Source organism: Rhizobium sp. KNZ2-6A (assembly GCF_056755475.1).
The window spans coordinates 1-56,707 of sequence record NZ_JBNDIC010000026.1; the positions used below are offsets into that span (position 1 = coordinate 1).

The window sequence follows — 56,707 nt, forward strand, 5'->3', positions numbered from 1 at the left end:
GGCTGGGCTACACACGTGCTACAATGGTGGTGACAGTGGGCAGCGAGCACGCGAGTGTGAGCTAATCTCCAAAAGCCATCTCAGTTCGGATTGCACTCTGCAACTCGAGTGCATGAAGTTGGAATCGCTAGTAATCGCGGATCAGCATGCCGCGGTGAATACGTTCCCGGGCCTTGTACACACCGCCCGTCACACCATGGGAGTTGGTTTTACCCGAAGGTAGTGCGCTAACCGCAAGGAGGCAGCTAACCACGGTAGGGTCAGCGACTGGGGTGAAGTCGTAACAAGGTAGCCGTAGGGGAACCTGCGGCTGGATCACCTCCTTTCTAAGGAAGCTGTGGAATTGGTAAGACGATCGGCACATGTCTTCGGATATGGCCCGGTATGAACCTTCCCGTGCTTTTTAGAACATAGATGGCACCAGTCAGGTGACCATCGAAACGCAATACGCCACGGAAATGCCTTTGGCATTCGGATGGTATGGCGAGCCTCGCCGTCCACGTTTCTCTTTCTTCAAGAAGACAAAGAACCGCGTCGATCCGGATAGTTTTTTCTGTCTGGACCGGTTTGACGAGAATGGGCCCGTAGCTCAGTTGGTTAGAGCACACGCTTGATAAGCGTGGGGTCGGAAGTTCAAGTCTTCCCGGGCCCACCATGCTTCGCCTTTTGGCTACGCATGGCGCAGCCGGGAATGGACGGTGACGCGGATTGTTGCCGAACCTTGAGGTTTATCCTTGAGGCGATCGAGCTGATGGGGCTGTAGCTCAGCTGGGAGAGCACCTGCTTTGCAAGCAGGGGGTCAGCGGTTCGATCCCGCTCAGCTCCACCAATCTTCGACTTGTCGAAGATTGTCTCGCCGAAGCTTGAAAGCGAAGGCGGACTGGTTTGGCGCATGTTGTCGCACTGTTGGTGCTGACACTTAAAATGTCTTCTGAAGAAAATAAGGTTTTGCATCGGCTTTTGAGCCTGGTGCGTGTTCTGCATACATTGTGAAGAGAAGATTGATCTGGAGGCTTCCAGGTGTTTTGAGCGACCGTAAGGTTGTTTGAAGCGTCCGAGCCCAGTTCTGATGATCCCATGGATGGCCTAGCCGGCCGGATATGGGTGAAGGGCTGGAGGTAGGAAGGAAGCTTGTCGCTCTGGATTGTCGTTGTTGGCCCTCTTTGAGGGCTTCTGATGGACAATCGGATTACCGTTGCCTGACCGCGCGGTATCGGATCCAATCTCGAGAAGCTGGTCTTAAAGATAGACTGCAGGCGAGCTGCTCGGCGTAGCTCCATATCAGCGCAAAAGCCTTTTGGGTTTTGCGCGTAAGCAGATCTATCGAACACGTCGATGGCATTATGAATTGGTGTGATTGTAAAAGGTAATCGCATCTGCCGCGTCCCTTCGGGACGTCGGCTAAATGATGAGCATTGGCAATGAGAACGATCAAGTGTCGTAAGGGCATTTAGTGGATGCCTAGGCATGCACAGGCGATGAAGGACGTGATACGCTGCGAAAAGCCGTGGGGAGCTGCGAATAAGCTTTGATCCATGGATCTCCGAATGGGGCAACCCACCTTAAATGCTTGGGAATCTGGCGCGCTCAGCGCGCCAGGCAGTAGCCAATAGGCAATAGGCAGTAGTTGAAAGAGACTATTGCCTATTGCCTAAGACCTATTGCCTTGGCGCGAACGCGCCAGGTTCCAAGCATTGTTATGAGGTATCTTCATCTGAATAAAATAGGGTGTAAGAAGCGAACGCAGGGAACTGAAACATCTAAGTACCTGCAGGAAAGGACATCAACCGAGACTCCGCAAGTAGTGGCGAGCGAACGCGGACCAGGCCAGTGGCAATGAGTGTTAAAGTGGAAGAACCTGGAAAGGTTTGCCGTAGAGGGTGACAGCCCCGTACGCGTAGATACACTTATTGTCCTAGAGTAGGGCGGGACACGTGAAATCCTGTCTGAACATGGGGAGACCACTCTCCAAGCCTAAGTACTCGTGCATGACCGATAGCGAACCAGTACCGTGAGGGAAAGGTGAAAAGCACCCCGACAAGGGGAGTGAAATAGAACCTGAAACTGGATGCCTACAAACAGTCGGAGCCCGCAAGGGTGACGGCGTACCTTTTGTATAATGGGTCAACGACTTAGTGTAACAAGCAAGCTTAAGCCGGTAGGTGTAGGCGAAGCGAAAGCGAGTCTGAATAGGGCGATATAGTTTGTTGCATTAGACCCGAAACCGAGTGATCTAGCCATGAGCAGGTTGAAGGTTGGGTAACACCAACTGGAGGACCGAACCCGCATCTGTTGCAATAGATTGGGATGACTTGTGGCTAGGGGTGAAAGGCCAATCAAACTCGGAAATAGCTGGTTCTCCGCGAAATCTATTTAGGTAGAGCGTCTGACGAATACTCCCGGGGGTAGAGCACTGGATGGGCTATGGGGACTCACCGTCTTACTGATCCTAACCAAACTCCGAATACCGGGAAGTACTATCAGGCAGACACACGGCGGGTGCTAACGTCCGTCGTGAAAAGGGCAACAACCCTAACCTCCAGCTAAGGTCCCCAAGTCATGGCTAAGTGGGAAAGGATGTGAGGATCCCAAAACAACCAGGATGTTGGCTTAGAAGCAGCCATCATTTAAAGAAAGCGTAACAGCTCACTGGTCTAGTCAAGGGTCTTTGCGCCGAAAATGTAACGGGGCTGAAGCCATGCACCGAAGCTGAGGATTCCTCTTTGAGGAGTGGTAGCGGAGCGTTCCGTAAGCTGATGAAGGGATACCCGTGAGGGGTCCTGGAGGTATCGGAAGTGCGAATGTTGACATGAGTAACGATAAAGAGGGTGAGAGACCCTCTCGCCGAAAGACCAAGGGTTCCTGCTTAAAGTTAATCTGAGCAGGGTTAGCCGGCCCCTAAGACGAGGCGGACACGCGTAGTCGATGGGAACCACGTTAATATTCGTGGGCCTGGTGGTAGTGACGGATTGCTTAACTTGTTCACACTTATTGGATTGTGTGGGCGGGGACGCGGTTCCAGGAAATAGCTCCACCGTATAGACCGTACCCGAAACCGACACAGGTGGTCAGGTAGAGTATACCAAGGCGCTTGAGAGAACTATGTTGAAGGAACTCGGCAAATTGCACGCGTAACTTCGGAAGAAGCGTGACCCTTATGTACGCAAGTATGTGAGGGTGGCACAGACCAGGGGGTAGCGACTGTTTACCAAAAACACAGGGCTCTGCGAAGTCGCAAGACGACGTATAGGGTCTGACGCCTGCCCGGTGCTGGAAGGTTAAGAGGAGGGGTGCAAGCTCTGAATCGAAGCCCCAGTAAACGGCGGCCGTAACTATAACGGTCCTAAGGTAGCGAAATTCCTTGTCGGGTAAGTTCCGACCTGCACGAATGGCGTAACGACTTCCCCGCTGTCTCCAACATAGACTCAGTGAAATTGAATTCCCCGTGAAGATGCGGGGTTCCTGCGGTCAGACGGAAAGACCCCGTGCACCTTTACTATAGCTTTACACTGGCATTCGTGTCGGCATGTGTAGGATAGGTGGTAGGCTTTGAAGCAGGGACGCCAGTTCTTGTGGAGCCATCCTTGAAATACCACCCTTATCGTCATGGATGTCTAACCGCGGTCCGTCATCCGGATCCGGGACAGTGTATGGTGGGTAGTTTGACTGGGGCGGTCGCCTCCGAAAGAGTAACGGAGGCGCGCGATGGTGGGCTCAGACCGGTCGGAAATCGGTCGTCGAGTGCAATGGCATAAGCCCGCCTGACTGCGAGACTGACAAGTCGAGCAGAGACGAAAGTCGGTCATAGTGATCCGGTGGTCCCGCGTGGAAGGGCCATCGCTCAACGGATAAAAGGTACGCCGGGGATAACAGGCTGATGACCCCCAAGAGTCCATATCGACGGGGTTGTTTGGCACCTCGATGTCGGCTCATCGCATCCTGGGGCTGGAGCAGGTCCCAAGGGTTTGGCTGTTCGCCAATTAAAGCGGTACGTGAGCTGGGTTCAGAACGTCGTGAGACAGTTCGGTCCCTATCTGCCGTGGGTGTAGGAATATTGACAGGATCTGTCCCTAGTACGAGAGGACCGGGATGGACATATCTCTGGTGGACCTGTTGTCCTGCCAAGGGCATAGCAGGGTAGCTACATATGGAATGGATAACCGCTGAAGGCATCTAAGCGGGAAACCAACCTGAAAACGAGTGTTCCCTATCAGAGCCGTGGAAGACGACCACGTTGATAGGCCGGGTGTGGAAGTGCGGCAACGCATGAAGCTTACCGGTACTAATAGCTCGATTGGCTTGATCGTTCCCATTGCCAGTGCTCATCGAAAAGATGAGGCAATAGGATGTAGGCAGTAGGCAATAGCCGCCTGCCCAATATCCAGACGTGTTCAAAGAAAAGACGAAGCAGAAAGACTATTGCCTATTGGCAATTGCCTACTGCCTCTCTTCACCAGCTTCTCATAGGGCATAAACCGCTGGCGCGGTTTGGCCCGAAGTTGCGCTTTGCCGACCTGGTGGTTATGGCGGGGTGGCTGCACCCGTTCCCTTTCCGAACACGGCCGTGAAACGCCCCTGCGCCCATGGTACTTCGTCTTAAGACGCGGGAGAGTAGGTCGCTGCCAGGTCTGCTAATCGCAACTTCAGGCTAAATCGATGAAATCGATTTATGCCTCACGCTAAACCGCATCGGCGGTTTATGCGTCAATCTTCTCATCACAAACACGGCAAACCCTTCGGGGTTACGCTCAACGGCCTAGCCGTGTTACAATAGGCCGCTCACAAGCGGCCTTTGTCGCTTCTGGAAGAACTATGAACTGGTCCTGAAACGGTTCAGTTCGGGCATCCCAAAAAGGTGCCCATACGCGATAAACCTCCAGGTTTACGCAATCGCGACAAATCGCACAGCGGTTTGCGCTGGTAACACACGATAAACCGCTTCGCGGTTTACGTCGATGGCGCGGGGTGGAGCAGCCCGGTAGCTCGTCAGGCTCATAACCTGAAGGCCGCAGGTTCAAATCCTGCCCCCGCAACCAAAATTTACAATCACAAAGATCAGCTATCCAGGGCGCGAAGACTTCATCTTCAATGGCGATGCTAGATCCGAAACCAAATACGAATTTGACATTGTCAGCATCAAGCTCCTCCGCGTAAGCGTCGAGGAGCTTTTGGCGTTTGGCTTCTGCTTCAAACTCATCTGAAGCAATCAGAATGACCAGATCGTTCCGGGCCGCGGTCGCCGGAATTTATCAGCGGCCGCAGTAAAATCCCTTTCAAGAGCTTCTATTTGGCGCTTGTTGACCAGATTTCCACTTTGACAAAACGCTGTCAGTGGACCGCTTTGATTTTCTAAGACCGCCCTGTTGGTAGGCTCATCCGTCTATTGTGAAAGCCTTGTGACACAGGCGGCGAGCTCCGCCCTGTTTGAGCAGCCCATCTTCTCAAGGCAGCGCGTAAGATGTGTTCGCACAGTTGCAAAACCGATATTGAGGACGCGCGCAATGTCTTTGTCAGAACAGCCGCGTGAGATGAGGAGCGCGACGTCTCGCTCGCGATCGGTCAGAACGGAGAGTGTTACGTCAGGCGCGACGGATAGAGCGCGCTTGAGCAACGGTGCGAGGACTTTTAATAGGCCGATTTCACGGTCTGCGAAGTCCGGTTGGCGCCTGGTCCGCCAGATGCGCAGGTCCGCCAGTGCCCGTCCGTTGTCCTTGAGGAAGACATTAATGCCATGGTCGAGCCCGTCTTTCATTAGAAAGTCGTTGAAGAATTCCGTTTTGCTCAAGTCCGGTTTGGAAATCACCTCATCGACATAGGCCGGACGCCAGAGACTGCGCAATTGCCGGGTCATTGGATCGCGATACTGGAACCAATTCCTGTAAGCCTTGATGCTGTCGGGGGACTGGTTGATTACGAAGGGCTCGTCATAGGAGCTTATTTTGGGATTCCATTTGTAAGACGCCAGCACATCCGCCCGCATCAGGCGCAATATGTCCGGAAAGATAGTTTCCCTGATCTCCACCGACCCTGGGCTTGTCAGTCTACCGACAATATCCGCGAACAGACTTGCCTCATCGAATGTCAAATCGAACACAGTCCCGCTCATGAGACCCCCAATAATTGGCGGAATCTTTTTGTCCGCTTAGTTCCCTTTTCCGGAATGGAAGCAAACAACATGCCAAAGATCAAGAATTTTCGACGCGTCTAATATGAGCTTGCTGACCAGAGAGTACGCCGGGACCCTAGCCGCGGCGCTTTGCCTCAGCGGTGACTAACAAGAACAAGCGTTCACCAACAAAATTGCGGATGGCGGTGCGCCCGTCATCTAACTAGCCCTTCACATGTCGAAATTCTGTGCGGGGACTAAAATGACGCTCAAGGCATTCACGTTGACCGAGATCGCCGCCGCCATGGCGCGGGGCAGACTCAGCGCTGAGGAGTTCGTCACCGATCTGTTGATGAGAAAAGCGAGCCTTGCCTCGATCAACGCCTTTGTGTCGCTGGACGAGGAGCGGGCGCTTCGGGATGCGCGTCAGGCGGATGCGGAGCGGGCGACCGGACAACTGCGGGGAGCGTTGCATGGCCTTCCCATTGCCTTCAAGGACAACATCAATGTTGCCGGCTATGTCACGACGGGTGGAACGCCGGCACTTCGCAACTTCAGGCCGGTGAAGGATGCTCCCGTCGCGGCCTGGCTCTTGAAGGCAGGCGCGATTGCCTATGGCAAGAACGGCATGCATGAGCTTGCCTATGGCGCAACCTCCGCAAATGTCGCCTACGGCGCGCCGCGAAATCCCTTCGATCAGGCCCGCACCTCAGGTGGTTCCAGCGGCGGAAGCGGGGCAGCCGTCGGTGCGCGGCTCGTGCCGGCCTCCATCGGGACGGACACCGGCGGCTCGGTGCGCATTCCCGCAGCCTTCTGCGGCGCATGGGGCTATCGTCCAACAACCGGGCGGTGGCCGACTGCCGGCATCGTGCCGATTTCCACGACGCGGGACACGCCTGGCCCGATCACGCTCTCCGCGACAGACATGGTGCTGTTGGACAGCGTTGTTACGTCCTCGTCGCCGGTCGTGGCGTCGGCTATAAAGGGCACTCGGCTCGGCATTCCTCACAAGCATTTCTGGGACCTCGTCGATTCCGAGGTCGCCGCGATCTGCATGGAGGCGCTTCAACGGCTCGTTGCCGAAGGCGCGGAGCTTGTCGAGGTTGATTCGCGAGCACTTCCAGAGCCCTATGCCGCAGCCGCGATGTCCATTTCGATCTACGAAGGAACGCTCGCACTCTCGGCATTCCTGTCCGATCACGACATTCCGCTGACCTTCGCGGAGGTTGCAGATCAGGTGGCAAGCCCGGATGTGCGCGAAATTCTTCTCGCTCAGCTCAATCCGGCGACGGCCATTAGTCCCTTGGCTTACGAGATCGCCACGACGGAGCATCTCCCCGCCTTGACGTCGGCCTATGCAGATATATTCAAGGCCAACCGAATCGACGCGCTTGCATTCCCCGTCTGCCGTCTGCCGGCCCCAGAGCTTGATCAGTCCTCAACGGTAGTAATCGCCGGCAAGGTACTGCCTATTTTTCCAGCCCTCATTCACAATACGGATATAGGCAGCGTCGCGAGCTTACCTGGGGTTTCCGTTCCGGCCGGCCTCACGCGGGCGGGCCTGCCCGTAGGCCTGGGCCTGGACTTCCCATTCGAACAGGATCAGGCGCTTCTCGCGTTCTCGCTTGCGATCGAGACGCTTTTTCCCATTCCGTCGCCCCCGGCATGAGGCGATCCGGGGAAATGCTCGGTCCGCGTGCGTCTCCGGCGAACGACGGCCCGCCCCTTATCCTCAATATTGCTGATGAAGAAACCCTCCATCGGCGTTATCCTTGACCCATTTCGTGATATCTCCAGAGGACTTCGATGAGCCACGACGATCACACGATGCCACCTTCCACACTCGCGCTCCGGATTAAGGCCATCGAGACGCTGATGGTCGAAAAGGGCAAGATCGACCCCGGTGCAGTGACGGAAATCGTTGATATCTTTCAGAACAAGCTCGGTCCGCGCATCGGCGCCGGCGTTGTGGCGCGGGCCTGGTCCGATCCCGCGTTCAAGGTGCGCCTGCTCGAAAACGGAACCGAGGCGCTGAAGGAAGTGGGCGTCAGCGGCCTGCAGGGCGAGGCAATGATCATCCTTGAGAATACGCCGGAGGTTCACAATGTGATCGTCTGCACCCTGTGCTCCTGCTATCCCTGGACCGTTCTTGGCTTGCCGCCGACATGGTACAAATCTGCACCCTATCGCAGCCGCATCGTCATCGAACCGCGCGCTGTGCTCGCTGAATTCGGCGTGAATATTGCCGACGACCGCGAGGTGCGCGTCTACGACAGCAACGCTGAAATTCGCTATATGGTGCTACCTGAGCGACCCGCCGGCACAGAGGGCTGGAGTGAGGACAAGCTGGCAGCTCTTGTGACACGTGATTCCATGATCGGCACAGGTGTGCCGCTGGCAGCGTCGGTGATCTGAGGAGAGAAGCGTCATGAGATCAATTGCCGATATGGGCGGAATGCAGGGCTTCGGCCCGGTCAATCGCGGCGACGATGACACCAGGTTCAAGGCGGAGTGGGAAGCGAAAACATTCGCCGTCAACATCCTCTCGCTCGCGGCTGGCTGCTTCAACATCGATGAAAGCCGCTACTCCATGGAGAACATGCCACCGCTCGATTACCTGGCGACATCCTATTTCGAACATTGGCTTTATTCACTGGAAGATCTGCTGATTTCCAAGGGCGTCTTCACTCAGGAGGAATATCGGGCGCGGATAGCCGAACTTGCCGCAAAGGAGGCTGGCCATGCTGCCTAAGGATATGGTCGCCATCGCGATAGCCACCGGTGCCTCGACGCTGCGCGCAGTCGAGAGTGTGCCGAAATTCAAGGTCGGCGATGACATTATGACGACGAACGACAACGTCTCCACCCATACGCGCCTGCCAGGTTATGCGCGCGACAAGCGCGGAACCATCGTCGGTTATGAAGGCGCGCATGTCTTCGCGGACGCGCATTCGGCCGGACGTGGGGAATGCCCTGATCATCTCTATCGTGTCCGTTTTGACAGCGAGACGCTTTGGGGCAAGGGGAGTGACGGGCCGGGGGCCGTATATCTGAGCCTCTGGGAAAGCTACCTACTGCGTGGAGATGTGTCGTGATGGCAGGTAATCTGACAATTGATCCGCGATGGCTCGACAACCGCCCTGCTTTTTCCGAACCATGGCAGGCGGAGGCCTTCGCGCTGACCATGCAATTGTCGCGCGCCGGACATTTCACCTGGGCGGAATGGGTCGTGGCATTTTCGAGCGAGATCAAGACCTCCCCGCAAGTAGAAGGGGAAGACATCAACACGGCCTATTATCGCCGGTGGATGCAGGCTATGGAAAAGATCGTCGCGGGTCGCGGCATGACGACGGACGACGAAGTGGCCAATTATCAGGAGGATTGGCGGCGTTCCTATTTCCACACCGAACACGGCAAGCCCGTCGAATTCCGGAAGGGGCTCGCGCCGATCCCGCCCGGAGCCTTGGAAGAGCTTGAACACGAGCATGACCACCACCACGAGCATTGCCACGCTGGCGACCACGAAACACATTCCGGTCCGGTTGCAGTGAGCCCTGCTCACAGACACGCTTCGGCGTAACTATTCCTCTGCAAACAACTGAACGGCCGACTTGTGGGACCAAAAGGTTCCGTATTGCTTTTTCTATCTGATTTTAAAGAAGAAAGTGATGGCGATGCGGCTACCGGATTATCCGCAAAACTGTTGATCCCGGACCTCGGGCGCCGCTCCTAATATGCTGAAGCCGGCCCCGCAAGCGGCCGCCCCACGGCGAACTTGCGACCGTAAAACCGCATTGACGGCAATAAAAATCGACAGAGGAAGAACAATGACATTCTCGCGCGACAACATGAGGTTCACTCGCCGTAGCTTCCTGCAGGCTGTAGGAGCCGGTGCCGCCGCCAGTGCGGCAACGTCCGTTCTGCCGGCTCCAGCTATCGCTGCCAGCCCGACGATCAAGATCGGCTATATCAGCTCGAAGACCGGCGCGCTTGCCCCGTTTGCCGAAGCTGACCCTTTCATTCTCGGCAAGGTGCGCGGGGTGTTGAAGGATGGGCTTGTCAATAACGGCAAGACCTACAAGGTCGAGATCATTGACATCGATGACCAGTCGAATTCCGACCGCGCCGCCACTTCGGCAAGCCAGTTGATCAACAACGATGGCGTCAATCTCATGCTGGCGCAGGGTGCGTTGACCAATGTTCCGGTCGCATCACAATGCGAAACCGCGGGTATCCCGAGCATCACTACCATGGATCCGTGGCAGGGCTGGATGTTCCCGTTGAAGGGGCGCCCGGAGGAGGGCTTCAAATATGTGAACCACTTCTTCTGGGGTATCGAGGACATCATCTCGACCTTCATCGGCATGTGGGATGCTCAGGCCACCAACAAGAAAGTGGGCACGGTTTGGTCAAACGACCCTCCCGGCAAGGTCTTCGGCAATGCGGAGATCGGTTTTCCCGCATCTTTGGGGAAGGGCGGCTACTCAATTGTCGACGTCGGCGAGTTCCAGCCGGGTGCAGACGATTTCTCGCGCCAAATTGTCGCCTTCCGCGATGCCGGCTGCGAGATTGTGACCGGTCTCTTCTCCCCGCCGGAATGGGCCGTCTTCTGGCGTCAGGCCCAACAGCTCGGCTTCAAGCCGAAAATCGCGACGCCGGCCAAGGCGCTGCTCTTTCCCTCCGGCATCGAAGCGCTCGGCAAGGCCGGCGACGGCATGTCCACGGAAATCTGGTGGACGCCGAACTATCCCTTCAAGTCGACGCTGACAGGCCAGTCCTGCGGTGAGATCGCGTCGGAATATTCCAAATTCTCTGGCAAGCGCTGGACGCAGCCGATCGGCGTCATCCATGCCATGTGGGAACTGGGCATCAACGCGTTGAAGAATGCCGCCGACCCGACCGATCCGGACGCCATTCAGGCCGTCATCAAATCGACCAAGATGACGACCGTCGTCGGCGATATCGACTGGGCCGGAAGCCCAATCAAGAATGTCGCCAAGCTCAAGATCGCGGGCGGCCAATGGCGTCTCCAGCCCGACGATACCTATGATCTGAAGGTGACCTACAACAAGAATGCTCCTGAAGTTCCAATCCAGGCCGACTTCACAATGGACTTGGCCAGGAAGGCTGGATGATGCCGGCGGCTGACACGATCAGGGCGCTCACTGTCGAAAATGTCGTGAAGTCCTATGGCGGACCGATCGTGCTGGACGGAGTCAGCATCGAAGTTGATCGCGGGAAAATTCTCGGAATTATCGGCCCCAACGGCTCTGGTAAGACGACGCTGTTCAGCGTGATTTCCGGAACCTTCGCGCCTTCCTCCGGCAAAGTATTCCTTGCCGGACGGGACGTGACCTCGTTTGGAGCTTCGGCGCGTGCCGTTGCCGGCATCGGCCGGACGTTCCAGGTCCCACAAACCTTCTCGCACATGTCCGTCTACGAAAACGCGCTGGTCGCCGCCGCGTTTGCGGGGGCGTTCAAGGGGCGCGCGGCGGAAGAGGCGGCGTTGCAGGCGCTGGAAATCTGCGGGCTCAAGAGCCGCGGCGACCTGATAGCCGGCAGACTCCCACTGCTTGACCGCAAACGGCTCGAGCTTGCGCGGGCACTGGCTACCAAGCCATCGGTCCTCCTGCTCGATGAAATTGCCGGTGGGTTGACAGACGACGAGGCCGCCGGCGTTGCGGCCATCGTGAAGGCACTCGCGGCAAGCGGTCTGGCGATCATCTGGATCGAACATCTCGTTCACGTCCTGACACATGCCGCCGACGAACTCGCGGTGCTGGGCGAAGGGCGCATCATCGCGCATGGCGAGCCGCATGAGACGATGCGGATGCCGAAAGTGCGTCAAATCTATCTAGGCATGGAGCCTGACATCGATGATATCGATCACTGACTTGCGGGCATCCTATGGTCCGCTGCCGGTCCTGTTCGGCTTCGACCTCAATGTGGCGCGGGGCGAGACGCTCGCGCTCATCGGGGCGAACGGCGCCGGCAAGACCACGACCTTTGCCGTGATGACAGGTAGGCTGAAGCCGCAGACGGGCAGCGTCTCGATCAATGGCCGCGACATTGCCGGTCTCACCACCATAGACATCGTCGTTCATGGGCTGGCGCTGGTGCCCGAGGGGCGGCAGCTCTTCCCGAGCCTCAGTGTGGAGGAGAATTTGCTTGTCGGCGCGCATTCGCGCCGGTCGGGCGGGTGGAACATCGAACGCGTCTACGAGATCTTTCCAACGGTCGCGGAATTCCGCAACCGTCCGTCCATGGCGCTTTCGGGCGGACAGCAGCAGCTCGTCGCCATCGGTCGGGCGCTCATGTCCAATCCTGACGTTCTGCTCTGCGACGAACTCTCGCTCGGTCTCTCCCCGGCTGCTGTCGATATCGTCTATTCGGCGCTTCAGAAGCTGCGGGGCGAGGGGCTGACGACGGTGATCGTTGAGCAGGACATTGCCCGTGCGCTCTCCGCCTCGGATCGTTTCGCCTGCATGCGCCATGGTCAGATCGTGCTTTCAGGCGCATCCAAGTCGGCGGACAGGGCGGAAATCTCAAACGCCTATTTCGGGATGCGCTGATATGCTGGAAACACTCATCAACGGCGCGTTGGTCGGCGCACTTTACGGCCTCTATGGTCTCGGACTGTCGCTCTGCCTCGGTCTCATGCGGCAGATCAACCTGGCACATGGCGACTTTATCGTCTTCTCGGCCTTTCTGGCCTTGCAGCTCACGACGCATCTCGGCATCCAACCGCTGCTGGCGCTGCCCATCGTGGTGCCGGTCATGTTTGTGATCGGACGGCTCTTGCAGCGTTTCGTCATCGAGCGAACGTTGGGGCGTGGGGAGATGCCGCCCATTCTCGTGACCTTCGGTCTGTCGGTCATTCTGCAGAACGTCATGTTGCAGCTTTTCAGCGCCGATACGAAGAGTCTTGATCCAGGCCCGCTCGGAACGGCTGCCATCAATATCGGCTCGGTCGCCATCGGTGTCCTGCCGCTTCTTACGCTGGCGGTAGCGGTCGGGATTTTTGCGCTCACCGCCGCCGTCTTTGGCCGCACGCGCTTTGGCCGCGCGGTCCGGGCGACTTCGGACAATGAAGCGGTCGCGCAACTGATGGGCATCGGGACACGTCGCGTCTTTGCCACTGCGATGGGCTTTGCGCTGGCGATTTCCGCCGTTGCCGCGATCTTCTACGGGATGCGCGGCACGTTCGACCCGTCTACGGGGCCGGAGCGGATGCTTTTCGCCTTCGAGGCGGTGATCCTCGGCGGGCTCGGCTCGATCTGGGGAACGCTCGCCGGTGGCATCATTCTCGGCATCGCCCAGGCGGCCGGCACGCTCATCGTCCCAAGCCTGGGGCCGCTTGTTGGCCACGTCGTCTTTCTCACCGGCCTGCTGCTGATGCCGGGCGGTCTCTTTACCAAAAGGATACGTGTATGACGCTCGCCTCGCCCTTCGCCCGGTCGCTCGTCACAGTCGGATTGATCGCTGCCGTCCTGATTGCCATTCCGTTCGCCGGCTCGCGCTATGCCGTGCTGCTGACGACTGAAATCGCGGCGGTGCTATCGATTGCCCTGATGTGGAACCTACTTGCCGGTTTCGGCGGCATTGTCTTCATGGGCTTCCAGGTCTTCATCGGCATCGGCGGCTACACGCTCTTCATGGTCGCCAACGGTCTCGGCCTGCCGCCCTTTCCCTTGGTCATCGTTTCGGCGCTGGTCTGCGCGGCCTTTGCATTGCTAATCACGCCGATCCTGTTTCGCCTCTCCGGTGCGCAGCTTGCCATCGGTTCGTGGGTGATTTCCGAAGTCGTTCGGCTGATCGTCTATCATACCGCCGTGCTCGGCGGCGGCGGTGGCATCGCGCTGACGGCGGTGCGTGGTATCGACCGTTCGGTCCGGCTTTTTGCCACCTACGGGACGGCAGCTATTATTCTGCTCATTGCGCTTCTGACCTGCGTCGGTCTCATGCGCGGCCGCTTCGGGTTGGCCCTGCGCGCCATGAAGGATAGTCCGCTTGCAGCCGAAGCCATGGGCGTGACGATCCGCAGGACGCAGACCTATGTGCTTCTGATCGCCGCAGCGATCGGTGGTGCGGCCGGAGCCTGCTATTATATGGTCACCTTGCAGGTGAGCCCCACGGCAGGCTTTTCCATGAACTGGATGGCGATCATCCTCTTCGCCGTCATTCTCGGCGGCATCGGCACGCTCGAAGGTCCGATCGTTGGCGTGGCGATCTATTTCCTGCTGCGCGAGACCATGGGCAATATCGGCTCGCTCTATTTCATCATCCTGGGCCTGCTGGCGATCGGCGTCACGCTGTTCGTTCCGGGCGGAGCCTGGGGGCTCCTGAAATCGGTGATCAGGATCGACCTTCTGCCCATTCGCCGCAAGATGCGGGAGGTGGGGCAAGGCGCCTGAAGGCCGCGCCCTGCTATCCCCCGATATTAGTCACGGCAATGAAGCTCGCAAAAGAAACGCGATTGGCCGGCGCCGAGCGCGTCCTCTAGCCTCTCCCGACAATAGCCCTTGGCATATGCAAGCCGGAGGTAGGGCTTCGTATGTAGCGGCAGTTTCAGCCGTCGATATGCGCGAAATCTCATTCGCGGGGAGGAATTTTATGCGCGTGATTAACAAGGCCTTGGCGAGTGCCGCAGCAGTGGCGATCTGCACTGTGTCTGGCGTGGCCCAGGCCCAGCCAACCGAAGTCATTCACTGGTGGACATCGAAGGCGGAATCGGCCGGCATCAAGGTGATCGCCGATGCCTTCAACCAGAGCGGCGGCGAGTGGAAGGACGAGGCTGTCGCCGGTGCCAGTGCGGCCAAGACTGCCGCAATTAACCGGATCGTCGGCGGCAATGCGCCGGATGCAGCCCAGTTCAGCATGGGCGCGGACATCAACAATCTCGTCGAAAGCGGGTTGCTTGCCAATCTTGATACCGTTGCTCAGGCCGGGAACTGGTCACAGGTTATACCGGCAACCGTTATGAGTGCGATCACCCGCGACGGACATATCTATGCTGTTCCGGTCCAGCTTCAGGCGACCAATTTCCTCTTCGCTTCCAAGGCGGCACTCGATAAGGTTGGGGCGACCATGCCGAAGACCTGGGACGAGTTCTTCGCAACCGGCGACAAGCTACGCGCGGCCGGTATCGTGCCTTACGCGCAGGCCGGCGATCGCGATGTCTGGTTCATGAACACGTTTGCCGCAGTGCTCGCCTCGGTTGGGGGTGTTGATGGCTGGAAGCAGTTCACCGGGCCGAAGGGCGCTGACTATGTGCACTCCGACGCCTTCAAGCCGGTCGCAGAAATTCTCGCCAGGCTGCCGAAATATGCCGATAGCGGCGTATCGGGCCGCCAGTGGAATGTCACGAACCAGATGATCCTCAAGGGCGAAGCCGGCTTCTTCATCATGGGTGGCTGGGCCATCGGTGAAATCGTTGCGGCCGGCAAGAAGCCGGGCGAGGACGTGCTGTGCTCGATCGCCCCGAACAATGCGCCGGCCGTCGTCAATGGCGACGTCTGGGCAATGCCCGTCAAGGGCGACAACCTGACCGAGGCGCAGAAGAAGCTTGCCGAACTGACGACGTCGCTCGAGGTTCAGTCGAAATTCACGACCGCCATGGGCTCGCTGCCGATCCGCACGGGTGTTGATGCCTCCCGCTACAATGCTTGCGCCGCAGCCGGTGCTAGCGCCATCGAGAAGGGCAATTCCGTCGCGGCGCTCATGATCCCCTTCTCGCCGGAAAAGGTCGGGGCGCTGGGTGCTGAACTCAAGGTTCTCTGGGCCAAGCCCGATGCGAAGCCGGATGATTACGTCACGGCGGTCGCGGGCGTCCTCGAAAAATACTGATCGGACCAAACGCTTGCTGATCGGCATCGTCGGTCGGCTCCATTTTCATCAGCATCATCCAGGGTTAGAACAATGCATGGGCTTTGGCGCGGAAGGTTGCAGGTCACTCTGGCCATGCTTCCAGCGTGGATCATTGTCATCGGCGTCTTTATTGGCGCGATGATCTGGACCTTTGTCATTTCGATGACGAATTCCAGGCTGATCCCGATCTATAAATTCAATTTCTTCGACCAGTATGTGCGGCTGATGAACCAGGATGCCTGGCTGGTCTCGGTCGGGAACCTCGTCGTTTTCGGAGTGCTTTTCATCCTGGTGTGTCTCGTTCTCGGCTTCCTCATGGCTGTGATGATGGACCAGAAGATCAGGGCCGAAAGCCTGTTCCGCACCATCTTTCTCTATCCCTATGCCATGTCCTTCGTCGTTACCGGCCTTGTATGGCAATGGGTGCTCAATCCGACCTTCGGCATTCAGGCGACGATGCGCAGCTGGGGCTTCGACAATTTCGTCTTCGACTGGATCGTCCGGCCCGACCGCGCCATCTTCGTTCTGGTTCTGGCCGCCGTCTGGCAGGGCAGCGGCCTCGTCATGGCGATCCTGCTGGCGGGCTTGCGCGGCGTGGATGAAGACCTCTGGAAAGCCACGAAGGTGGACGGCATCGCCAAGTGGCGCGTTTATACGTCAATCGTCCTCCCCATCATTGCGCCCATGGCAGCGACTGCGACGGTGCTGCTCTCGGTTTCCGTCGTCAAGGCCTATGACCTCGTCGTGGCGCTGACCGGCGGCGGCCCCGGCAATGCGACAGAAGTGCCGGCCAAGTTCGTCATGGAAAACCTGTTCGAACGCCAGAATGTGGCGCTGGCCAATGCGGGTGCGATCATGATGCTCGCTGCTGTCGTCGTCATCGCCACGCCCATTTACTATGCGCGCCGCTATATGGCGCAGAAAGCAGCGGGCTAAGCCATGGCGCAACGTCAAGAGAAAAATATTGCCCGAATCGGCGTCTACGCCTTTCTCGCCGTCATGGCGGCCTTCTTCCTGATGCCGCTTTACGTGATGGTGGCGACTTCATTGAAAACCATGGACGAGGTGCGCGGATCATCCATCTTCGCCTTTCCGTTGCGCCCGACGCTCGAGGCGTGGAAGACGGCTTGGAGTTCGGCCTGCACGGGTCTCACCTGCTCCGGCGTTTCGGTCGGGTTCTTCAATTCGCTGAAGATCATGATCCCCTCGACTTTCCTATCGATCCTGCTCGGGGCAGTAACCGGTTATGCACTGTCCTTCTGGCGCCCGAAGGGAGCAGGCATCATCTTCGCAGTTCTCGTTGTTGCGGCCTTCATCCCCTATCAGGTCTTCATTTATCCGCTGGTCCGGGTTCTCTCCCAGGTCGGGCTTTATAACAGCCTTGCCGGCATCATCATAGTGCATGTTATTTTCGGCCTGCCGGTCATGATGCTGATGTTCCGCAACTACTACGCCGGCTTGCCGCGCGACCTTTTCAGCGCCGCGCGCGTCGATGGGGGCGGGTTTTGGGATATCTTCTTCCGGCTCATGCTGCCGCTCTCCCCGCCGATCCTGATCGTGGCGGTGATCCTGCAATCCACCCATATCTGGAACGACTTCCTGTTCGGCCTGGTCTTTGCCGGCTCCGACAACCGGCCGATGACCGTGCTGCTCAACAATATCGTCAACACGACACAGGGCGAGAAGGCCTACAATGTCGACATGGCCGCAACCATCCTGACGGCCCTCGTTCCTCTCGTAATCTACCTCGCATCCGGACGTTGGTTCGTCCGCGGCATTGCCGCCGGTGCAGTGAAGGGATAATCGATGACCGCCGTTTCCATCCAGGACCTCGAAATTCAGTTCGGGGCTGTCAAGGTCCTGCAAAACCTCAATCTCGACATTGCCAGCGGCGAATTCATCGTGCTTCTCGGCTCGTCAGGCTGCGGGAAATCGACGCTGCTCAACTCCGTTGCCGGCCTCATCGACGTGCATGGCGGCAAGATCATGATCGGCAACAAGGACATGACCCATGCCGAGCCGAAGGATCGCGGCATCGGAATGGTGTTCCAATCATATGCGCTTTATCCGCAGACGACCGTCGAGGGAAACCTGACTTTCGGGCTGCGCATGGCGAAACTGCCGAAGAACGAGATCGAACGCCGCGTTGCAAAGGTCTCGGACATGCTCCAGATCAAGCCCTATCTGAAGCGCCGTCCGTCCGCCCTTTCCGGCGGCCAGCGCCAGCGCGTGGCGATCGGCCGGGCGCTGGTGCGCGACGCCGATGTCTATCTCTTCGACGAGCCGCTCTCCAATCTCGATGCAAAGCTGCGCGCCGAACTGCGTGTGGAACTCAAGACGCTCCATGAGGATATCGGCAAGACGATGATCTATGTGACACATGATCAGGTCGAGGCGATGACGCTCGCGACCCGTATCGCCGTCATGCAAAACGGCGTCATCCAGCAGCTCGCCTCGCCGGAGGAAATCTATAACCGTCCGGCCAATCTCTTTGTTGCCGACTTCATTGGTTCGCCGGCTATGAATTTCCTCTCCGGCACGATTGTGCCGCAAGGCGAGCGGGTCGAGTTCAAGCTGAAGGACGGCCATGCGCTCGATGTCAGCCCTTATCCCTTCGCCAGGCGACCGGCAGCGCCGATGGAGGTCATTCTCGGCATCCGTCCGGAGCATCTGGTAATTTCGCCACGCGAGGGCCTGCTGCCGCTCAACATGGTGGTCAATGTCATCGAGACGATGGGTGCGGATACGGTCATTTGGGGAACGTGCGGTTCTCAAAAAATCTCGGTGCGGGTCAACAGCGAACTCAAGCTCAACCCGGCGCGCGGCAGCACGCTGAAGCTCGGCTTCTCGCTCGGCAGCGCCTCGCTCTTCTCTACCGCCGAAGGCGTGCGGCTTTGAATTTCATGAATATGGGTGCGTGAGACGAAATGACTGATGAAATCTGGATCGAAGACACACTCGCAAAGCTGACGCTTGAGGAAAAGGTGTCACTGCTGTCGGGCGCGAATTTCTGGGAAACTGTTGCCATCGAGCGCCTGGGCGTGCCCTCCGTCAAGGTCTCGGACGGGCCGAACGGCGCGCGCGGCGGGGTGACGGAAAACGGACCGACGGCGGCCGTTTTCCCCTCCGGTATCGCGCTCGGCGCAAGCTGGAACCCGGACCTGCTGCGGGAAATCGGCAAAGCGCTGGCGCAGGAGGCGCGCACCAAGGACAGCAATGTTCTGCTCGCGCCCACCGTCAACATGCATCGCGGCCCGCTCAATGGCCGCAATTTCGAATGCTATTCGGAAGACCCGCATCTGACGACGGAAATGGCGCTGGCCTATATCGGCGGACTGCAAGCGCAAGGCGTCGGCGCGACGATCAAGCATTTCATCGGCAATGAGAGCGAATACGAGCGGATGACCATGTCCTCCGACATCGATATCCGCACCCTGCGCGAAATCTACCTGCCGCCTTTCGAGGCTGCGGTGAAGGCGGGTATCTGGGCGCTGATGTGCTCCTATAACCGCCTCAACGGCACCTTCACCAGCGAACATAAATGGCTGCTCCACGATCTCCTGAAGGTCGAATACGGGTTTGACGGGCTCGTCATATCCGATTGGACGGCGGTGAAGAGCGTGGCGGAAAGCGTCAATGCCGGCCTCGATCTCGAAATGCCCGGCCCCGCGCTCTATCGCGGCAAGAAGCTTCTCGATGCCATTAAGCGCGGCGAGGTCGATCTCGACATGGTCACAGACGGGGCGCGTCGCGTGCTGCGACTCGTGGATCGCTCGGGCGTACGCAACACGCCCCGCGTCAAGGCGGAGACGTCCGTCGATCTGCCGGAACATCGCGAGCTCATCCGCCGTGCCGTGGCGGAAGGATCTGTTTTGCTGAAGAACAATAGTATCCTGCCGCTTGACGGAACCAAGCCGCTTAAAATCGCAGTGATCGGCCCCAATGCCGCCGTGGCGCGGATCATGGGGGGCGGCAGTGCGCGGGTAAACGCACACTATCGGGTAAGTCCGCTCGATGGCGTGATGGCCCGTGACAATGTCGAGGTCTTCTTCGAGGAAGGCTGCACCAACCATTTCCTGCTGCCGGTCGTGTCGGGCACGATGACGACACGCTTTTACAACAACGAAGATTTCGGCGGGCGGGCTGTCTTCAAACGGGAATATCCGAGTTCGGACGCCAAATGGTTCGGCTCGCATGAGCCGGGCGTCGATCTGCATCTCTTCACGGCGCGCTCTTCTTTCGATGTCACGCCTGATAGGACTGGGCGCTATGAACTCGGCCTTGCCAATGCCGGCCTTGCACGACTTTATGTCGACGACGTGCTGACCATCGACGGCTGGGAAGGCTGGGTACCAACTGGGGCAACCTATTATCATTTTGGTGGCGACGAGCGTCAGGTCGAAATCGAGCTCGAAGAAGGCCGGACCTATCACTTCCGTGTCGACTATCGCTCGACCACCGGAGTCATGGATGGCATTCAGGCGTTCCGGGTTGGTCTTTCGCTGCCGCCGGGCGAGGCGGGGCTCGCCCGCGCCGAACGCGCGGCTGCCGCCGCAGATGTCGCTCTCGTCTTTGTCGGGCGGACGGCCGAGTGGGATAGCGAAGGCCGTGATCTGCCGGGCATCGATCTCCCGGGCGCGCAGAACGAACTGATTTCCCGCGTGGCGGCGGCCAATCCAAACTGTGTCGTCGTGTTGCAGACCGGCGGGCCGGTTGCCATGCCGTGGAAAGGTGAGGTCGCGGCGATCCTGCAAAGCTGGTATCCGGGACAGGAACTCGGTCATGGCGTGGCAGATGTGCTCTTCGGTGACGCCGAACCCGGCGGCCGCCTGCCGCAGACCTTCCCCGCGACGCTATCAGCCAATCCGACGATCGGCAATTATCCCGGCGAGAACGGCCATGTCGCCTATCGCGAAGGCGTGTTCATCGGCTACCGGCACTATGATCGCGCTGGCGGTGAGGGCGTGCTTTATCCCTTCGGCTTCGGCCTTTCCTACACGACGTTCGAACTGGGTGAGCCTCGGCCGTCTGCCTGGACGATCAGCCCCGGCGACAGTGTGGCGGTTACTACGTCGATTCGCAACACCGGTGCGCGGGCTGGCAAGGCCGTGGTTCAGGTCTATGTCTCTCCGCCGAAGGAGCATGACCGTCCGGTGAAGGAGTTGCGCGGCTTCAGCACGTTCATGCTTTCCGCCGGTGAAGAAGGGAGGGCGGACATTACTCTTGGCATGCGATCCCTCGCCTATTTCGATGCCCAACACAACGCCTGGCGCGCACCGGCTGGCGACTACACGATCCTGATCGGCACATCCTCTGTCGATCTGCCGCGCAACATTACAGTCACTCTGGGGGATGACTGGGAAGAAGTCTGTGCGATGGCGGCCCCTGAGACCTGACGGGGCCGTCTGGAGGCCAACTCTAGGCGGCTCTCTCTTTCGTGTTTTGGGCCTCACGTCGGACGGCTTCGCCACGCGGCTTGCTGGACCGTTCTAGCGCAGTGTCTCCGGGGTCCGATAATAATCGTAGGGACAGGGCTGAAAGTTTTGCAAAATATCGCTCACTTGTTCCACCATCCAGTTGCGCGCGTCGCTGCGCAGCGTCTGCCCGCCATGCCAAAGCAGCCGGACCTTGAAATTCGGCATGACGAAGGGCAGCGGCAGCCATCGGAGATTGAAGCGCTCGGAGAAGCTTTCGGCGGTGCGTGATGGCAACACGCCGATGAGATTGCTCTGGCTGATCACGAAGGGGAGAGCGGTGAAATGCGGTAGCACGATATGGACGTGCGCCGGCTTCGGCCCTCCGACCGTTGCAAGGCTTGAAACCTGCCAATGTTCGGAAGCACCGTTGACTACGGCGTGGCCGTTCGCCAGAAACTCGTCCAATGAGAGCGTATTGCCGATGGTTGGATGATTCTTCCGAATGAGCGCGACATAGTTCTCCTCGAAAAGATCGCGCTGCCTGAGATCCGGATCGATCTTTTTCAGGTTGCCGATAGCGAAATCGATCTGCCGGAGTTTGAGCTTCTGTTCGACCTCATGGACGGCCAGCGGCACGATGTCGAGGCGGATCGAGGGTGCGATGCTCGCCAAAGATTCGGCAATCGGTGGCAGGAAGGTCATCTCACCCAGGTCGGACAATGCAATGGTAAAATGCTCCTTCGCCTCAGCCGGAACGAAAGGCTCGTCTGCCTTCAGGGCATGATCGAGACGGTGCAGCGCCGTCGCGCATTCGCGATAGAGATGCGTGGCATGCGCGGTTGGCGACATACCCTGTGGGCCACGCAGGAAAAGCGGATCGCTGGTAATGTCGCGCAGGCGCGAAAGCGCTTGCGACACGGTTGGCTGCGACATATTCAGCCGATTTGCAGCCGCAGTCACCGTCTGGCACTCGTGTATCGCAACGAGGACGCGCAACAGATTCAAGTCTTGCATGTAGGCCTCCTCCCGAGATGCTCAACATTTACGTCTCAGACGCGCAGGTCCGCTCCATCGACAAGGGTGAGCAGGCTGGCAAAGGTCGTCGTGACCGGCGTGGCAATACCCAGTGTTTCGCCGGTCTTGCTGACTGCCCCCGTAATCGTGCCGATTTCCATACGCCGGCCCGCAAGCCGGTCCTGCAACATGGATGGCTTGTGCTGCCTGTGATTGGCAAAGGCGTGTTCGACCGACTCCCGGATATGATCTGCATCGACGGCAAGGCCGCGCGCCTTTGCGACCGCGATAACCTCATCGAGGATGGTGAAGACGATGTTGCGCGACTCCTGCCGGTCGCCCATTTCGCCGACGGTCAGTCCTGTTATGGCGGCAAGCGAGTTGAGCGCTGAATTGAAGGCCAACTTTTCCCAAATTGCCACTTCGACATGCGGATCGAGCTTGCAGTTGAGGCCTGCCCCATCGAGGGCGCTGGCAATAGCCTCCAACTTCTCGGAAGCCTGACCGCTCGCGGCCCAGACCTTGATCTCACCTTCGCCGGGAACGTTGACCAGGCCCGGCTCGATCAGCGTCGAAGGCCAGTTGGTCATGCCCATAACGATGCGGTCGCGGGCAATGAAGGACTCGATTGCCTCGACATTGCCGATGCCGTTTTGAACCGTTAGTGCCCAGGTATCCTTGCCAATGACATGTTTCGCCGCTTCCATCGCGGAGGAGGTATGCATGCCCTTGGTGAAGACGATCAGCAGATCGAAAGGATCAATATAGCGATCCGCCGGGCCGACCGGCAGGCTGTAAGCCTTCTCGCCGAAAAGGCCCATCATCCGGAGCCCTTTAGCGCCAATGGCGTCAATCATCCTACCGGATACTTCGATAAGGGAGACCGAGTGGTCCTTTTCCGCCAAGCGTCCGGCAAACAGGCTTCCCATGGCTCCAGCCCCGATAATAGCGATCTTCATGCGTCCTCCCTCCTTTTCCGGCTCCTTCGTCCTGGCCATAGGGGTTGGAAATACCTTTATTAGGATAGTTTGTCATCAAATATTTGGACATCAAACTATCTTGCTGACCAATGGCGCATCGGATAGGGTTCAGGCGTACAGGAGATGGGCAGGTTGAAGCTGGCGCAACGGCTGGGATACCTGCTGCGGTGCATCGGGCGGCAGATCCGGCAATTGCGACACTACCGTCCGAGGAGGAGGAAACCATGGATAACATTCAGCTTTTGATCGACAATGAAGACCGTGCAGCATTTTCGGGCGGGGTATATGAGCGCATCGATCCGGTGACCGGAGAGATCGCGACCAAGGCCGCCGCCGGCCAGGCGGAAGATGCCCATGCCGCGGCTGATGCTGCCGCTGCCGCCTTCGCGCAATGGTCGGCATCGGGTCCGGGCGAACGCCGCAAGCTGCTCTTGAAGGCGGCCGACATCATGGATTCCAAAGCGGGCGAATTCATCCGTCTGATGACCGCCGAAACGGGTGCGACCGCGCCCTGGGGTGGGTTCAATACCATGTTCGCCGCCAATATCCTGCGTGAGGCCGCAGCGATGACGACGCAGATTTCCGGCGAGATCATTCCGTCCGACAAGCCCGGCACGCTTGCCATGGGCATCCGCCAGCCAGCCGGCGTCTGCGTTGGGATCGCGCCTTGGAACGCCCCAGTCATCCTCGGCACACGTGCCATCGCCATGCCGCTTGCCTGTGGCAACACGGTCATCCTGAAGGCCTCCGAAATGTGCCCTGGCACGCATCGCCTCATTGGCCAGGTGTTGCGCGAAGCGGGCTTCCCTAACGGCGTCGTCAACGTCGTCACCAATGCGCCGGCCGATGCGGCCAAGGTCGTTGAGACACTGGTCGCCCATCCGGCCGTCAAGCGCATCAACTTCACGGGCTCGACCCGCGTCGGCAAAATCATCGCCAAGCTTGCAGCCGAGCATCTCAAGCCGGTTCTGCTCGAACTCGGCGGCAAGGCACCCTTCCTTGTTCTCGATGACGCCGATCTCGATGCGGCCGTCAATGCCGCCGCTTTCGGCGCCTACATGAACCAGGGCCAGATCTGCATGTCGACGGAACGCATCATCGTCGATGCCAAGGTCGCGGATGCTTTCGTTGAAAAATTGGCGACCAAGGCGAAGGCGCTTCCGGCCGGCGATCCGCGCGGTCACGTTGTTCTGGGCTCACTCGTCACGCCCGAGGCGGCCGAACGAGTGCAGGAAATGGTCGATGACGCTATTGCCAACGGTGCGGCACTCGTTGCCGGTGGTACTCATAATGGTTCCATCATGGAGGCAACGCTCGTCGATCGCGTCAGGCCCGACATGCGCATCTATTCCGAAGAATCCTTCGGTCCGGCCAAAAGCGTAATACGTGTGAACGGCGATGAAGAGGCGATCCGCGTCGCGAATGATACGGAATATGGCTTATCATCCGCCGTCTTCAGCCGGAATGTCGAGCGCGCTATGGCCGTTGCCCGCCGAATTGAAAGCGGAATTTGCCACATAAACGGTCCGACCGTGCATGACGAAGCCCAAATGCCGTTTGGTGGGGTCAAGGCTTCAGGTTACGGCCGCTTCGGCGGACGTGCAGCGATTGCCGAATTCACCGATCTGCGTTGGATCACGGTCGAAGACGCACAGCAGCATTACCCGTTTTGAAGCCGCAACGGAGAGCGATTGTGACAGTATCACCCAAGCCCGCCGAAGATTCGCCGAGTAAGAACGAAAGTGACGATCTCATACCGACGGTATTCAGGGACGTCGTCGGTTATCACCTTCGCGTGGCCCAGGAGGTTTCTTTCCAGACATTCAGCGCGATGCTTGAAAAGAGCGACCTGAAGCCTGGCTGGTATTCGATCCTGACGATCGTTTCCGAATATGACGAGCTGACCCCTTCGGAATTGAGCAGGGTCTGCGGTCGCGACCGCTCGACCCTGACTTCGACGCTGAAGGGGCTTGCCATTCGCGGCCTGATCGAACGGCGACAAAATCCTAACGATCAGCGCAGCTACAGCGTCAGCCTCACAGACGAGGGTCGCAAAATGCATAAGCGGCTGCATGCCGTTGCACGCGAGCATGACCGCCGTCTCGATGCCATCGTCGGAAAGGACAAGGTAGCCCTGATCGCGATTTTGGCGAGAATTGTCGACGCGCTCGGCAAAGGCTGAAGTCGCTCACAGCGTCGCTGACCGCCCTTCAGGCACCGCTTCGCTGGCGATTAGAAGACATTTCGAACCCCGGGGATTTCCCGCGCAATTCGGCTTGGAGGAGAGCCGGAAACGGTTGTGGTGTGCCCGTGAACTTCAAGGACGGAAAAGGGCGTTCAGTCAAAAAGTCCGTCCCATCCCACTAATCTGCGTTCTCAGCCACCTCTGAGCAGAATGAAAGCGAGTCACATTCATGATGGACACCAAGGCTCCAACCATTACCGCCGGCGGCGCTCTTCTCGCGCGCCTGAAGGCCGTGGGCGTCGATTATATCTTCGCCAATTCCGGGACCGATTTCCCGCCGATCATCGAGGGTCTGGCAGAAGCTTCGGCCAAACAGATCCCGCTGCCGAAGGCCATCGTCATCCCGCATGAAAACGCCGCCATGGGCATGGCGCATGGTTACTATCTGGCAACGGGACGCGCACAGGCCGTCATGGCGCATACCAATGTCGGCCTCGCCAATTGCGTTATTGGTGCGATCAACGCGGCGACCGAGCATGTTCCCATGCTCGTCTTTTCCGGTCGCACGCCCGTCGTCGAAAAGGGCCGGCTCGGCGCCCGCACGGTGCCGATCGGCTGGGGTCAGGAGATGCGTGACCAGGCCGCCATGATCCGCGAATCGGTCAAGTGGGACTACGAGCTGAAATTTCCTGAACAGGCGGTCGACATCGTCGACCGGGCCTTCGCTATCGCCAATTCCACCCCACGCGGGCCGGTCTACCTAAGCCTGCCGCGCGAGGTTCTCTGCGAGCCGTGCCCATCGGACGAACTGGAGGCGCCGGCAACGATTGCTGCCGCGAGCGCCGCGCCGCGCCGCGCCGATATCGAGGCTGCCGCGAAACTGCTGAGCGAAGCCAAGAACCCGCTGATCATCGCGCAGCGTGGCGCAGGCTCGGCGGAAGGTTTCGAGACCCTGTCGCGCCTTGCCGACGACTGGGGCATTGCTATTTGTCAATATTGGGCCATCCAACTAGCCGCGCCAACCGACCATCCTATGGCGGTGGGCGGCGACCCAGCCGAATGGCTTGCCAAGGCCGATCTCGTACTGGTGATCGACAGCCTTGCGCCATGGTCGCCGGACATTCATTCGCTCGAGCCGGACTGCAAGGTCGTTCATATCGGGCAAGACCCGCTTTATTCACGCTTCCCAGTTCGCAACTTTCCCTGTGACCTCGCCCTTGTCGGTGACACGGCCGAGGTCATCATCGAACTCGCCGCTGCCGCTTTGACGTTCCTGCCGACAACGGCGAAATTGCGCGAAGCGCGGCGTGCCAAGGTCGCAGACGCTGCGGCGCAGCGCCGCGCTGCGGTCCTGGAGCGTGCGGAAGCGGGCAGAGGCCCAGTCATGTCCAAAGGCTTCGTCAGCGCCTGCCTTTCCAAGGCGATCGAGGGCAGGGATGCCGCCATCCTGTCCGAACTCGGCGCGCCGCTGGAGGAGTTGACCCTGCAAGCGCCGGACACCTGGTATCAGGAACCCCATTCCGGCGGGCTTGGCTGGTGCTTTCCGGCAGCGCTGGGCATGAAGCTCGCCCGGCAGGACAGGCTGATCGTCGCCACCATGGGTGATGGCTCCTACATGTTCTCCAACCCAGTTGCCTGCCACCAGATTGCTGAAGCAGCCGACATTCCGCTTCTCATACTGGTTCTCAACAATTCCGAATGGGGTGCGGTGCGCCAGTCGGTGCTCGGCGTCTATCCGGATGGATATGCGGCGAAGGCAAACACCATGCCGCTGGTTTCGCTTGCGCCGACACCGGACTTCACTAAGGTGGCGGCGGCGAGCCGCGCCTGGACTGCGCGGGTGGATCGCGCGGAGGACCTAGCCGGGGCTCTGGCAGCCGCGATCGAACAGGTGACGATGCACAAGACCCAAGCCCTCGTCGAAATCCGGATCGCGCCCTGATGACCTTTCTCAACGTCGAGGAATACAGGCGGAAGGCACGGCGCCTGTTACCACGCTTTGTCTTTGATTATCTGGACGGCGGCTCAGAAGACGAGGTCGCGCTCAAGGAAAACCGCAGGGCTTTCGAGGCGATCAAAATGACGCCACGACTGCTCAACAATGTCTCCGTCCGCGACCAGAGCGTCGAATGGTTCGGGCAACGTCTGCCGATGCCGATCGTCATCGCGCCGACCGGGCTTAACGGCCTTTACCGGCGCGACGGAGATATTTTGCTCGCCAGGGCTGCTTCCAGGCTGGGTATCCCCTTCACCTTGTCGACGGCCTCGAATAATTCCATCGAAGACGTCGCCAAGGCTTCGAATGGCGATCTGTGGTTTCAGCTTTATGTCATGAACCGCGATTTCGCCGATCAGTTGGTGGATCGGGCGCTTGCGGCCGACTTCAGTCATCTGGTTTTGACGGTGGATGTTGCGATGGGCGGTAAGCGGGAGCGCGACGAACGAAACAACTTCGTGATGCCGTTCCGCTTCCGCCCCAGGACAATCGCCGATATCCTGTGTCATCCGCGTTGGCTGTGGGACGTTGGCCGGTATGGCGCGCCATCAATGGCTAATCTCGCCACGGACATGGTCACAGATCCCAATACGCAGGCAGCACTTCTTTCCCGCAAGATGGATGCGAGTTTCGATTGGGACGACTTGAAACGTCTGCGTGACCGCTGGCCCCGTCGTCTGCTGGTGAAGGGGCTTTTACACCCAGACGACGCTAAGCGCGCTATCGCTCTCGGCGTTGATGCCGTCGTTGTCTCCAACCATGGCGGCCGCCAACTCGACATAGCTCCCGCACCTATCGACGCTCTGCCTCGCTTTTCCATCGTCAACGCCCCGATCATCGTCGATAGCGGCATCCGGCGTGGCAGCGATATCGTCAAGGCGATTTCGTTGGGTGCGAGCGCGGTGATGATCGGCCGCGCTGCCCTGTTCGGCCTTGCTGTCGGCGGTGAGCAGGGGGTAGTCGAGGTGATTGAGCTTCTGGGACGCGAGATTGACAGAACACAAGCGCTGTTAGGGACGAGGGAGCTTGTGCGACCAACTTCCGGCGCATTCTTGCCTGATGCCAGAGGGGCGCTCGGGGCCGACTAGTTTTTGAATTGGCTAATGATGTGTCATAGCTTGAGGTAAGCTCGTCCTGGAGGAAAGACCGCCGAAAGCATAAGAGATGTGCGAGTTGGAAGAACGGAGCTATCCTTCTTTCACGTTTTGGCTTGAAATCTACAAGTCTCTGAGGGTTCAGGCCCCCGCAACCAATCTTCCCTCTCCAAGACCACTATCGCTGGCGCGAAGACTTCATCTTCGCTGGCGATGGTAGCTCGTCGTCCTACGGACCATAACCTGAAGGCCGCAGGTTCAAATCCTGCCCCCGCAACCAAATACAAAAAAGCCCGCACTCAGCGGGCTTTTTGTATTGTGGCAACGCGTCGCGCATTTAACGCCTCATCAGGCGCCCGCAACAAGCCAAAGCCGACGCAGCCGCACAGAAAACAACAAAGCCTCAACACGAAACCAATATTCCCATTTCCAGGCATCTTTATTGCTCGCGCAAAGCCATTTTCCTCGATCGCGATGGTAGCTCGGCGTCCCACAGGTCATAATATGAAGGGTGACGCGCTCGAGCATCGGTCAAGCGAGCAGTCCACCGGACGGTCAAGGCAACCAACAGCGAAAAGCCTGCAACCGGAACAAAAATTTCAATTCTGAAAGAATTGCGCACCGGGTTTTTGCGTTTGAGGCAGAATTTCTTTCGAATAAAATCAATTATTTAGCTCAGAATGTTCAAATCGGCGTGTACAATCAATTGCGATAAGCCTGACCGCGCCGAATGCTTGCTTTCCTACGACGAGGCCGTATCTTGTCGGCATGGAATATGAATGGGATGCGGTTGAAAAGGCGAAAATCGACGTAAGCATAAGCTTTTGTTGGCTGACCGCATTCCGGCACTTGAAGATTCCAACGCTGAGTCCTGGATCGACACACCGTTTGGCTATGGCGAAGAGTGCATAGTGATTCAAGGAACCAAGCAGATCGAACCCGTATCATCTCTGTTGGAAGAGCGGAAAAACATGAAGAACGCTAGTATGACGACGGTCGCCCCTAATTCCGGCAGCCCGCCAGCTGGGACGGATGCGGATCGGGCTACGGTCGGTGCAATGAGCGCTGTGGAAATTCATAAGGCAGTACTTGCCGATGTCGGCGCGCAGCCTTTAGCCGATTCAGGAAGCGGCTGATATGACCAAGCTGGACAACGTCAAGAAGCTGTGGGAACGACTCGGACAGAACCAGGAGAAATTCGTCGCTACCTATCGAATTCCCGTTCGTACCCTGCGAGATTGGGAATATCGGCGGAAGCATCCCGAAACCCCGTCCTGGGCCTATCTTCAGGTGATCGCCCAAAACGCCGAGGCCGTCGTCGCCTTGCCGCGGCGTGCAGCCTAAACGGGCGAGGAACTCCCGCTATGAGCAGAACGCTTCCTCGCTTCGACATCGAGTCCGTGCGCCGTCTGGCGGGAGACAAGGTTTTTGCCCGCGGCGAAACTTATTTCCGGAAGGGTTTGGTCGAGATTTTGGACCATGGAGCGGCGCGCGTTCTGGCACGGGTATCGGGTAGCGAGACCTATCGGACGCTCCTGACCGGAAAGGGCCGGAAAATCGGCGGCGAGTGCTCCTGCCCGGCCTTCGAGGATTTCGGTTTTTGTAAGCATATGGTCGCTGTGGCCTTCGCCGCCAATCAGGACGAACCGCGGGAGGAAGGCAACGCCTTCGATAATATTCGCCGCTATCTTCTGACCAAGGATCCTGCCGTGCTGGTCGGCATGATTCTTGATCAGGCCGAGCGGGATGCGGTGCTCTTCCGCCGGCTCGACATGGAAGCGGCCATCATGGACGAAGACGACAAGAAGGTTTTATCGCGCTTGCGCAAGGCTGTTACCGACGCCACACGCACCGGCGGGTTCGTCCATTACCAGGAGGCGGCGGATTGGGCGGCCGGGGTCGAGGAGGCTCTCGGCGCCGTTGGGGCGCTGGTGCCGGCCGGCCGGGCATCGGTTGCGCGGAACCTGGCCGAGTATGCGCTGAGCCGGATCGAAACGGCCATGGAGGAACTCGACGATTCCGACGGCTATGCCTTAGGGTTGCTGGAGCGGGCGCAGGATATTCACCTGGCCGCATGCAGCGCTGAACCGCCGAACCGCTGGAGCTGGCCCGCGATCTGTTCAAACGTGAAGTCGGCGGCGAGTGGGACACCTTTTCTGGAGCCTCCGAACTCTATGCTGAAATATTGGGGGATGCTGGGCTGGCGGAGTATCGCCGTCTTGCCGTTGCTGCGTGGGAGAAGATTTCGCCGAAGCGCTGCGCCACGCCGAGGAAGGACTGTGGCTGTTCGAGGATGATACGCCGGACGAAAGACTGGTGACGTTCGTGGCCGACCTACATCGAAAGGCAGGTCGGAACGACGCGGCTTTGGCGTCGCTGTGGCCGGCTTTCGAACGACGGCCGAGCCAAGCGTTATATGAGCAGATTCGCCGCCTTGGCGGCATGCCCGCGCGCGACCGTGCGGTTGCGGTCTTACGAGCGAAGCTGACCAGGGCCGATCCAAGATCCCGCGGGCTCCCGGCGGCCGATATGCTGATCCAGATTCTGATGATGGAAGCCATGCTCGACGAAGCCTGGAACGTCCTAGGCGCTCACAGCGCCGGCAGTCAGATCATCCTATCCCTGGCCCATGCCTGTGAAGCCACTCATCCGAAGAAGAGCCTCGCCGTATACATCGCCAGCGTCGAACAACTGGTTATCGCCGGAGGCAATCACAATTATCAGGACGCTCGAGGATTGATTGACCGCATGGCACGGTTGCGGGAGAGTGCGGAACACGCCGGCTATGTCGATGGGCTCAAAGTGAAATTCAAGGCCAAGCGAAATTTCGTGAAGATGCTGGCAGGTTGAGATGCGCAGGGCTGTCATCGAAGACGAGAACCGCAGGCAGATCGCGCGACAACGCGAATTCCGTATTGCCGCCGATTTGATCACAGAACGGTGGAGCCAGTTCACCGAAATCGTCTCGATCGCCATAACTGGCTCGGTCGCGAAGCCTCTGTGGAAAGAGGTGCCGCGCTTTGCCTCTTTCAGGAAGCAGGGAATCGAGCTCTGGCACGAGTGCACCGACCTCGATCTCATCGTCTGGATCGAATATCAGCATCGACTGAGTGAGCTGCGCCGTGCCCAAGACCTTACTTTACGAAAAGCTTTCGAGAGCGGCGCCGGCATCAGCGTGGTCGGCCATCAGGTGGATACCTTCTTGATTGAGCCGGTCACCAATCGCTATCTCGGGCGGCTGTGCCACTTCAGCCAATGCCCGAAAGGTAACCGCGATTGCCTGACGCCGGGCTGTGGAACGATCGCCTTCAACAAGGTGATCGAGGATTTCTCGCCTGATGAGAATTTACTCGGAGCGGCGGTCGTACTCTATCGACGCGGTTCAGGGATTGTGTCACGCGCGACGGACCTGCCGGGTGTTGCGGAAATCTGAGGGATCCTAGCTCCAGCGAGCTGCAATATCTTTGGCTACAGGCTCCCGAAATCAAGCTCACAACTTCCTGAAGCATGTCGCGCGCCAGTGGGCAGCGGTTTTGCGATGACGACGCGCCTTCAGTATTGTTGTTGCCGTGATGCGATGCCCCAATTCCGTCGGACCACGCCTCCTCAGGCACCGGCCCGGTCAGCGGTGATGATCCATGCGCGGGAGTCAAAGAGCACGCCTTCGGAGGTCATATGAGCCTCCAGCAGATCACGCAGCCGCTGCAGTGGTTGGTCGGGCGTCTCATCGGTGCGCGAGAGCGCGTCCTTGACCATATAGAGGCCGGCGAGGGCATCGAGGGCGGCGTCGACATTCGTCCCATAGAAGACCGGTTCCTCCACCTCGATGAAGTCGATCGAGGTGAAGCCGGCGGCGCTTAGCAGTTCTTTGGCTATGGCGGGATCGCCCAGCGAGAACGGCTTGCCGGCAATTTCTGGAATTGCGCTTCCCGGAGCCAGCGCATGCCTGATGGCGCTAGACCATTCGTTGCGCTCCTGGCTTTGCCATACCATCCAGGCGAGGCGTCCGCCCAGGCGCATTGCTTGGGCGATATTGGCAAATGCCGCCGGCGGATCGGCAAAGAACATAACGCCGAACCGGCTGATGCAGAGATCGAAGCCGGCCGCTGGAAATTTATGGCTTTGTGCGTCGCCCAGTTCGAAGCTGACGTTCCGTAACCCCGCTTCCGCGCAACGTTGCCGCGCAATCTCTAGCATCTCGGCGGACGTATCCACGCCGACCGCGCCGCCTTCCATTGCGGCAAGGCCTGCTTCCCGGGCGGTTTGGCCGGCGCCGCAGCCGATATCGAGCACGCGGTCATGCGCCTTGACGCTGGCGACGGCCCGTAAATGCCGGTTATGCCGTGATAGTTCAGCGTCGTAAAAATCGGCACATTGCAACGCCATAAGCTTCCCCCTCCGTCCAAACTGTCGGAGCTGTTCAGTTCTATCGGAATTCTCGAATAGCTATAACTCTTTGTTTTCACGCAATTCTGCCGGAAGCCGCCGTGCTCTTTTCTTGGAATTGCTCTGATGGAAGCCGGTCCCGTGCTGCACCCTCCTCATAAACTGATTGCATAATAGGATCAGTTATGCAATATGGAATCCAGTTGCAATTTGCAAGCGGATGGATTTTGTCATGGAACGAACGGGATCATTCGTCGTCACCGAGACTTCGGTCGAGGTCAAGGGAGCGGAACTGCAGACCCAGGCTTTCGGTGATCCCTCCAGCCCACCGATAATATTGATCATGGGGATGATGGCTTCGATGCTGTGGTGGCCGGACAGGTTCTGTGAGGCGCTCGCCGCCTGTCAACGCTATGTGATCCGATACGACCAGCGCGACACCGGCCTCTCGACACACTGTCCGCAAGGCGAGCCCCGGTATTCGTTCAGCGACCTGGCCGACGATGCCATCGCCATTCTCGACGGCTATGGATTGGAAACGGCGCATGTGGTGGGCATGTCGATGGGCGGCAGCGTCGCGCAAGAGGTGGCGCTGCGCCACCCCCGGCGTGTGCGGACCCTCACGCTGATGAGCACGTCACCGCTTTGCGTCGAGGGGTTGCCTGCCTCGACAAAGGCCTATCAGGAGCATTCCAGGTCGGCCGAAGCAATCGATTGGTCGAACCTTGCGGCTATCGCCGATTTTCTGCGTCGCGAGACGGCCATGCTTGCCGGCACCAGGCATCCGCATGATGCTGATGCTGCAAGTGCCTTGATCGCCCGTGACATGGCGCGGGCGCCGTCATTTGCCAGCGCCACGAACCATTTCACGCTCGTGAGTGAGGAAAGGCCTGCAAGGCTACAGGCCTCCGATATCAAGCTGCCGGTCCTTGCGATTCACGGCACGGCAGATCCGCTGTTTCCCATAGAGCATGGGGAGGCCTTTACCAAGGTCGTGCGAGATGCGCGGTTGCACCGGGTCGAAGGTGGAGGGCATGAAATCCACGCGCGCGACATTGACGGGATCGCGCAGGCCATTATCGATCACACGGCCTAACAACCGGAAAGCTCGGCATGGCCTTGCTTTCCGATCCGTCAGAGATCAGCTTCTCGGCTTCAAATTCTCGGCGTCGTAGAGCGGCTTGTAGCCGACACCCGCAACTTCCACCGGGTAGGTCTCGCCGAAATATTCGATCTTCAGCTTGCGGCCTTCCTGAGCATAGGACCAGGGGAGGTAAGCGAGCGCAATGTTCTTGCCGATGGTCGGGCCGTAGGCGATCGAGGTGGTGAAGGAGCGGCGGCCGAGCTCGTCGACGAGGGTTTCGCCGGTTTCGGGATCCATGACCGGCAGGATGCCGACGGGGTAGCGCGCCACGCCGTTGGAATCCACATTATCGGTAACGACGAGCGTGCAGAGCATCGCCGGCTGATGATCGCGGGCGCGATATTCGAGGTGCTTCGCCTTGCCGCGGAAATCGGCTTCCTTGACCTTCGGGCGGGCAAGATCGGCTTCGAGAAGATTATATTCCGTCAGCAGGTCGGCATTCTGCAGGCGCAGGCTCTTTTCCATGCGGCGGCTGTTGGCATAGGTCTCGACGCCGACGGCGATGGCGCCCGTCGAGCGCAGCGCATCCCACACGGCCAGCGCGTCGCCATAGGCCATGTGCAGCTCCCATCCCTGTTCGCCGACATACGAGATGCGGAATGCGGTGACGTTCTTGCCGGCGACGCGGATCTGCCTGATCGCGGCGAAGGGGAAGTTGTCGTGCGACAGGCTTTCCGGGCTTTCGACCACCTTCTGCAGGTTGGTGCGGGCGTTCGGTCCCCAGATGCCGATCGTGACATAGCGTTCGGTGACGTCGGTGATGGTAACGTCGAAGCCCTTATCCTCGGCCACACGGCGCATGTAGTGGAAATCGCGCGGACCGGCATCGGCGCCGTCGATGAGACGGCAACGGTCGGCCATGCGGATCACGGTGAAATCGGCGCGCACCATGCCCTCGTCGTCGAGGAAGTGGGTATAGATGCCCTTGCCGATATTGGCGTCGCCGCCGATCTTGGCCGCGCAGAGCCATTCCAGCAGTTCGACATGGTCAGGACCTTCGATGTCGTACATGGCGAAATGCGAGAGGTTGATGATGCCGCAATCTTCGCTCAGCGCCAGGTGTTCGGCATTGGAGACGCGCCAGAAATGGCGGTTGTCCCATTCATTTTCACGCACGGGGATGCGGTCGCCATATTTTTCCAGCAGGTGCTCGTTTGCGGCGTAGCCGTGCGCGCGCTCCCAGCCGCCGAGTTCCATGAAGTAGCCGCCGAGCTCCTTCTCGCGTTCCCAGAAGGGCGAGCGGCGGACGTCGCGGCCGGTGGCATAGGGTTCGCGCGGATGGACGGCGGGGTTGTAGATTTTCTGGGCAGCCTCGGTGCAGCGGCCTTCGATGAAGCTCTCTTCCAGCATATGCGGATAGAAGCGGGAATAGTCGATTCTGTTGTGGTCGATCGGCGTGCGGCCATCGGTCATCCAGTCGGCAACGAGCTTGCCGAAGCCGGGGCCGTCCTTTACCCAGATGGCGACGCAATACCAAAGGCCGCGGACCTTCTGGCTTTCGCCGACGGATGGGCCGCCATCGGTGGTGACCTGCAAAAGACCGTTGAAGGAATGGCCTTCATTGTAGCCGAGCTCGCCGAGGATCGGCGTCAGTTCCATGGCGCGCTCCAGCGGCTCGATGATCTGTTCCATGTCGAGATCGCGCTGCGAGGGCGAGAGACGGGCCTCATGCTTTTCAAGGAGATCACGGGGATGGCAGAGGCGCGGGTTCTTCTCTTCGTAATAACCCCATTCGATCTGGCCGCCTTCGGCCGTCTTCGGATCGCCGGTGTCGCGCATATAGGCGGAATTGCCCTGGTCGCGCATCAGCGGGAAGCCGATTTCCTTGCCGGTGTTGGCAAACTCGTTGTAGGGGCCGAAGAAGGTCAGGGGATGGTCGACCGGCATGACCGGCAGGTCCTCGCCGACCATCTCGGCGATCAGGCGGCCCCAGAGGCCGGCGCAGACGATGACATATTCGGCTTCGATCGTGCCGCGATGGGTGACGACGCCAGTGATACGGCCGTCCTTAACGATCAGAGACTGGGCCGGCGTATTGGCGAAGGAGAGGAGTTTGCCGCTCTTTTCGCCCTGATCGATCAGCTTGCCGGCAACCGTCTGCGAACGGGGAATGACGAGGCCGGCATCCGGATCCCACATGCCGCCCTGCACCATGCTTTCCTCGATCAGCGGGAATTTCTCCTTGATCTCGGCGGGGTCGATCAGGCTCACGCGCGTGCCGAAGGCCTTGCCGGAGGTCACCTTGCGCTTGATTTCCGCCATGCGGTCGTCATCGCCGACGCGGGCGACTTCCAGGCCGCCGACGCGGGCGTAGTGGCCGAGCTTATCGTAGAAATCGATGGAGTAGAGGGTCGTCCAGCAGGAGAGGAAATCATGGCTGGTCGTGTAGCAGAAGTCGGAGGCATGGGCGGTCGAGCCGATATCGGTTGGGATACCGGACTTGTCGATGCCGACAATATCGTCCCAGCCACGTTCGATCAGATGGTGGGCGATCGATGCACCAACGATACCGCCAAGCCCGATGATTACGACCTTCGCCTTTTGAGGAAATACTGCCATTTCGTGCGACCCTGATTGATACTGGAGACGGATTTTATGATGTGTGCGACGCCGACCAGAGCCTGTCTACGACATATTCAAGATGCTTGCACGACCACCCGCAATGCCGTTCCCCATTGAGGAGCGCGTTGACAATCGCCGGCGGTCATGTCGCAAAGGCGACGGCATCGCTTCCGGTGAGGTTTATTGCGGGATGGACTGCATCATGATCTCGCGACGCAGGATCGGGCCTTCTTCGCCGAAATAGGTCGCCAACAGCTTCGCGAAATCATCCGACTGGTAGGTCTCGGTCAGCGTCTGATCGATGAGGAGGCGGAAGGCGGAGTCATCCTGCCGGAGCGCGATGCCATAGGGCTCGTGCGTGAAGAGGCGGTTGCCTATGGCGAGCGCGGATGGCTTGCGGGCATGCGATGCGAGATCGAAGAGCAAGGCGCGATCGGCGAAATAGGCGTCGATCTTGTGGTCTTCCAGCGCGTTCAAACCGTCCTGGTGCGTCGCGAAATTCGCAATCCGCGTCTTAGGCACGTCGGAACCCAAAGCCTCGCGCAGTGTCGCGCCCGTTGTCGTGTCGGCGCGGACGCCGATCATGCTCGTCGCGGGCGCCGGCTTGGCGGAGACCTGCGCCAGCCGCTTGTCGAGGAACAGAGCCATCAGATAATCAGGCGAATCCTTGCGCAGCAGGGCGCTGGCGCCGGTGATGAAGATCGGCTGCGAGAAATCGACGTTTTGCCGCCTGCCGAGATTGATGGTGATGGCGCCGCAGAGAAGGTCGATCTGGCCGCTCTTTACCGCATCGAAGCCGTCCCCGAGCGTGGTTTCCACATAATCGCGCTTCAGATTGGCGACCTTACGCCCGACAGCATCGGCAATCTTGCCGCAAAGGTCGATGGCATAACCCGTCGGATTGCCGCCCTTCTTCTTGAAGGAGAATGGTTCTTCGTCGCTGATATAGCCGATACGGATCGTGCCTTTTTGAGCGATGAGGTCGAGCGTCTGTGCGGCAGCGGCCGTGCAGACGGATATGCCGAGGACAATGCCTGCCAGAACCAGTCGTCTCATGCAATTCGCCGGCATCATCCCGATCTCCGAAAGAAAAATAGGCAATCGCAAGGGCTTAGGCGCAGATTATGGGCTGTCAGGCTTTTGTCAACGATGGATTGTTCCCGATTGTCTGCCGTCGAGTGGGGGTGGCGAAATCCGTGTGGGTTCGAGTCCGGCGCTTCAACGGGATAGTTCGTGACGCGCGGCCCAGCTGGAGATTGCTGCTGCAATCGCTTCGGGCTGATCCTCCGGTGCGATGTGCCTTGCCGGCCCGCAGTTTTCGATCTCCAATCCGGCAATATTCTCGCGACACCAGTCTATCATCGTTTCGCCGACCAGCAGCGTCTCCGCCGGACCGTCGAAGGTCAGCAACAGTTTCGGAATGTCTTCGCTGTTGGCAAGCCAGGCATCATAGGCTTCGATGCGCGCGACGACATCGGTGGGTTCGCCTTCGATCGGCATGGCGCGTGGCCAGGCGAGCAGCGGCCGGCGGCTTTCGCGTGTAGGGTAGGGCGCACGATAAACGGCATGATCCTCGGTGCTCAATCCATTCAGGACAGTGGCTTTCAGTGCCTGTTCGATGAAGAAATTCTCGTCCAGAACCTTCGTTTCGCCTATGCCCGGTGAGCGCAGCACCTCGTAGCGGGTGCGTGCATTCGGCATGTCGTTCCAGGTCAAAGGCCTGATGATCGTTTCCATGACGGCGATGCCGCACACGCGTTCCGGATGCCTGGCCGCCCAGTCGAAGGCGAGCGCGCCGCCCCAGTCGTGCCCGACCAACACGACGTTATCGAGCGCAAGGTCGTCGAACCAAGCCTCGAGATAACGCGCGTGGTCGTCAAACGAATAGACTATATCAGGTTTGCCGGACTGGCCCATGCCAATGAGATCGGGAGCGAGGCAGCGGGCAGGCACGGCAATGGCGGGGGTGATATGCCGCCACAGGTAGGATGAGGTCGGATTGCCATGCAGGAAGACGAAGGGGGTTCCCGTTCCGGCATTCTCATAGAAGATTGTCGAGTCCAGCACATTGAGCGAGGGCATGTGAGTATCCTCTTGTGATGCAAAGTGGTAAGGTACCTGTCTATTATCATAATAGTCAGGTACCTGTCTATGTCTGTGGAAGATTGCGCTCCCACTCGTCTGTCCCTGGGCCTGTTACTGCGGCTCGTGCATCAACATTGGACACAGGATGTCGAAGCGGCGCTGGAAACAGCCGGCTACGGCGATATCCGACCACCCCATGCCAATGTCTTCACCTTCATGCGCCCGGAGGGAATTCAGGTGAGCGAGCTCACCCGGCTTGCCCATGTCCGCAAGCAAACGATGACGCAGGCGGTGGAGGAGCTGGAGCGCCTCGGCTATGTCGAGCGCCGACCGGACCCGAACGATCGGCGAGCAAGATTGGTGTTCCTGACCGAGCGCGGCAGAGGCGTACGGCCGATCGCTGTTTCAACCGGACGCCTTGTGGATGAGCGGTGGTCCGATATTGCCGGTCCGCAGGAGATAGAAGGACTTAAACAGGCTTTGCAGGTGGTGCTTGGCAAGCTTCGTGCCGATGGAAGTGCCGAAGAGCCGATGGATGAGGCGGCGACATAGGCGGCTGGATTTACCGGGCGCGCGGCGAAGATGCGGCGTGCGACCCGTCGCTATCACGAAGAGTTTCGTTATCCCGTCACGGTTTCTAGCCTATCTCTTTTGCACCACGATCAACGGAAGGGAACGTCGATGCCGGAGAGGAGCTTCATCCGCGAGACAAGCGGCGCGAGGCGGAAAGCGGCTTTTGCTTTCTGCGGGACTTTCGCGATCCTTGCTGCGGCCTTCAGCCCTGCGCTGACATCGCCCGCAGCAGCCCAGACAATTATCGACGATTGGCATAAGGTGAAGCCGCCGACGCCGCCGGAGCTGAAGCAGGTTACGGTCGATCCGAAGACGACGGCGCTGTTGATCCTCGATTTCAACGGCGCACAGGACCCGACCAAGGGACCGTGCAACAAGAATACCAAACCGCGCTGCCTGGCCTCCGTGCCCAAGGTCAAAACCCTGCTCGATCACGCGCGGGCCAAGGAGATGCTCGTCGTCTTCAGCCTGGCTGGTGTAGGCGAGCCGCAGGATATCGCGACCGCGCTGGCACCTTTGGCAAGCGAGCCGGTCGTCAAATCCGGGGCGGATAAATTCATCGGCACCAACCTGCGCAGCATTCTCTCCGACAAGGGCATCAAGACTATCATCGTGACAGGCACGGCTTCGGAGGGCGCAGTGCTCGATACGGCCACCGACGCGGCGCTCAACGGCATGAAGATCGTGCTTCCCGTCGACGGCATGTCGTCCACCGAGCTCTATGGTGAGCAATATGTGGCGTGGCACATGGTCAATGCGCCCGGTGTCTCGCAGAAGACGACGCTGACCAGCATCGACCGGATCAAGTTCTGATCCGCCGCGGTTAGTACCGCGCGCGATGATCCATCGATCAACATCTCTTGAGTTTCGGTGCTTGTCGTCTGTGACATAGTATCGCCGGCAATAAGCTCTATGCGACGAACCTTCGGAGGATACGATTTCATGTCTTTTCGCCAGATGGTTCCCGGCCTGGTGCTGGCTTTTTCGCTGATCTCTACAACCGCATCCGCCGCGCCGCCCGAGCAGGGCCATAACGCGGCCGGCGGCGGCGGCGTGCTCTCGCTCCTGCCGCAGGACGCCGTGAGCGACCACGTGCTCAATGCGGATGGCAAGACCATTCCCTATACGGCGACGGCGGGGACTCTCGATCTCTTCGGCCAGGATGGCCAGCGCAGCGCGGCGATCTTCTACACCGCCTATGTCGCGAAGAACCGCGATGCGAACCGACCCGTAACCTTCGTGTTCAATGGGGGGCCGGGTGCCGCCTCCGCCTTCCTCAATCTCGGTCTCGTCGGCCCGCGTATCGTCGATTTTGGTCCGGATGGCCGCGATGGCGCCAATGCCAGGCTGGTCGACAATCCACAAAGCTGGCTCGAATTCACCGATCTCGTGTTGATCGACCCGATCGGCACCGGCTGGAGCCGGACGGTGAAGGCGGATGATCAGAATGATTTCTATAGCGTGAGCGGCGATGCCGAAAGCTTGGCCAAAGCGATCGCTCTCTACGTCAGCCATAACGGCCGCGCCGCATCGCCGAAATATATTCTTGGCGAAAGCTATGGCGGGCTTCGCTCAGTCAAGGTCGCCAACAGCCTGCGCGAGGATCAGGGCATTCTGGTTTCCGGCATCGTCATGCTTTCGCCCCTGCTGGAGGGCCGGTTCGTTTTTGGCAACGATGGAGACGCACTCGGCGCTGCGCTGGAGCTGCCTTCGCTGGCAGCGGCCGAGCTGGAACGGCAAAATGCCTTCAGCGAGAAAGCGGTCGAGGATGCGCAGACCTTCGCCTTGAATGACTATCTGCCCGTTCTTGCCGGGCCGCCGCCGTCGGGCGATAACGGCCGGGCCTTCTATGGCCGCGTGGCAAAGCTGACGGGCATTCCCGAAGATGTCGTCGCCAAGAACCAGGGCTTTCTCAGCCAAGTCTACCGCAAGCATTCCGATGGGGGCGGCGCGGATATAGCGAGTGCCTATGACGCCTCCTTCCTGGCGCCGGACCCTTATCCGCAGTCGGAGGCGGAGCATGGCGGCGATCCGATTCTGGATGGTTTCGTCCGCGCCTATGGCGGCGCCTTTTCGAGCTATGCCCGCGACGAGCTGGGCTTTCACACAGACATGACCTACACGCTGCTATCGGGATCCGTGAACAGGGAGTGGAAATGGGGCGAGCGGAACGGGGGCTCGCGCGCGACCGCCGGTGCCACCGACGATCTCAAGGAGCTGCTGTCGCTATCGCCATCCTTCCGGGTTCTGGTGGGGCAGGGATACAGTGATCTCGTCATCCCCTTCGGCGTCAACAAATACGTGCTCGACCACCTGCCGCAGGCCCTTGCCGATCGCGTGGCGCTGAAGCTCTATCGCGGCGGCCACATGTTCTACACACGGCCGGCGTCGCGCGAGCAGTTCACGATGGATGCCAAGGCTTTTTATGGCGGACAGGTTCAGGCAGCACCGGCGGCAAAGTCGAACTGACGGAGCCGGCTTACCGGGCTCGGCCTCGTCTCACGCGCTTCTCGCGACCATGGCCTTGATGGTTTCGAAGAGTTCGTCCTTTGCCTGCTGCGGGCTGATGTCGCCCGTCGTGGCGGCATAAGACAAGGCTTCGGCCGCACCCAGCATCGCCCAGAGGCCGGCCGATGCGATCGAGCCGGCATTGGCGAAGGGAATGAGCAGCGCGCGGCACTTTTCGATGAAGGCCGTTTCATATTCACGCTTGATCTTTTCAAGTTCCGGCGAGCCCGCGAGCGCGGCGATGATGCCGGGTATTTCGCGCCCCTGCAGCAGTACGCAATCGACATAGGAGGCGGCTATCACCTCCGCCCGGCCTACCAGCGTCGGGGTGCTTGCATCAAGCGCCTTGTCCATCACCTCGGTCTGCCTGATATCGAACTCGCGGTAGAGTGCGGCCAGCAGGCCGGAACGGGTGATAAAATGGTCGTAGACCACGGGTTTCGTCACACCGGCGCGCTCCGAAAGCCGCCCCAGTGTCAGGGCTTCCGTTCCCTCTTCTCCCGCGATTTGCCAGGCGACATCGATGAGCTGCCGGTAGCGCTCCTCCCGCGTCAGCCGGCTGCGGGACTCCGGTTTCTTCGTCTGTATGCTTGACATCTCTATATACCAAAAGTAACTTACTAAAAGTATATAAGGCTCAGTCGCCATCCGCAATACGCCAGCAGGAGTTTTCATAATGCACACGCTTATCGTCGTCGCGCATCCAAATCCCGATTCATTCACCCACAGCGTTGCAGCCCATGTTGGCGAGGGCGTGATGCAATCCCGTCGGGGCGATACCTTCGAAATTGCCGATCTTACCGCGGAAAGCTTCGATCCCAGGTTCACCGCCGCCGATATCGCCCTTCATCTCAAGGTGGGGCCGACGCCCGCGGATGTCCTTGCCGAGCAGGCGAGGATCGACCGCGCGGATGCGCTGGTGCTTGTCTATCCCGTCTATTGGTGGTCGATGCCGGGACTTCTCAAGGGATGGATCGATCGGGTGTTCAGCAATGGCTGGGCCTATGACGACATGCCGGGGGACCGGCCGGTCAAAAGGCTGAGCCATCTTCGCATCCATCTGGTCGCCATCGGCGGGGCCTCCATGCGTACCTATGCGCGGCACGGCTATTTCGGCTCTATGAAGATGCAGATCGACCACGGAATTTTCGGTTATTGCGGCGCACCCGTCATGTCCTCCGAACTGCTTCTGACGGAAACCCAGGATATGGCCTGTCATCTCGATGCTGCCCGCGCCATCGGGCAAAATCTCTTTGCAGCTTCACCATCGGAGAAGAGGGCCGATGCTGCCTAATCGTGCTGTTGCAGCTGGAACAGGTGCTTGATGCGTGAGCTCAACGAGCTGACGGGAGCGCCGTTGACGAGCATATCAGCATTGGCAAACAGGTGACGCTCGGCGTCGATGCGCTTGGCCATAATAGCGCCGAGCTCCTCGGCGAGCGCGGGTCTGTCGTGCAGCAGTGGCGACAGGCAATCCTCGCCGATTTCATAGGTGACGACGAAGGTCAGGGCGCGAACCGTCCCGACTTCCCCCGTACCCATCAGCAGGCCGTTTTCGCCGAAATAGTCGCCAGGAGCGAGCCGCGTCAGCTCGATCTGCCGGTGTCCTTCGCGACGGGTAATGCTGATGACGCCCGAGCGCACGATGGTGAGCGAGCGTAGCCGGGCATCCTGTTCGGCGATCACGGCATCCTTGTGATAGGTGCGGCGCTGCATGCTTGTCGCGAGATGCTCCTTTTCGTCCTCGGTCAAGGAAGCGAAAAGCGGGATGTTGTTGAGCAACCGCCATGGCGTGCTGGGGTTCTGCTGTCCCCCGGCGGTTTCCGCCTGGTGTTCCGTCGCAATGGTGATCGTGCCGGGAGGGCTGGCCAGTTTCAGGCCCGCTGCTTTCGCATGCCGGTAGAGGAGATCGTAGATCTCGTTCTTGGCGGCTGTCGTCAGGGATATCTCGCGTACGCGGAAGGAAAGCTGCAATTCGATGGCCTGTTCGTCGATCGAGCTGACAGCGACCGAGGGCTCGGGCGTCTTCTGGATGGAATTGCAGCTGATCAGCACATTCTGCATCACGTCGGCGACGACGTTCGGCTGGGTGGTCGGCTGGATTCTCACGGTGACGGTGGCGCCGTGACTCTCGTCGGGCGATGAAAGGTTGGTGAGCCGCGTCTTTGCGAGGACGCTATTGGGAATGACGACCAGATCGTTGGTGCCGCTCAAGAGATGCGTCGCCCGCCAGTTCGTTTCGACGACGCGGCCCTGGATATCGTTGTCGACAACGATCCAGTCGCCGACGGTATAGGGGCGGCCGAGATTGAGCGCGATGCCGGAAAAGACGTCGCTCAACGTGCTCTGCAGGGCGAGACCGAGAATGATGGCGAAGACGCCTGACGTCGCGATCAGCGTGCCGATCGGCACGCTGAAGACATCGCCGACGATGGAAAGAATGGCGCCGAGATAGATGATGCCGACGACCAGGTCCTGCAGCAGCCGGCCTTCGCGCGGCTTGCGCTCGAAGATCAGGAAGAGCCGCACGAAGGCGATCAGCACCCAGGCGCCGTTGATCCACCAGACGATCTTGGCAAAGCCGACGAAGGTGCGTAGCGTCACCGAATCCTGCGGCGGGCTCGGCTCATAGGGGGCGATGCCGTGATAGAGCAAAAGCATGCTCAGACAGACGAAAAAGATGATCTGGGCGATCAGACGCCCCGCGCGCTGGTGACGCAGCATGATGCGGCTGACGAATGTGCCGATGACGACCAGGATACAGAACTGGACGATCGGATCACCAAGAAGCGCAATGGACATAGGGGTTTGGCCGCACTCGGTCTTTCGGATGGCCGCTAAATTGGCACGAAAGGGGCTGCAATGCCATATGCAGAAAAAGTATGACTAATTGGCGCTGACGCCTTGATCTCAGCGCGTGTACCTTGATAATTAGATGACGATTATCATCTTATATCTGTCATCCCATCCTGCTATCTGCCTTAGGGAGCGCAGAGCTTCGCGCTCCGACATCATCAAGGAATATCCATGACACAGTCTTTCGAGATTCGCGGCGATCTGCTGATCGGCTCAGATTCCACCGGCGACAACAGGACCGCGCGAGCCGTCAACCCGGCAACCGGCGCAAACCTGGAGCCGGCTTTTGCAATCGCCAGCGAAAGCGACGTTGCCAAAGCGTGCGAATTGGCGGCCCAGGCATTCGACGTCTACCGCGCGACCAGCCCCGAGCAGCGCGCGGCATTCCTCGAAAAGATTGCCGACAACATCATGGAGGTTGGCGATGCGCTGATCGAGCGGGCGACGGAAGAGACCGGCCTGCCTGTCGCGCGCCTGCAGGGCGAACGCGCCCGCACCGTCGGCCAGCTGCGGCTGTTTGCCCAGGTGGTCCGCTCGGGCGAGTGGCTCGATCTGCGCGTCGATCCGGCGTTGCCGGAGCGCAAGCCGCTGCCGCGGCCGGATCTGCGCCTGCGCCAGATCCCGCTCGGCCCGGTCGCCGTCTTCGGCGCCAGCAATTTCCCGCTCGCCTTTTCGGTTGCCGGCGGTGATACGGCTTCGGCGCTTGCCGCCGGTTGCCCGGTCGTCGTCAAGGGTCACCTTGCCCATCCGGGCACGGGCGAGCTTGTCGGCCGCGCCATCCGCGCTGCCGTTGTGGCTTGCGGTCTGCCGGAGGGCACCTTCTCGCTGTTGACCGGCGCCAACGAGACCGGTGCCGCGCTGGTGCGCGATCCCCGCATCAAGGCGGTCGGTTTCACCGGCTCGCGCGGCGGCGGCATGGCGCTTGGCGCGATCGCTGCGGCCCGGCCGGAACCGATCCCGGTCTATGCCGAGATGAGCAGCGTCAACCCCGTCTTCCTCTTCCCGGCAGCGCTTGCCGCGCGCGCCGAGACGATCGGTACGGGCTTCATCGATTCCCTGACGCTCGGTGCCGGCCAGTTCTGCACCAATCCGGGCCTGCTTTTCGCAATCGAGAGCCCGGATCTCGACCGTTTCGTTGAGGCTGCTAGCGATGCCCTGACCGGCCGCGCACCGGCGCCGATGCTGACGCCAGGCATTCACGCCGCCTTCGACAAGGGCGTTGCGGCGCTCGCCGAGCATGAGGCGGTCAAGACCGTCGCTCATGGCGCGCCGGCCGAAGGCGTCAATCGCAGCCCCGGTATCTTCTTCGAGACCGGCGTCGAGCAATTCCTGGACGACGAACGCCTCGGTCATGAGGTCTTCGGCGCGGCAAGCCTTCTCGTTCGCTGCAAGGACATCGACCAGATGATCGCGGTTGCGGAAAAGCTCGAGGGCCAGCTGACCGCGACGCTGCAGATCGAAGCGGATGACTACACCACGGCCGCCAAGCTGGTGCCGGTGCTGGAACGCAAGGTCGGGCGTATCCTCGCCAATGGCTGGCCGACCGGCGTCGAAGTCTCCCATGCCATGGTGCATGGCGGGCCTTTCCCGGCAACGTCGGACAGCCGCACCACTTCGGTCGGCACGCTCGCCATCCGCCGCTTCCTGCGTCCGGTTTCCTATCAGGATCTGCCGGAAGGGCTGTTGCCTAGGGAATTGAGTGATGAGGGCGTAAAGGGCCTGCCGCATCTGCTGGATGGTGTGCGCGGGGCAACTAGGTGCTGAGGAGCCCCTCATCCGGCCTGTCGGCCACCTTCTCCCCGTTCTGACGGGGAGAAGGGGAAAGACGCTCCCACAGCCTTCCTTCCGACCGCCTTCCCAGGCGAGGGTACAGAGGTCTTTCCCTCTCCCCGTCAAAACGGAGAGAGGGTTAGGGTGAGGGGCAATTCCGCGACTTGAGGTCGGTTGGGAAACCTCAAACCTCCGCGTAAACAATCCCCGTGAACGAGCCGGCATGGTGCAGCAGTTCGCGCTCGCCCGAGCCGTCGAGGCTCGCGGAATAGAGATTGCCGCCGATGTCGGTGAAGAACATGCGGTTGTTGGGTAGGTCCAGCGAGAGGCCGATGCCTTCGTCGAGGCCTTCGAGGACGACTTCGGACGTTGCGGCGATATCGTCCATCTGGGCGCGGTTGACAGTATTCCCTCGTGGAAGATTGCCGCGGTCGGTCCAGTAGATCGTGCGGGTGGCGAGATCCAGTTCGAGATCGATCGGTTCCGGCAGCTTGTCGAGCAGAGTTTCGATGTCGCTGCGGCTCGTTGCGGTTTCGCCGGCAGGGATATTGATGCCGGCACGGAAGATGCGGCCGAGGCCGGCGTCCGGCGGTCCCTTCTGTGTCCAGTAGATCTGGCCGAGCGGCAGGTCGAGGGCAATGCCGACGCACCAGCGCTCGATATCGGCGCTGTCTTCCGGACTGTCGCCGTTCTGCACCAGGGTTTCGATGTCGCTGCCGTCGATATTGGCGCGCATGACGCGCATGCCTTCGCGGTCGCACCAATAAAGCTTGCCGTTGTCGCGATCGAGCTGGATCTGCTTCGGCGTGACGAGCGTGCTGCCCGGAGGGATCAGCGTGATGTGATTGCCGCCGTCGAGGTCCATGCGCTCGATGGAGCCGTCATGGGCGTTGTAGTCGGTGCCCATTTCCGTCCAATAGATCCAGCCGTTTTCGCTGTCGACGAGAATGCCGTCCGGGCTGCGGCCCGGCCGCTGGACGATGAGCTTGAGATCGGTGCCGTCGATGGCGGAGGAGAGAATTCGTCCGTCGTTGATGTCCAGGAAGAACAATCTTTCGGTCTGGTCGGCGGAGGTGGCAGGCGTCCGTGCTTCTGCTTCTGACATGAGAGCATCCTTTCAAAGGGAGCGGATCTGCGGATCACAGCGCGACGATCATGGCATCGGTTGATGACAACATCATTCGCCGTTGCGATCACGATGACCATCTGCTGCACCGCAATAAAGATCAAGGGCCGGATTGTCGCGGTGCGCGTGAGGCGTCGTCAAATAAGTGTCATCGATCTGATATAAATCCTCGTCATCTCACGCGCTGCACCAGTCGAGGGCTAAACCGAAGCCGGAGGTGATTGATTATTATGTTGACGCTCCAGCAGGTCGCCTTTCGCGCCGGTTGTTCGGTTGCGACCGCGAGCCGGGTGATGAACCGCACAGGTCCGGTGAGCGACGAGATGGTGCGGCGCGTGCGCCGGGCGGCGGCGGAGCTTGGCTATCGCGCGGGTGGTCGCAACGGCAACGGCCGGCCGGCAATCGGCGTGCTCATTCCCAGCATCACCAATCCCGTCTTCGCGGCATCGCTTTCCAGTATCCAGAACAGGGCGCAGCATGCCGGGCACAGCGTGCTGATCGCGCAATCGAACTATGATCCGGCGCAGGAGACCGATGCCGTCGCCTCGCTCCTTCAGCAGCAGCCGACCGGGCTGATCCTGACGCTCTGCGATCCCGAACGCAGCCTTGTCCTGTCATCCGCCCTGCCGCCGACCGTGCTGCTCGGCAACCTGCCGACCGCCCGCTTCACTGCGGCCGTCGCGACCGACAATTTCGGCGCGGGCCGGGATCTGACCGAGCATCTCTTGCAAAGGGGGCATCGCCGCATTCTGTTCATATCGGGCCATTTTTCGGCATCGGATCGGGCGAAGCTGCGCTATCTGGGCTATCTCAAGGCGATGGAGGCGGCGCGGCACCAGCCTCTCGATGCCCTGGAAATTTCCTTCGTCAACAGCCTGGAACAGCTCGATCTTTCGGATGCGGTTTCGCGGTTTGGTCCGACGGCGATCATCGCCTCCAACGATCTTTTGGCGCTCGGCGTCATAGGCGCGCTTCGGCGCCAGGGTCTTTCGATCCCGCGCGATATTTCGGTCGCCGGCTTCGACGGAATCTCCCTTGGGTTTCTCGGAGAGGTCTCGCTGACGACTGTGGAGATTCCGGATGGGACGATGGGGGCGGCGGCCGCTTCGTTGCTGCTCGACATGGCTGAAAACGCCGCGCCGCCGCGCCATCTGAGCGTGCCCTATCGGCTGCGTTCCGGCGGAACGGTGCGTAATCTCACCATTTCGTCCTAACGCGTTTCCGCATATGAAAACGCCGCCTCTTTGGCAGAGGCGGCGCAGTATTCGTAACCGCGTGGGCGATCAGCTGCGCGGCAGCAGGCCTTCGACGTCGGAAGCGGCGTCTTCGAGGGCTTCCTTCGGCGTCGCCGAGCCATCGACGACGCGCGAGAGGTTGTCGACGATGGTTTGCGTGACCTTGACGCCGTTGGCGCCCGGGAAGGCATACCAGGGGATCATCAGCGACATCTGGCTCAGGCCGGCCTGGAACAGCGCGTTCTTCTTGTAGAAGTCGCCGAGATATTCCGGAGATTTGGCAGCCAGTTCGTTGTTCGGAACATAGCCGGTGCCGGGAACGACGACCGAGGCGCCATAGGGGCCGGCGGCGAATTTGGCGAACTTCCAGGCGGCTTCTTCCTTGACCGGGTCATGGGTCAGGATGACGACGGCATTGCCGCCTGTGGGAAGGTGGCCGTTGACCGGATCGATCAGCGGCAGCTTGGCGGTGCGCAGGTCGAACTTGGCACCGACATTCTTGATGGTGTTGACGAGCGCACCGGTCGTCTGGAATTCGAAGCCGACCTTGCCGGCAGCGAAAGCCTGTTCGCCGGCAGCCTTGGTGAAGACCGGCATGCCGCCTTCCTTGACGAAGCGCTGGATCAGCTCGACGGCCTTCTGGCCTTCGGGACCGTTGAAGGCAACCTTGGTTTCGTCGTCGCTCAGCATCTTGCCGCCTGCGCCGAACAGAAGGGCGGAGAACATCCAGTCGTCGCCCTGCCAGCGGAAGTCCATGCCGTCGACGCCGTTGCCGAGCGCCTTGATCTTGCCGGCAAGCGCAATGACCTCGTCCCAGGTCTTCGGCGGGTTGTCCGGGTTGCCGCCGGCAGCCTTCACCAGGTCGGCGTTGTAGTACATGATCGGGTTGGAGGTGGCGAAGGCGAGGCCGACCTGCTTGCCCTTGACCTGGGCGAGCTTCAGGATCGTGTCCGAGAAGCCCTTTTCAGCCATGTTGCCCTCTTTCTTGACGAGGGGGCCGAGGTCGACGGCGACGTTGCGCTCGTCGATCATGCGCAGGCGGTTGAGGCCGATGAAGGTGACATCGGGCATCTCGCTGGTGCCGGCCTGGCGCAGGATGGTCTGGATGCCTTCCTCATAGGTGGCCGAAGGAGCGGCGAACTGGATCTTGATGTCGGGATTTTCCTCCATGAACTTCTTCGAGATCGTGTCCATCACGTTCTTGAAGAAGCCGGGCATGGGATAGTGAACCGTCAGGGTGGTTTCGGCGTAAGCCGGGACCGTCACGACCATCGAAATGGCCGCGGCGGCGAGAATCTGGGTGATATGCTTCATCGCTCGTTCTCCGTTTTCGAATTCGAACCGGTCAGCCCTTGAGACCGGTCATGGTGATGCCCTCGACGAAACGCTTCTGCGCGAGAAGGAATGCCGCGACGAGGGGAAGGGTGATGATCAGGGTTGCCGCCATGAGTGCGCCGTAGTCGTCTCCGGCTTCCGCGGCGCGGAAGTACATGAGGCCCAGCGGCGGCGTGGCGTAGTCCTGCTTGCTGATGACGATCAGCGGCCAGTAGAGGTCGTTCCAGTGCGCGACGACCGAGAAGATCGCGAAGGCCGTGACCGCCGGCCAGGCATTCGGCACGATGACGCGGGCGACGATGCCGAGTTCCGACATGCCGTCGAGGCGGGCGGCGTGGATCAGATCGTCAGGCATGGCGCGGAAGAACTGCAGAAACATGAAGATCGCGAAGACCGAGATCGAAAAGGGCGCCACCAGGGCGGCGTAGCTGTTCAAGAGCGAAAGGCTGTTGAAGCCGACATAGAGCGGCAGCGCCGTCGCATGGATCGGGATCAGCAGGCCGAGCATGACCAGCACCATCATCATGCGCGCGGCCGGAAATTTCAGCTTTGCCATGGCATACGCGCAGGGAATGGCGATCAGCACCTGAAAGAAGAAGATCAGGCCGCAGACGAGGACGCCGTTGAAGAGCAGCGTGCCCATGTCAACCTTGCTTAGCGCCTTGGCGATGTTCTCGACGTAGAAGAAATGCGTCGGGATCAGCTTGAGCGCCGAGGTGAAGATATCGTCCTGCGCCTTACCGGCGGTCGAGATCATGAAAATGTAGGGCGCGAGGAAGATGAGCGAGCCCAGGATCAGCAGAGAGAGGCGCAGGATGCGGCCGGGAGTGAAGCCTGTGGAGGTCATGTGTAATGCACCTGCCGGTCTTGAACGCGATATTGCAGGAAGGTCAGCACCACCAGGATTGCGAGGAAGACCGTGGTCATCGCCGAGGCATAGCCGACCCGGAGATAGACGAAGCCCTCCTGATAGATGGTGAAAAGCAGGACTTCCGAAGCATGGTTCGGACCGCCGTCGGTCAGGGCCTTCACGGTGTCGAAGACCTTCACCGCGTTGATGATGCTGATGGTGGTGACGAAGAGCGTCGTTGGCCCGAGCATCGGCCAGGTGACGAGCCAGAAGCGGTCCCAGGCCGATTTGGCGCCGTCGACTTCGGCAGCGGCGTAGAGCTCGCGCGGGATGGCGGTGAGGCCGGCGAGAAACAGCACCATGTTGAAGCCGACAGATTGCCAGACGCCGATGATCGACAGGCTATAGAGGGCGGTCGCCGAAGAGCCGAGCCAGTTCGGGCCGCGCACGCCGATCTCGGCCAGAAGCGCATTGATCGGGCCGATCGTCGGGTGGAAGAGATATTGCCAGACGGTCGCCATCGCGACGATCAGCGACGCCACCGGCAGGAAGTAGGCCGTGCGGAAGAAGCTGCGGCCGATGCCTTCGCTCTCGATCAGCAGTGCGACGCCGAGGCCGAGCACGATCGAGATGGGCGCGACGATCGCGGTATAGACCGCCGTGTTCCAGAGCGATTTCACGAAGGCGCGGTCGCGCAGCAGATGCGCGTAGTTTTCGAAGGCGACGAAGCGCAGGCTCTTGTCGCCGAGCTGGAAATCGGTGAAGCCGAGCACGACGACGGCGACGATCGGCACGATGATGAAGAGCACGATTAGGATGATGGCGGGCAGGGCGAAGAGCAATGCCGTGCAAGCCTCGCTGCGTTCGCGCGCCGCTGCCGACTGCATCGGCAGGGAGGTGGCGGCAATACTAGCCATGCGCCTTCTCCCGCGTGGCGTCGACGGTTGTCGGTGCCGCTCGCAAACGGCGGCCGTCTTCGGCGAAGACCATCGCCTGTTCGGCTGCAAGCGTCAGGGCAACGGGCATGCCGGCGGAAAGGCCGGCAGCTTCGGCCGGCGAGAGCTTGACGACCATGGTCTCGCCGATGGCGTCGAGCTTGGCATAGAGGATGACTTCGGAGCCGAGGAACTCCATGCGCTCAACATGGGCGGCGAGCGCATCCTGCCGATTTTGGGTGAGGCGCACGAATTCCGGGCGAATGCCAAGCGTGACATTGTTGCCGGCAATGGTGCCGTCTTCTAGCACAAGCCGGATGCCGCCGAAGGCGACGATGCCGTTTTCAGCCCGTGCCGGCAGCAGATTGATGCGCGGCTGGCCGACGAAGCGGGCGACTTCGACATGGGCAGGATCGTCATAGATCGTCTGTGGCGAGGCGAGCTGCAGCAACTGGCCGCCGATCATGACGGCGACGCGATCGGCCATAGACAGCGCCTCGGCCTGGTCGTGCGTGACGTAAACGGTGGGGACACCGGCGCGGCGGTGCAGATCGACGATCTCACCGCGGGCATGGACGCGCAGATTGGCATCGAGATTGGAGAGCGGCTCATCCATGAGGAAGATGCTGGGGCGGCGCACCATGGCGCGGGCGAGTGCCACGCGCTGGCGCTGGCCGCCGGACATCTGGCCGGGCTTGCGATCGAGCAGGTGATCGATTTTCAGCGAAACAGCCATTTCGCGGACGTCGCGGATGATGCCTGCGCGGGCGGCTCGCTGACCTGGGATCAGCGAGCCGATGAACGGCAGGCGCTGAACGCGCGACAGGCGGCGCATGGCGAGCGGCACGGCGATGTTTTCCGATGCCGTCAGATGCGGATAGAGCGCGTAGGACTGGAAGACCATGGCGATGTTGCGGTCCGCCGCCGCGACGCCTGACACGTCGCCGCCGCCGAGGATGATTTCGCCGCTGTCGGCATGGTCGAGGCCGGCGAGGATACGCAAAAGCGTGCTCTTGCCGCAGCCGGACGGGCCGACGAGGGCGATGAATTCGCCCGGCTGGACGTCGAGGTCGACACCCTTAAGGATGGCGTTGCCGCCGAAGGATTTGGCGATGCCGCGAAGCGAAAGCGCGCTCATTCGGTCGGCTCCTTTGCCTTGGGGGCAGCCTGCGGATAAACTTCCATGACGACGTCATCGAGGAAGTAGGCGGTCATGCCGGGTACCGCGACGAGCTCGGTCGAGATCGTCTCGCCAAGTTCATGGATCGCTGCGCCGAGCAGCCGTTCGCCCGGCATTTCGCGTTCCATTTCGCCGAGGATGAAGGCTGCGGGCGGTGCCCACACGAGGTTCGTACCATTGAAGCTGCCTTCCCAGGTCCAGTGCAGGTGGCCGCTGCCGAAGAGAGCGACATCATGGGCCGCGATCAGATCATGGAGGTGGCGGCGCTGCGCCGGACGAACGCTCCAGTAGCCGGTATCGCCCTCATCGGGCGCATCGACGAAAAGCGGCTTATGGGCAAAGAGAGCAACGCGGCGCTCGCCACGGCTCTCGAGCATATCCTTCAGCCAGTCGAACTGCTTCTGTTCTTCGGCATCCTCGAAGCCCATGAGCAGGCTGTTGAGGCCGATCAGGCGCCAGTTGCCGACGTCTTTTGCCCAATAATCGGGGCCGACGAGGCGGCGCCAGCGCTCCAGCCGTTCCGGATTGACGGGCTGATAGGAGCCCGGCAAGTGGCCGACATCGTGGTTCCCGGGCACGATCAGCATCGGCACGGAGACCTGCCGCATCAGATCCATGGAGAAGACGAGATCTTCATCCTTGTCGGCACCATCGACGCTCAAGTCGCCGGTGTGAACGACGAGATCGGCGCCGCTTGCCTCGATCCATTTCGCCAGCGGCTCCCAATTGCCGTTGAAATGCGGCTTGTTGGGGCTCAAATGCGTGTCGGTGATCTGGATGATCTTCAAGGCGCTTCTCCGCAGTCTTCAGAAAGGGTGCGCCCGCGGAAGGAATGGCCTTCAAAACCGGCGCGTCTCAGCGCTCTCTTTAGAAGGTCGCCATGTCATTTAGGTAACGGGTCTTTTCAGCTGTTTTTCAGTTTTGTCACATTACCGTCAAACGACGTTGCAGCTCGCCTCATGCGGAATGGAAGGGCTGTACGCGACGGTACCGGTGCTGTAGATCGTTGCGAAAGGGATCAGACATGTCAGACGAACAAAGCCGCATCACCAAACTTGAGGAAACGGTCGCCTACCAAGCCAAGACGATCGAGGAGCTTTCCGATCAGCTCGCCGAGCAATGGAAGGTAGTCGAGCAGACCAGGCAGAAGCTGGACCGGCTGACGGAGCGGTTTCTGACGCTGGAGGAGCAATCGCTCGACGCACCGGCGATTACCAAGCCGCCGCACTACTGAACAGCTCCGCCCGATCTTCACGTTTCGGTGTTACACGCGGTCGTATGTAACAAAAGTGCCTGTCTTCCCGTATTCCCTTGTGACCGGAGCATTTACAATCGCGGTCGAGAGGAAATCATCATGAAGACTTTATCGACAGACAAGATCCGTATCGGTTCACAGCGTGTCGCCCGTTTTGCCGGCCGCGCGGCGATCGCGGTATTGCTTGGCGGCGTTGCGCTGCAATTTGTCGGTCGCGCCTCGGCCGAGGATGCGCGGGTGATTCCCGCGCCGAGCATGGATGAGAAGGCAGGTTCATCCGGTACGGAGACGGCGGTGCTCGCCGGCGGCTGCTTCTGGGGCGTCCAGGGCGTCTTCCAGCATGTCAACGGCGTGATCAGCGCGACCTCGGGCTATACCGGCGGCAGCAAGGATGCGGCTCAGTACGAAATGGTGAGCGCAGGCGATACCGGTCATGCCGAATCCGTGCGCATCGTTTTCGATCCGCACAAGATCAGCTACGGGCACCTGCTGCAGATCTATTTCTCGGTAGCGCATGATCCGACGGAGCTGAACTATCAGGGGCCGGACACCGGCACGCAGTATCGTTCGGCGATCTTCCCGACCAGCCAGTCCCAGGCCGACATTGCCAAGGCCTATATCGACCAGCTCAACCATACCAAGGCCTTCGACGCGGCCATTGTCACCAAGATCGAACCGGCACGGCAATTCTATGCTGCAGAAAACTATCATCAGGATTTCCTGACGACGCACCCCACCTATCCCTATATCGTCATCAACGACCTGCCCAAGATCAAGAACCTGCAACATCTCTTTCCCGGCGATTATCGCGCCGACCCGGTTCTGGTGACGGCAAGTGCGAAATGACTGGTGCAGTGACCGGCGAGCGATGCCCGCCGGTCATGGCCGCCTGCATTACTGCCTTGCAAGAAATGCGCGTTACTGCCGGCTCCTCTGGTGTATTGGTGCCTTCACCATACATTGATCGAGAGTGCGTCTCGCCATGATCGTCCGCGACCGGCCAAATCTCCTCCAGCTTTTCTTCATCGTTCGCGGGTCGATCGTCCGGCGCATCCTGCCGCAGATCATTGCCATTTTCCTACTGTCCACGCTGATCGTCTGGGGGCATGAGGAGCGACCGAACCTCATCGTTTCCTTCAATGGCTCGGCGCTGTCGCTGCTCGGTATTGCCCTTTCGATCTTCCTCGGCTTCCGCAACAATGCCTGCTACGATCGCTGGTGGGAGGGGCGGCGCGACTGGGGGCAGCTCGTCAGTGTGGTGCGTGGCTTCGCCCGCCAGACGCTGGTGCTGGAGAGTGCAGGGGAGGCCGGTATCGAGGCGCGCAATAACCTGCTGCGCCTGACCATGGCCTTCGCGCAGGCGCTCGTCTGCCTCCTGCGGCCCGGCAGCGACGAGGGCAAGGTGCTGCGCCTGCTGACTTCAAGCGAGGCGGAATTCTATCATGCGGCCCAGAACCGGCCCGACCTTATCCTGCGCCTGATGTCTGCCGATCTCGCGCGATTGAAGGCATCGGGCACGATTTCGGATATCCAATATCAGATGCTGGATATCACGATCGGCCAGATGGGTGCGGCACAAGCTGCTTGCGAGCGGCTGCGCAACACGCCGCTGCCCTTCGGCTATACGCTGCTCCTGCATCGCACCGCCTATCTCTTCTGCTTCCTGCTGCCCTTCGGTTTCGTCGATACGCTCGGCTGGGGCTCCCCCTTCGTCACGGCTTTGATCGCCTACACATTCTTTGGTCTCGATGCGCTGGGCGACGAGCTGGAAGATCCGTTCGGCCATCGGCCCAATGCGCTCGCCATCGGCGCCCTTGCCGATACGATCGAGATCAATCTGCGCGAAGCGCTTGGCGAAACCGACCTGCCGCCGCTGCCGCAGCCCAAAGATTTCCTGCTGATGTAAAAAAATCTGCAAAAATATTCGTCGGGCGATGGAATAGAATCCGGAGTGCTTCCGTATATAGGGGTATGGAACGCAAAGGACGCACATTCGATGTTTTGGGGCAGCTCGGTTCGCTGAGACGCTATGCCCGCTCGCTCGTGCGCAATGCGGACGAAGTCGAGGATCTGGTGCATGACGCGCTGGTAAAGGCATATGAGCGCAAGGCATCCTTCCGGCGTGACGGCAATCTGCGCACCTGGCTGTTATCGATCCTGCACAATGTGCATATCGACCGCCTGCGCCAGACGAAATCGCAGAACCGTCGTCACGAGGAGGCCGCAGCCGAGCTCGAACCGGTATTGC

Annotated in this window: 50 protein-coding genes, 3 tRNA genes and 3 rRNA genes (1 of these 56 cut by a window edge); 41 read left to right on the forward strand and 15 right to left on the reverse strand. The window is 59.9% G+C overall.

All coding sequences use genetic code 11. The features are described 5' to 3' along the window. The 6 genes from ACPYOP_RS18355 to ACPYOP_RS18380 form a co-directional block, all read left to right on the forward strand. Positions 1 to 326 (forward strand): 16S ribosomal RNA (locus ACPYOP_RS18355); the annotation flags it as partial. Between the two features lie 252 nt (positions 327 to 578). Beyond that, positions 579 to 655 (forward strand) — tRNA-Ile (locus tag ACPYOP_RS18360). Positions 656 to 753: 98 nt separating this feature from the next. Further along, positions 754 to 829 (forward strand) — tRNA-Ala (locus ACPYOP_RS18365). Positions 830 to 1,429: 600 nt separating this feature from the next. Continuing rightward, positions 1,430 to 4,307: ribosomal RNA gene (locus ACPYOP_RS18370) — 23S ribosomal RNA — on the forward strand. 206 nt (positions 4,308 to 4,513) lie between these two features. Further along, positions 4,514 to 4,628: ribosomal RNA gene (gene rrf / locus ACPYOP_RS18375) — 5S ribosomal RNA — on the forward strand. Positions 4,629 to 4,959: 331 nt separating this feature from the next. After that, positions 4,960 to 5,036: transfer RNA gene (locus ACPYOP_RS18380), tRNA-Met, on the forward strand. Positions 5,037 to 5,380: 344 nt separating this feature from the next. Here ACPYOP_RS18380 and ACPYOP_RS18385 read toward each other — a convergent pair. After that, positions 5,381 to 6,106 carry a response regulator transcription factor gene (locus ACPYOP_RS18385; RefSeq protein WP_481411800.1) on the reverse strand — a complete coding sequence of 242 codons (726 nt, stop codon included), beginning with the start codon at positions 6,104 to 6,106 and terminating at the stop codon, positions 5,381 to 5,383. A 262-nt stretch (positions 6,107 to 6,368) separates the two neighbouring features. On the opposite strand from ACPYOP_RS18385, the gene iaaH reads away from it, so the two are divergent. From iaaH to ACPYOP_RS18460, 15 genes are all read left to right on the forward strand, one after another. After that, entirely contained in the window at positions 6,369 to 7,775 is a 1,407-nt protein-coding gene (gene iaaH, locus ACPYOP_RS18390) for an indoleacetamide hydrolase (protein ID WP_481411801.1), read from the forward strand. Between the two features lie 137 nt (positions 7,776 to 7,912). Continuing rightward, positions 7,913 to 8,521, forward strand: a complete 609-nt coding sequence (gene nthA, locus ACPYOP_RS18395; protein WP_112338543.1) for a nitrile hydratase subunit alpha — start codon at positions 7,913 to 7,915, stop codon at positions 8,519 to 8,521. A 13-nt stretch (positions 8,522 to 8,534) separates the two neighbouring features. Further along, positions 8,535 to 8,858 (forward strand): SH3-like domain-containing protein, encoded by a 324-nt coding sequence (locus ACPYOP_RS18400; RefSeq protein ID WP_112338542.1) that lies wholly within the window; start codon positions 8,535 to 8,537, stop codon positions 8,856 to 8,858. Then, positions 8,848 to 9,201, forward strand: a complete 354-nt coding sequence (locus ACPYOP_RS18405; protein WP_310230950.1) for an SH3-like domain-containing protein — start codon at positions 8,848 to 8,850, stop codon at positions 9,199 to 9,201. The genes ACPYOP_RS18400 and ACPYOP_RS18405 overlap by 11 nt, the downstream gene beginning before the upstream one ends. Continuing rightward, positions 9,201 to 9,686 carry a nitrile hydratase accessory protein gene (locus ACPYOP_RS18410; protein ID WP_481411802.1) on the forward strand — a complete coding sequence of 162 codons (486 nt, stop codon included), beginning with the start codon at positions 9,201 to 9,203 and terminating at the stop codon, positions 9,684 to 9,686. The genes ACPYOP_RS18405 and ACPYOP_RS18410 overlap by 1 nt, the downstream gene beginning before the upstream one ends. 247 nt (positions 9,687 to 9,933) lie before the next feature. Then, complete coding sequence (locus ACPYOP_RS18415) at positions 9,934 to 11,241, forward strand: ABC transporter substrate-binding protein (protein ID WP_112410118.1); 1,308 nt, start codon at positions 9,934 to 9,936, stop codon at positions 11,239 to 11,241. After that, complete coding sequence (locus ACPYOP_RS18420; protein WP_310230948.1) at positions 11,238 to 11,999, forward strand: ABC transporter ATP-binding protein; 762 nt, start codon at positions 11,238 to 11,240, stop codon at positions 11,997 to 11,999. The genes ACPYOP_RS18415 and ACPYOP_RS18420 overlap by 4 nt, the downstream gene beginning before the upstream one ends. Beyond that, positions 11,983 to 12,678, forward strand: a complete 696-nt coding sequence (locus tag ACPYOP_RS18425; RefSeq protein ID WP_112338538.1) for an ABC transporter ATP-binding protein — start codon at positions 11,983 to 11,985, stop codon at positions 12,676 to 12,678. The genes ACPYOP_RS18420 and ACPYOP_RS18425 overlap by 17 nt, the downstream gene beginning before the upstream one ends. A gap of 1 nt (position 12,679) precedes the next feature. Then, positions 12,680 to 13,540, forward strand: coding sequence for a branched-chain amino acid ABC transporter permease (locus ACPYOP_RS18430; protein ID WP_112338537.1), 861 nt, complete (start codon positions 12,680 to 12,682; stop codon positions 13,538 to 13,540). Continuing rightward, the gene (locus ACPYOP_RS18435; RefSeq protein WP_112410117.1) at positions 13,537 to 14,520 is read left to right on the forward strand and encodes a branched-chain amino acid ABC transporter permease; all 984 of its coding nucleotides are present in this window, start codon (positions 13,537 to 13,539) and stop codon (positions 14,518 to 14,520) included. The genes ACPYOP_RS18430 and ACPYOP_RS18435 overlap by 4 nt, the downstream gene beginning before the upstream one ends. Before the next feature lie 199 nt (positions 14,521 to 14,719). Next, complete coding sequence (locus tag ACPYOP_RS18440) at positions 14,720 to 15,952, forward strand: ABC transporter substrate-binding protein (protein WP_181476387.1); 1,233 nt, start codon at positions 14,720 to 14,722, stop codon at positions 15,950 to 15,952. A 72-nt stretch (positions 15,953 to 16,024) separates the two neighbouring features. After that, a complete protein-coding gene (locus ACPYOP_RS18445; protein WP_112338534.1) occupies positions 16,025 to 16,909 on the forward strand; it encodes a carbohydrate ABC transporter permease in 885 nt (294 codons plus the stop codon). A 3-nt stretch (positions 16,910 to 16,912) separates the two neighbouring features. After that, entirely contained in the window at positions 16,913 to 17,776 is an 864-nt protein-coding gene (locus tag ACPYOP_RS18450; protein WP_481411803.1) for a carbohydrate ABC transporter permease, read from the forward strand. A gap of 3 nt (positions 17,777 to 17,779) precedes the next feature. Further along, on the forward strand, positions 17,780 to 18,871 hold the full coding sequence (locus tag ACPYOP_RS18455) for an ABC transporter ATP-binding protein (protein ID WP_481411804.1): 1,092 nt from the start codon (positions 17,780 to 17,782) through the stop codon (positions 18,869 to 18,871). 29 nt (positions 18,872 to 18,900) lie between these two features. Next, complete coding sequence (locus tag ACPYOP_RS18460) at positions 18,901 to 21,369, forward strand: beta-glucosidase (RefSeq protein ID WP_481411805.1); 2,469 nt, start codon at positions 18,901 to 18,903, stop codon at positions 21,367 to 21,369. 93 nt (positions 21,370 to 21,462) lie between these two features. Here ACPYOP_RS18460 and ACPYOP_RS18465 read toward each other — a convergent pair whose 3' ends face one another. Beyond that, on the reverse strand, positions 21,463 to 22,404 hold the full coding sequence (locus ACPYOP_RS18465; RefSeq protein WP_481411806.1) for a LysR family transcriptional regulator: 942 nt from the start codon (positions 22,402 to 22,404) through the stop codon (positions 21,463 to 21,465). 35 nt (positions 22,405 to 22,439) lie between these two features. Further along, positions 22,440 to 23,363, reverse strand: coding sequence for a 2-dehydropantoate 2-reductase (locus tag ACPYOP_RS18470; protein ID WP_112338529.1), 924 nt, complete (start codon positions 23,361 to 23,363; stop codon positions 22,440 to 22,442). Between the two features lie 245 nt (positions 23,364 to 23,608). On the opposite strand from ACPYOP_RS18470, the gene ACPYOP_RS18475 reads away from it, so the two are divergent. The 9 genes from ACPYOP_RS18475 (at position 23,609) to ACPYOP_RS18515 (ending at position 32,092) form a co-directional block, all read left to right on the forward strand. Continuing rightward, positions 23,609 to 25,057, forward strand: a complete 1,449-nt coding sequence (locus ACPYOP_RS18475) for an aldehyde dehydrogenase (RefSeq protein WP_481411807.1) — start codon at positions 23,609 to 23,611, stop codon at positions 25,055 to 25,057. A gap of 20 nt (positions 25,058 to 25,077) precedes the next feature. Continuing rightward, the gene (locus ACPYOP_RS18480; RefSeq protein ID WP_481411808.1) at positions 25,078 to 25,566 is read left to right on the forward strand and encodes a MarR family winged helix-turn-helix transcriptional regulator; all 489 of its coding nucleotides are present in this window, start codon (positions 25,078 to 25,080) and stop codon (positions 25,564 to 25,566) included. A gap of 232 nt (positions 25,567 to 25,798) precedes the next feature. Next, on the forward strand, positions 25,799 to 27,511 hold the full coding sequence (locus ACPYOP_RS18485; protein WP_481411809.1) for a thiamine pyrophosphate-requiring protein: 1,713 nt from the start codon (positions 25,799 to 25,801) through the stop codon (positions 27,509 to 27,511). Continuing rightward, positions 27,511 to 28,653, forward strand: a complete 1,143-nt coding sequence (locus ACPYOP_RS18490; protein WP_310230931.1) for an alpha-hydroxy-acid oxidizing protein — start codon at positions 27,511 to 27,513, stop codon at positions 28,651 to 28,653. Before ACPYOP_RS18485 ends, ACPYOP_RS18490 begins: the two co-directional genes overlap by 1 nt. A gap of 833 nt (positions 28,654 to 29,486) precedes the next feature. Next, complete coding sequence (locus ACPYOP_RS18495) at positions 29,487 to 29,795, forward strand: hypothetical protein (RefSeq protein ID WP_481411810.1); 309 nt, start codon at positions 29,487 to 29,489, stop codon at positions 29,793 to 29,795. Position 29,796: 1 nt separating this feature from the next. Further along, positions 29,797 to 30,003, forward strand: coding sequence for a helix-turn-helix domain-containing protein (locus tag ACPYOP_RS18500; protein ID WP_481411811.1), 207 nt, complete (start codon positions 29,797 to 29,799; stop codon positions 30,001 to 30,003). Between the two features lie 20 nt (positions 30,004 to 30,023). Further along, complete coding sequence (locus ACPYOP_RS18505) at positions 30,024 to 30,956, forward strand: SWIM zinc finger family protein (protein ID WP_481411812.1); 933 nt, start codon at positions 30,024 to 30,026, stop codon at positions 30,954 to 30,956. After that, positions 30,892 to 31,509 (forward strand): hypothetical protein, encoded by a 618-nt coding sequence (locus ACPYOP_RS18510; RefSeq protein ID WP_481411813.1) that lies wholly within the window; start codon positions 30,892 to 30,894, stop codon positions 31,507 to 31,509. Before ACPYOP_RS18505 ends, ACPYOP_RS18510 begins: the two co-directional genes overlap by 65 nt. Before the next feature lies 1 nt (position 31,510). Further along, positions 31,511 to 32,092, forward strand: a complete 582-nt coding sequence (locus tag ACPYOP_RS18515) for a hypothetical protein (RefSeq protein WP_481411814.1) — start codon at positions 31,511 to 31,513, stop codon at positions 32,090 to 32,092. 173 nt (positions 32,093 to 32,265) lie between these two features. Here the strand turns inward: ACPYOP_RS18515 and ACPYOP_RS18520 are convergent, their stop codons facing one another. Further along, complete coding sequence (locus ACPYOP_RS18520) at positions 32,266 to 33,045, reverse strand: class I SAM-dependent methyltransferase (RefSeq protein ID WP_481411815.1); 780 nt, start codon at positions 33,043 to 33,045, stop codon at positions 32,266 to 32,268. A gap of 232 nt (positions 33,046 to 33,277) precedes the next feature. On the opposite strand from ACPYOP_RS18520, the gene ACPYOP_RS18525 reads away from it, so the two are divergent. Then, positions 33,278 to 34,141 (forward strand): alpha/beta fold hydrolase, encoded by an 864-nt coding sequence (locus ACPYOP_RS18525; protein ID WP_481411816.1) that lies wholly within the window; start codon positions 33,278 to 33,280, stop codon positions 34,139 to 34,141. A gap of 45 nt (positions 34,142 to 34,186) precedes the next feature. Here ACPYOP_RS18525 and ACPYOP_RS18530 read toward each other — a convergent pair whose 3' ends face one another. From ACPYOP_RS18530 to ACPYOP_RS18540, 3 genes are all read right to left on the reverse strand, one after another. Beyond that, the gene (locus tag ACPYOP_RS18530; RefSeq protein WP_481411817.1) at positions 34,187 to 36,748 is read right to left on the reverse strand and encodes a GcvT family protein; all 2,562 of its coding nucleotides are present in this window, start codon (positions 36,746 to 36,748) and stop codon (positions 34,187 to 34,189) included. A gap of 183 nt (positions 36,749 to 36,931) precedes the next feature. Further along, entirely contained in the window at positions 36,932 to 37,822 is an 891-nt protein-coding gene (locus tag ACPYOP_RS18535) for an amino acid ABC transporter substrate-binding protein (protein WP_481411858.1), read from the reverse strand. A 147-nt stretch (positions 37,823 to 37,969) separates the two neighbouring features. Beyond that, on the reverse strand, positions 37,970 to 38,917 hold the full coding sequence (locus tag ACPYOP_RS18540) for a haloalkane dehalogenase (protein WP_481411859.1): 948 nt from the start codon (positions 38,915 to 38,917) through the stop codon (positions 37,970 to 37,972). Between ACPYOP_RS18540 and ACPYOP_RS18545 the strand changes: the two genes are divergently transcribed. From ACPYOP_RS18545 to ACPYOP_RS18555, 3 genes are all read left to right on the forward strand, one after another. After that, positions 38,903 to 39,388: a MarR family winged helix-turn-helix transcriptional regulator gene (locus tag ACPYOP_RS18545; RefSeq protein ID WP_481411818.1), complete on the forward strand. Its 486-nt coding sequence runs from the start codon at positions 38,903 to 38,905 to the stop codon at positions 39,386 to 39,388. The genes ACPYOP_RS18540 and ACPYOP_RS18545 overlap by 15 nt on opposite strands. 129 nt (positions 39,389 to 39,517) lie before the next feature. Beyond that, positions 39,518 to 40,222: an isochorismatase family protein gene (locus tag ACPYOP_RS18550; RefSeq protein ID WP_481411819.1), complete on the forward strand. Its 705-nt coding sequence runs from the start codon at positions 39,518 to 39,520 to the stop codon at positions 40,220 to 40,222. Between the two features lie 129 nt (positions 40,223 to 40,351). Continuing rightward, the gene (locus ACPYOP_RS18555) at positions 40,352 to 41,878 is read left to right on the forward strand and encodes a S10 family peptidase (RefSeq protein WP_481411820.1); all 1,527 of its coding nucleotides are present in this window, start codon (positions 40,352 to 40,354) and stop codon (positions 41,876 to 41,878) included. A gap of 30 nt (positions 41,879 to 41,908) precedes the next feature. Here ACPYOP_RS18555 and ACPYOP_RS18560 read toward each other — a convergent pair whose 3' ends face one another. Beyond that, the gene (locus ACPYOP_RS18560) at positions 41,909 to 42,514 is read right to left on the reverse strand and encodes a TetR/AcrR family transcriptional regulator (RefSeq protein ID WP_481411821.1); all 606 of its coding nucleotides are present in this window, start codon (positions 42,512 to 42,514) and stop codon (positions 41,909 to 41,911) included. Positions 42,515 to 42,593: 79 nt separating this feature from the next. Here ACPYOP_RS18560 and ACPYOP_RS18565 point away from each other — a divergent pair, with 79 nt between their 5' ends. Beyond that, positions 42,594 to 43,211: an NAD(P)H-dependent oxidoreductase gene (locus tag ACPYOP_RS18565; protein WP_481411822.1), complete on the forward strand. Its 618-nt coding sequence runs from the start codon at positions 42,594 to 42,596 to the stop codon at positions 43,209 to 43,211. Here ACPYOP_RS18565 and ACPYOP_RS18570 read toward each other — a convergent pair. Beyond that, entirely contained in the window at positions 43,208 to 44,719 is a 1,512-nt protein-coding gene (locus ACPYOP_RS18570) for a mechanosensitive ion channel family protein (protein ID WP_481411823.1), read from the reverse strand. The two genes, ACPYOP_RS18565 and ACPYOP_RS18570, sit on opposite strands and share 4 nt — an antisense overlap. Before the next feature lie 225 nt (positions 44,720 to 44,944). Here ACPYOP_RS18570 and ACPYOP_RS18575 point away from each other — a divergent pair, with 225 nt between their 5' ends. After that, positions 44,945 to 46,537: an aldehyde dehydrogenase (NADP(+)) gene (locus ACPYOP_RS18575; protein ID WP_481411824.1), complete on the forward strand. Its 1,593-nt coding sequence runs from the start codon at positions 44,945 to 44,947 to the stop codon at positions 46,535 to 46,537. Between the two features lie 190 nt (positions 46,538 to 46,727). Here ACPYOP_RS18575 and ACPYOP_RS18580 read toward each other — a convergent pair whose 3' ends face one another. Then, positions 46,728 to 47,648 (reverse strand): YncE family protein, encoded by a 921-nt coding sequence (locus tag ACPYOP_RS18580; RefSeq protein WP_481411825.1) that lies wholly within the window; start codon positions 47,646 to 47,648, stop codon positions 46,728 to 46,730. 251 nt (positions 47,649 to 47,899) lie between these two features. Here ACPYOP_RS18580 and ACPYOP_RS18585 point away from each other — a divergent pair, with 251 nt between their 5' ends. Next, positions 47,900 to 48,883, forward strand: a complete 984-nt coding sequence (locus ACPYOP_RS18585) for a substrate-binding domain-containing protein (RefSeq protein WP_481411826.1) — start codon at positions 47,900 to 47,902, stop codon at positions 48,881 to 48,883. A 69-nt stretch (positions 48,884 to 48,952) separates the two neighbouring features. Here the strand turns inward: ACPYOP_RS18585 and ACPYOP_RS18590 are convergent, their stop codons facing one another. The 5 genes from ACPYOP_RS18590 to ACPYOP_RS18610 are packed head-to-tail and all read right to left on the reverse strand — an operon-like array spanning position 48,953 to position 53,992. Further along, complete coding sequence (locus ACPYOP_RS18590) at positions 48,953 to 50,218, reverse strand: ABC transporter substrate-binding protein (protein ID WP_481411827.1); 1,266 nt, start codon at positions 50,216 to 50,218, stop codon at positions 48,953 to 48,955. Positions 50,219 to 50,249: 31 nt separating this feature from the next. Continuing rightward, a complete protein-coding gene (locus tag ACPYOP_RS18595; RefSeq protein WP_481411828.1) occupies positions 50,250 to 51,086 on the reverse strand; it encodes a carbohydrate ABC transporter permease in 837 nt (278 codons plus the stop codon). Beyond that, entirely contained in the window at positions 51,083 to 52,006 is a 924-nt protein-coding gene (locus ACPYOP_RS18600; protein ID WP_481411829.1) for a carbohydrate ABC transporter permease, read from the reverse strand. The genes ACPYOP_RS18595 and ACPYOP_RS18600 overlap by 4 nt, the downstream gene beginning before the upstream one ends. Then, positions 51,999 to 53,162 (reverse strand): ABC transporter ATP-binding protein, encoded by a 1,164-nt coding sequence (locus ACPYOP_RS18605; protein ID WP_481411830.1) that lies wholly within the window; start codon positions 53,160 to 53,162, stop codon positions 51,999 to 52,001. The genes ACPYOP_RS18600 and ACPYOP_RS18605 overlap by 8 nt, the downstream gene beginning before the upstream one ends. Beyond that, on the reverse strand, positions 53,159 to 53,992 hold the full coding sequence (locus tag ACPYOP_RS18610) for a metallophosphoesterase family protein (RefSeq protein ID WP_481411831.1): 834 nt from the start codon (positions 53,990 to 53,992) through the stop codon (positions 53,159 to 53,161). The genes ACPYOP_RS18605 and ACPYOP_RS18610 overlap by 4 nt, the downstream gene beginning before the upstream one ends. A gap of 236 nt (positions 53,993 to 54,228) precedes the next feature. Here ACPYOP_RS18610 and ACPYOP_RS18615 point away from each other — a divergent pair, with 236 nt between their 5' ends. The 4 genes from ACPYOP_RS18615 to ACPYOP_RS18630 all read left to right on the forward strand — a co-directional run. Next, a complete protein-coding gene (locus ACPYOP_RS18615) occupies positions 54,229 to 54,438 on the forward strand; it encodes a SlyX family protein (RefSeq protein ID WP_015341249.1) in 210 nt (69 codons plus the stop codon). A gap of 120 nt (positions 54,439 to 54,558) precedes the next feature. Then, positions 54,559 to 55,305: a peptide-methionine (S)-S-oxide reductase MsrA gene (gene msrA, locus ACPYOP_RS18620; RefSeq protein ID WP_481411832.1), complete on the forward strand. Its 747-nt coding sequence runs from the start codon at positions 54,559 to 54,561 to the stop codon at positions 55,303 to 55,305. A 136-nt stretch (positions 55,306 to 55,441) separates the two neighbouring features. Next, positions 55,442 to 56,365, forward strand: a complete 924-nt coding sequence (locus tag ACPYOP_RS18625; protein WP_481411833.1) for a bestrophin family protein — start codon at positions 55,442 to 55,444, stop codon at positions 56,363 to 56,365. A gap of 65 nt (positions 56,366 to 56,430) precedes the next feature. Further along, positions 56,431 to 56,707 carry the 5' portion of a sigma-70 family RNA polymerase sigma factor gene (locus tag ACPYOP_RS18630; RefSeq protein ID WP_481411834.1) on the forward strand. Its footprint extends 263 nt past the window's final position, so the window shows 277 of its 540 coding nt (coding positions 1-277); its start codon is at positions 56,431 to 56,433; the stop codon falls past the right edge of the window.

Excerpts from the sequence above, each read along its gene's own strand:
- ACPYOP_RS18465 (WP_481411806.1), bottom strand. The coding sequence starts at position 22,404 with ATGCAAGACTTGAATCTGTTGCGCGTCCTCGTTGCGATACACGAGTGC.
- ACPYOP_RS18430 (WP_112338537.1), top strand. The coding sequence starts at position 12,680 with ATGCTGGAAACACTCATCAACGGCGCGTTGGTCGGCGCACTTTACGGC.
- ACPYOP_RS18385 (WP_481411800.1), bottom strand. The coding sequence starts at position 6,106 with ATGAGCGGGACTGTGTTCGATTTGACATTCGATGAGGCAAGTCTGTTC.
- ACPYOP_RS18435 (WP_112410117.1), top strand. The coding sequence starts at position 13,537 with ATGACGCTCGCCTCGCCCTTCGCCCGGTCGCTCGTCACAGTCGGATTG.
- ACPYOP_RS18500 (WP_481411811.1), top strand. The coding sequence starts at position 29,797 with ATGACCAAGCTGGACAACGTCAAGAAGCTGTGGGAACGACTCGGACAG.
- ACPYOP_RS18410 (WP_481411802.1), top strand. The coding sequence starts at position 9,201 with ATGGCAGGTAATCTGACAATTGATCCGCGATGGCTCGACAACCGCCCT.
- ACPYOP_RS18455 (WP_481411804.1), top strand. The coding sequence starts at position 17,780 with ATGACCGCCGTTTCCATCCAGGACCTCGAAATTCAGTTCGGGGCTGTC.
- ACPYOP_RS18400 (WP_112338542.1), top strand. The coding sequence starts at position 8,535 with ATGAGATCAATTGCCGATATGGGCGGAATGCAGGGCTTCGGCCCGGTC.
- ACPYOP_RS18585 (WP_481411826.1), top strand. The coding sequence starts at position 47,900 with ATGTTGACGCTCCAGCAGGTCGCCTTTCGCGCCGGTTGTTCGGTTGCG.
- ACPYOP_RS18520 (WP_481411815.1), bottom strand. The coding sequence starts at position 33,045 with ATGGCGTTGCAATGTGCCGATTTTTACGACGCTGAACTATCACGGCAT.
- ACPYOP_RS18555 (WP_481411820.1), top strand. The coding sequence starts at position 40,352 with ATGTCTTTTCGCCAGATGGTTCCCGGCCTGGTGCTGGCTTTTTCGCTG.
- ACPYOP_RS18600 (WP_481411829.1), bottom strand. The coding sequence starts at position 52,006 with ATGGCTAGTATTGCCGCCACCTCCCTGCCGATGCAGTCGGCAGCGGCG.
- ACPYOP_RS18470 (WP_112338529.1), bottom strand. The coding sequence starts at position 23,363 with ATGAAGATCGCTATTATCGGGGCTGGAGCCATGGGAAGCCTGTTTGCC.
- ACPYOP_RS18490 (WP_310230931.1), top strand. The coding sequence starts at position 27,511 with ATGACCTTTCTCAACGTCGAGGAATACAGGCGGAAGGCACGGCGCCTG.
- ACPYOP_RS18535 (WP_481411858.1), bottom strand. The coding sequence starts at position 37,822 with ATGCCGGCGAATTGCATGAGACGACTGGTTCTGGCAGGCATTGTCCTC.
- ACPYOP_RS18575 (WP_481411824.1), top strand. The coding sequence starts at position 44,945 with ATGACACAGTCTTTCGAGATTCGCGGCGATCTGCTGATCGGCTCAGAT.
- ACPYOP_RS18525 (WP_481411816.1), top strand. The coding sequence starts at position 33,278 with ATGGAACGAACGGGATCATTCGTCGTCACCGAGACTTCGGTCGAGGTC.
- ACPYOP_RS18570 (WP_481411823.1), bottom strand. The coding sequence starts at position 44,719 with ATGTCCATTGCGCTTCTTGGTGATCCGATCGTCCAGTTCTGTATCCTG.
- ACPYOP_RS18405 (WP_310230950.1), top strand. The coding sequence starts at position 8,848 with ATGCTGCCTAAGGATATGGTCGCCATCGCGATAGCCACCGGTGCCTCG.
- ACPYOP_RS18580 (WP_481411825.1), bottom strand. The coding sequence starts at position 47,648 with ATGTCAGAAGCAGAAGCACGGACGCCTGCCACCTCCGCCGACCAGACC.
- ACPYOP_RS18595 (WP_481411828.1), bottom strand. The coding sequence starts at position 51,086 with ATGACCTCCACAGGCTTCACTCCCGGCCGCATCCTGCGCCTCTCTCTG.
- ACPYOP_RS18515 (WP_481411814.1), top strand. The coding sequence starts at position 31,511 with ATGCGCAGGGCTGTCATCGAAGACGAGAACCGCAGGCAGATCGCGCGA.
- ACPYOP_RS18420 (WP_310230948.1), top strand. The coding sequence starts at position 11,238 with ATGATGCCGGCGGCTGACACGATCAGGGCGCTCACTGTCGAAAATGTC.
- ACPYOP_RS18425 (WP_112338538.1), top strand. The coding sequence starts at position 11,983 with ATGATATCGATCACTGACTTGCGGGCATCCTATGGTCCGCTGCCGGTC.
- ACPYOP_RS18485 (WP_481411809.1), top strand. The coding sequence starts at position 25,799 with ATGATGGACACCAAGGCTCCAACCATTACCGCCGGCGGCGCTCTTCTC.
- ACPYOP_RS18625 (WP_481411833.1), top strand. The coding sequence starts at position 55,442 with ATGATCGTCCGCGACCGGCCAAATCTCCTCCAGCTTTTCTTCATCGTT.
- ACPYOP_RS18565 (WP_481411822.1), top strand. The coding sequence starts at position 42,594 with ATGCACACGCTTATCGTCGTCGCGCATCCAAATCCCGATTCATTCACC.
- ACPYOP_RS18440 (WP_181476387.1), top strand. The coding sequence starts at position 14,720 with ATGCGCGTGATTAACAAGGCCTTGGCGAGTGCCGCAGCAGTGGCGATC.
- ACPYOP_RS18415 (WP_112410118.1), top strand. The coding sequence starts at position 9,934 with ATGACATTCTCGCGCGACAACATGAGGTTCACTCGCCGTAGCTTCCTG.
- ACPYOP_RS18475 (WP_481411807.1), top strand. The coding sequence starts at position 23,609 with ATGGATAACATTCAGCTTTTGATCGACAATGAAGACCGTGCAGCATTT.
- msrA (WP_481411832.1), top strand. The coding sequence starts at position 54,559 with ATGAAGACTTTATCGACAGACAAGATCCGTATCGGTTCACAGCGTGTC.
- ACPYOP_RS18530 (WP_481411817.1), bottom strand. The coding sequence starts at position 36,748 with ATGGCAGTATTTCCTCAAAAGGCGAAGGTCGTAATCATCGGGCTTGGC.
- ACPYOP_RS18605 (WP_481411830.1), bottom strand. The coding sequence starts at position 53,162 with ATGAGCGCGCTTTCGCTTCGCGGCATCGCCAAATCCTTCGGCGGCAAC.
- nthA (WP_112338543.1), top strand. The coding sequence starts at position 7,913 with ATGAGCCACGACGATCACACGATGCCACCTTCCACACTCGCGCTCCGG.
- ACPYOP_RS18615 (WP_015341249.1), top strand. The coding sequence starts at position 54,229 with ATGTCAGACGAACAAAGCCGCATCACCAAACTTGAGGAAACGGTCGCC.
- ACPYOP_RS18560 (WP_481411821.1), bottom strand. The coding sequence starts at position 42,514 with ATGTCAAGCATACAGACGAAGAAACCGGAGTCCCGCAGCCGGCTGACG.
- ACPYOP_RS18590 (WP_481411827.1), bottom strand. The coding sequence starts at position 50,218 with ATGAAGCATATCACCCAGATTCTCGCCGCCGCGGCCATTTCGATGGTC.
- ACPYOP_RS18460 (WP_481411805.1), top strand. The coding sequence starts at position 18,901 with ATGACTGATGAAATCTGGATCGAAGACACACTCGCAAAGCTGACGCTT.
- ACPYOP_RS18445 (WP_112338534.1), top strand. The coding sequence starts at position 16,025 with ATGCATGGGCTTTGGCGCGGAAGGTTGCAGGTCACTCTGGCCATGCTT.
- iaaH (WP_481411801.1), top strand. The coding sequence starts at position 6,369 with ATGACGCTCAAGGCATTCACGTTGACCGAGATCGCCGCCGCCATGGCG.
- ACPYOP_RS18550 (WP_481411819.1), top strand. The coding sequence starts at position 39,518 with ATGCCGGAGAGGAGCTTCATCCGCGAGACAAGCGGCGCGAGGCGGAAA.
- ACPYOP_RS18450 (WP_481411803.1), top strand. The coding sequence starts at position 16,913 with ATGGCGCAACGTCAAGAGAAAAATATTGCCCGAATCGGCGTCTACGCC.
- ACPYOP_RS18545 (WP_481411818.1), top strand. The coding sequence starts at position 38,903 with ATGTCTGTGGAAGATTGCGCTCCCACTCGTCTGTCCCTGGGCCTGTTA.
- ACPYOP_RS18505 (WP_481411812.1), top strand. The coding sequence starts at position 30,024 with ATGAGCAGAACGCTTCCTCGCTTCGACATCGAGTCCGTGCGCCGTCTG.